At 52.1% G+C, this 57,671-nt stretch carries 39 protein-coding genes and 2 tRNA genes (1 of these 41 running past the window's edge); 23 read left to right on the top strand and 18 right to left on the bottom strand.

Going from position 1 to position 57,671, the window contains the following annotated elements; all coding sequences use genetic code 11:
• The 7 genes from CAG64_RS02880 to CAG64_RS02850 form a co-directional block, all read right to left on the bottom strand.
• Window positions 1-695, bottom strand: partial view of an ABC transporter ATP-binding protein gene (locus CAG64_RS02880; RefSeq protein ID WP_021705711.1) — the 5' portion only. 289 nt of this gene lie to the left of the window's left edge; the window shows 695 of its 984 coding nt (coding positions 1-695); the start codon lies at window positions 693-695; its stop codon lies beyond the left edge, outside the window.
• A 2-nt stretch (window positions 696-697) separates the two neighbouring features.
• Window positions 698-1,723: an ABC transporter permease gene (locus CAG64_RS02875; protein ID WP_161489039.1), complete on the bottom strand. Its 1,026-nt coding sequence runs from the start codon at window positions 1,721-1,723 to the stop codon at window positions 698-700.
• A gap of 2 nt (window positions 1,724-1,725) precedes the next feature.
• Window positions 1,726-2,712, bottom strand: coding sequence for an ABC transporter permease (locus tag CAG64_RS02870; RefSeq protein WP_161451749.1), 987 nt, complete (start codon window positions 2,710-2,712; stop codon window positions 1,726-1,728).
• 168 nt (window positions 2,713-2,880) lie between these two features.
• Window positions 2,881-4,563, bottom strand: coding sequence for an ABC transporter substrate-binding protein (locus CAG64_RS02865; RefSeq protein WP_161451748.1), 1,683 nt, complete (start codon window positions 4,561-4,563; stop codon window positions 2,881-2,883).
• Window positions 4,564-5,239: 676 nt separating this feature from the next.
• On the bottom strand, window positions 5,240-8,623 hold the full coding sequence (locus CAG64_RS02860) for a hybrid sensor histidine kinase/response regulator (RefSeq protein WP_161451746.1): 3,384 nt from the start codon (window positions 8,621-8,623) through the stop codon (window positions 5,240-5,242).
• A 197-nt stretch (window positions 8,624-8,820) separates the two neighbouring features.
• Window positions 8,821-9,843 (bottom strand): 16S rRNA (guanine(1207)-N(2))-methyltransferase RsmC, encoded by a 1,023-nt coding sequence (gene rsmC / locus CAG64_RS02855; RefSeq protein ID WP_161451744.1) that lies wholly within the window; start codon window positions 9,841-9,843, stop codon window positions 8,821-8,823.
• Between the two features lie 67 nt (window positions 9,844-9,910).
• Window positions 9,911-10,996: an AI-2E family transporter gene (locus tag CAG64_RS02850; protein ID WP_021705705.1), complete on the bottom strand. Its 1,086-nt coding sequence runs from the start codon at window positions 10,994-10,996 to the stop codon at window positions 9,911-9,913.
• A 77-nt stretch (window positions 10,997-11,073) separates the two neighbouring features.
• Between CAG64_RS02850 and CAG64_RS23960 the strand changes: the two genes are divergently transcribed.
• Window positions 11,074-11,196 (top strand): hypothetical protein, encoded by a 123-nt coding sequence (locus CAG64_RS23960; protein ID WP_272924751.1) that lies wholly within the window; start codon window positions 11,074-11,076, stop codon window positions 11,194-11,196.
• A gap of 53 nt (window positions 11,197-11,249) precedes the next feature.
• Here the strand turns inward: CAG64_RS23960 and hemL are convergent, their stop codons facing one another.
• Window positions 11,250-12,542: a glutamate-1-semialdehyde 2,1-aminomutase gene (gene hemL, locus CAG64_RS02845; protein WP_161489038.1), complete on the bottom strand. Its 1,293-nt coding sequence runs from the start codon at window positions 12,540-12,542 to the stop codon at window positions 11,250-11,252.
• A 276-nt stretch (window positions 12,543-12,818) separates the two neighbouring features.
• On the opposite strand from hemL, the gene erpA reads away from it, so the two are divergent.
• From erpA to CAG64_RS02830, 3 genes are all read left to right on the top strand, one after another.
• Window positions 12,819-13,160, top strand: coding sequence for an iron-sulfur cluster insertion protein ErpA (gene erpA, locus CAG64_RS02840; RefSeq protein ID WP_021705703.1), 342 nt, complete (start codon window positions 12,819-12,821; stop codon window positions 13,158-13,160).
• Window positions 13,161-13,272: 112 nt separating this feature from the next.
• Window positions 13,273-14,370 (top strand): efflux RND transporter periplasmic adaptor subunit, encoded by a 1,098-nt coding sequence (locus CAG64_RS02835; RefSeq protein ID WP_161451740.1) that lies wholly within the window; start codon window positions 13,273-13,275, stop codon window positions 14,368-14,370.
• A gap of 10 nt (window positions 14,371-14,380) precedes the next feature.
• The gene (locus tag CAG64_RS02830; RefSeq protein WP_161451738.1) at window positions 14,381-17,494 is read left to right on the top strand and encodes an efflux RND transporter permease subunit; all 3,114 of its coding nucleotides are present in this window, start codon (window positions 14,381-14,383) and stop codon (window positions 17,492-17,494) included.
• A gap of 25 nt (window positions 17,495-17,519) precedes the next feature.
• On the opposite strand, the gene CAG64_RS02825 is transcribed toward CAG64_RS02830, so the two are convergent.
• Window positions 17,520-18,809: a peptidoglycan DD-metalloendopeptidase family protein gene (locus tag CAG64_RS02825; RefSeq protein ID WP_161451736.1), complete on the bottom strand. Its 1,290-nt coding sequence runs from the start codon at window positions 18,807-18,809 to the stop codon at window positions 17,520-17,522.
• Window positions 18,810-18,940: 131 nt separating this feature from the next.
• Between CAG64_RS02825 and tyrS the strand changes: the two genes are divergently transcribed.
• On the top strand, window positions 18,941-20,128 hold the full coding sequence (tyrS, locus tag CAG64_RS02820) for a tyrosine--tRNA ligase (RefSeq protein WP_161451734.1): 1,188 nt from the start codon (window positions 18,941-18,943) through the stop codon (window positions 20,126-20,128).
• Window positions 20,129-20,489: 361 nt separating this feature from the next.
• Window positions 20,490-21,335: a magnesium transporter gene (locus CAG64_RS02815; protein ID WP_021705698.1), complete on the top strand. Its 846-nt coding sequence runs from the start codon at window positions 20,490-20,492 to the stop codon at window positions 21,333-21,335.
• On the opposite strand, the gene dacB is transcribed toward CAG64_RS02815, so the two are convergent.
• Together dacB and CAG64_RS02805 are read right to left on the bottom strand one after the other, a co-directional pair.
• Window positions 21,323-22,747 (bottom strand): serine-type D-Ala-D-Ala carboxypeptidase, encoded by a 1,425-nt coding sequence (dacB, locus tag CAG64_RS02810; protein ID WP_161451732.1) that lies wholly within the window; start codon window positions 22,745-22,747, stop codon window positions 21,323-21,325. The two genes, CAG64_RS02815 and dacB, sit on opposite strands and share 13 nt — an antisense overlap.
• A gap of 188 nt (window positions 22,748-22,935) precedes the next feature.
• On the bottom strand, window positions 22,936-23,943 hold the full coding sequence (locus CAG64_RS02805; protein WP_161451730.1) for a porin: 1,008 nt from the start codon (window positions 23,941-23,943) through the stop codon (window positions 22,936-22,938).
• Between the two features lie 549 nt (window positions 23,944-24,492).
• Between CAG64_RS02805 and greA the strand changes: the two genes are divergently transcribed.
• Window positions 24,493-24,966 (top strand): transcription elongation factor GreA, encoded by a 474-nt coding sequence (greA, locus tag CAG64_RS02800; protein WP_021705695.1) that lies wholly within the window; start codon window positions 24,493-24,495, stop codon window positions 24,964-24,966.
• 73 nt (window positions 24,967-25,039) lie between these two features.
• Here greA and yhbY read toward each other — a convergent pair whose 3' ends face one another.
• On the bottom strand, window positions 25,040-25,336 hold the full coding sequence (gene yhbY / locus CAG64_RS02795; RefSeq protein WP_040902731.1) for a ribosome assembly RNA-binding protein YhbY: 297 nt from the start codon (window positions 25,334-25,336) through the stop codon (window positions 25,040-25,042).
• 124 nt (window positions 25,337-25,460) lie between these two features.
• Between yhbY and rlmE the strand changes: the two genes are divergently transcribed.
• From rlmE to truB, 12 genes are all read left to right on the top strand, one after another.
• Window positions 25,461-26,090, top strand: coding sequence for a 23S rRNA (uridine(2552)-2'-O)-methyltransferase RlmE (gene rlmE, locus CAG64_RS02790; RefSeq protein WP_161488615.1), 630 nt, complete (start codon window positions 25,461-25,463; stop codon window positions 26,088-26,090).
• A 99-nt stretch (window positions 26,091-26,189) separates the two neighbouring features.
• Window positions 26,190-28,127 (top strand): ATP-dependent zinc metalloprotease FtsH, encoded by a 1,938-nt coding sequence (ftsH, locus tag CAG64_RS02785; protein WP_040902707.1) that lies wholly within the window; start codon window positions 26,190-26,192, stop codon window positions 28,125-28,127.
• 51 nt (window positions 28,128-28,178) lie between these two features.
• A complete protein-coding gene (gene folP, locus CAG64_RS02780; protein ID WP_161488616.1) occupies window positions 28,179-29,009 on the top strand; it encodes a dihydropteroate synthase in 831 nt (276 codons plus the stop codon).
• Window positions 29,010-29,042: 33 nt separating this feature from the next.
• The gene (gene glmM / locus CAG64_RS02775) at window positions 29,043-30,383 is read left to right on the top strand and encodes a phosphoglucosamine mutase (protein WP_161488617.1); all 1,341 of its coding nucleotides are present in this window, start codon (window positions 29,043-29,045) and stop codon (window positions 30,381-30,383) included.
• Window positions 30,384-30,640: 257 nt separating this feature from the next.
• Window positions 30,641-30,979 (top strand): preprotein translocase subunit SecG, encoded by a 339-nt coding sequence (gene secG, locus CAG64_RS02770; protein ID WP_021705689.1) that lies wholly within the window; start codon window positions 30,641-30,643, stop codon window positions 30,977-30,979.
• 15 nt (window positions 30,980-30,994) lie between these two features.
• Window positions 30,995-31,078, top strand: a tRNA-Leu gene (locus CAG64_RS02765).
• Window positions 31,079-31,133: 55 nt separating this feature from the next.
• Window positions 31,134-31,210, top strand: a tRNA-Met gene (locus CAG64_RS02760).
• Between the two features lie 212 nt (window positions 31,211-31,422).
• A complete protein-coding gene (rimP, locus tag CAG64_RS02755) occupies window positions 31,423-31,878 on the top strand; it encodes a ribosome maturation factor RimP (protein ID WP_021705688.1) in 456 nt (151 codons plus the stop codon).
• Window positions 31,879-31,911: 33 nt separating this feature from the next.
• Window positions 31,912-33,399, top strand: coding sequence for a transcription termination factor NusA (gene nusA, locus CAG64_RS02750; protein WP_021705687.1), 1,488 nt, complete (start codon window positions 31,912-31,914; stop codon window positions 33,397-33,399).
• 26 nt (window positions 33,400-33,425) lie between these two features.
• Window positions 33,426-36,146, top strand: coding sequence for a translation initiation factor IF-2 (infB, locus tag CAG64_RS02745; protein ID WP_021705686.1), 2,721 nt, complete (start codon window positions 33,426-33,428; stop codon window positions 36,144-36,146).
• A 101-nt stretch (window positions 36,147-36,247) separates the two neighbouring features.
• Window positions 36,248-36,643 (top strand): 30S ribosome-binding factor RbfA, encoded by a 396-nt coding sequence (rbfA, locus tag CAG64_RS02740; protein ID WP_021705685.1) that lies wholly within the window; start codon window positions 36,248-36,250, stop codon window positions 36,641-36,643.
• Window positions 36,643-37,596: a tRNA pseudouridine(55) synthase TruB gene (truB, locus tag CAG64_RS02735; protein WP_161488618.1), complete on the top strand. Its 954-nt coding sequence runs from the start codon at window positions 36,643-36,645 to the stop codon at window positions 37,594-37,596. The genes rbfA and truB overlap by 1 nt, the downstream gene beginning before the upstream one ends.
• A gap of 39 nt (window positions 37,597-37,635) precedes the next feature.
• On the opposite strand, the gene CAG64_RS02730 is transcribed toward truB, so the two are convergent.
• From CAG64_RS02730 to gltB (CAG64_RS02710), 5 genes are all read right to left on the bottom strand, one after another.
• Entirely contained in the window at window positions 37,636-38,067 is a 432-nt protein-coding gene (locus tag CAG64_RS02730) for a DUF1499 domain-containing protein (protein WP_161488619.1), read from the bottom strand.
• Between the two features lie 88 nt (window positions 38,068-38,155).
• Window positions 38,156-39,568: an FAD-dependent oxidoreductase gene (locus CAG64_RS02725; RefSeq protein WP_161457524.1), complete on the bottom strand. Its 1,413-nt coding sequence runs from the start codon at window positions 39,566-39,568 to the stop codon at window positions 38,156-38,158.
• A gap of 21 nt (window positions 39,569-39,589) precedes the next feature.
• Window positions 39,590-44,053 carry a glutamate synthase large subunit gene (gltB, locus tag CAG64_RS02720; protein WP_161457523.1) on the bottom strand — a complete coding sequence of 1,488 codons (4,464 nt, stop codon included), beginning with the start codon at window positions 44,051-44,053 and terminating at the stop codon, window positions 39,590-39,592.
• Window positions 44,054-44,458: 405 nt separating this feature from the next.
• Entirely contained in the window at window positions 44,459-45,928 is a 1,470-nt protein-coding gene (locus CAG64_RS02715) for a glutamate synthase subunit beta (protein ID WP_161457522.1), read from the bottom strand.
• Window positions 45,928-50,478: a glutamate synthase large subunit gene (gene gltB / locus CAG64_RS02710; RefSeq protein WP_161457521.1), complete on the bottom strand. Its 4,551-nt coding sequence runs from the start codon at window positions 50,476-50,478 to the stop codon at window positions 45,928-45,930. Before gltB (CAG64_RS02710) ends, CAG64_RS02715 begins: the two co-directional genes overlap by 1 nt.
• 529 nt (window positions 50,479-51,007) lie before the next feature.
• Here gltB (CAG64_RS02710) and CAG64_RS02705 point away from each other — a divergent pair.
• From CAG64_RS02705 to CAG64_RS02690, 4 genes are all read left to right on the top strand, one after another.
• Window positions 51,008-51,967 carry a TIGR01212 family radical SAM protein gene (locus tag CAG64_RS02705; protein WP_161457233.1) on the top strand — a complete coding sequence of 320 codons (960 nt, stop codon included), beginning with the start codon at window positions 51,008-51,010 and terminating at the stop codon, window positions 51,965-51,967.
• 45 nt (window positions 51,968-52,012) lie between these two features.
• The gene (locus CAG64_RS02700) at window positions 52,013-53,761 is read left to right on the top strand and encodes a diguanylate cyclase domain-containing protein (protein WP_161457232.1); all 1,749 of its coding nucleotides are present in this window, start codon (window positions 52,013-52,015) and stop codon (window positions 53,759-53,761) included.
• 130 nt (window positions 53,762-53,891) lie between these two features.
• Window positions 53,892-56,243, top strand: coding sequence for an aerobic respiration two-component sensor histidine kinase ArcB (arcB, locus tag CAG64_RS02695; RefSeq protein ID WP_161457231.1), 2,352 nt, complete (start codon window positions 53,892-53,894; stop codon window positions 56,241-56,243).
• The gene (locus CAG64_RS02690; protein ID WP_161457230.1) at window positions 56,240-56,686 is read left to right on the top strand and encodes a hypothetical protein; all 447 of its coding nucleotides are present in this window, start codon (window positions 56,240-56,242) and stop codon (window positions 56,684-56,686) included. The genes arcB and CAG64_RS02690 overlap by 4 nt, the downstream gene beginning before the upstream one ends.
• Window positions 56,687-56,747: 61 nt before the next feature.
• Here the strand turns inward: CAG64_RS02690 and arcA are convergent, their stop codons facing one another.
• Window positions 56,748-57,464, bottom strand: a complete 717-nt coding sequence (arcA, locus tag CAG64_RS02685; RefSeq protein WP_021705674.1) for a two-component system response regulator ArcA — start codon at window positions 57,462-57,464, stop codon at window positions 56,748-56,750.
• Between the last annotated feature and the right edge of the window lie 207 nt (window positions 57,465-57,671).

The raw sequence follows: 57,671 nt of genomic DNA, 5'->3' as shown, positions 1-57,671 counted from the left end.
AGTTCACCGGAGTACATGATGCCAATGCGATCGGAGAACTCGACCATCAGTGACAGATCGTGGGTGATGAATAGGATCGAGAAGCCGAACTCTTCTTTGAGCGCATAGATCTTTTGCAGGATTTCACGTTGGACCACCACATCAAGGGCGGTGGTCGGTTCATCCATGATGATCATTTTCGGATTGAGTGCCAGGGCGATCGCGATCACCAGACGCTGACGCATTCCGCCGGAAAACTGGTGCGGGTAGTCGGTCAGGCGGCTTGGGTGGATATCGACGATTTCCAGCAGGCCTTCCGCCCGGCGTCTGGCCTGTTCTCGGGTCATGTCGGTATGGCGCATGATCACATCGCAGAACTGCTCTTCCATCGTCAGTACCGGGTTGAGCGCGTTCATTGCACTTTGAAAGACCATCGACATTTCGCTCCAACGAAACGATTGCATGCGCTGATCGCTGTATTGCAGGATGTCTTCGCCGTTGAAGATCACCTGACCGCCGGTAATGAATGCGGGTGGCTTGTGCAGGCGCATCAGGGAAAAGGCGACGGTCGATTTTCCGCAGCCGGACTCGCCAGCCAGGCCAAACACTTCACCCGGTGCGAGGTCGAAGCTGACGTTATTGCAAGCGCGTACGTCCCCCGCATCGGTAATGTAGTCCACGCAAAGGTTGCGGATTGATATCAGTGGTGCAGTCATCGTTATTTGTCTCCGCTCCAAAGTGCATTTTGTGGGGGTAATTCAGGTTCACGTTGCTGATGATCTTGCTTGGCCAGTTTTTTCCAGCGCTTCATGCCTTTATGTGAACGCAGTTGCGGGTTGGCGATTTCGTCTACCGCGAAGTTGAGCAGTGCCAGACCTGTCACCAACAAGGTCAGTGCCATACACGGGGCCAGCAGTTCCCACCACGCGCCGATTAACATCGACGATGAGGTCTGAACGTTGTAGAGCATGATGCCCCAACTGACGGTGTTCGGGTCACCCAGGCCCAGGAAAGACAGGGTGGCTTCCATCATGATGGCGTACATCACTGAGCCGATGAAGCTGGCGCCGACAATCGAAATCAGGTTGGGAAGAATCTCGACAAAGATGATGCGCCACGAGGATTCACCCAGAACTTCGGCGGCTTTGACAAACTCTTTTTCGCGCAGTGCCAGTGTCTGCGAGCGAATCACCCGCGCGCCCCAGGCCCAGGACATGCAGCCAATCACCAGAGTAATCGTCAAGGGGCCGGCTTCGCCAATAAAGGCGGCAACCACAAACAGCAATGGATACTGAGGGATCACCAGCATAATGTTCATCGCGGCGGTCAGCACATCGTCGACCCGCCCGCCAAAGTAACCAGCGGAGACGCCGATCACCGTGGCAAGAATGCAGACGGTGATACCGGCGCCAAAACCGACAGCCAGAGACACGCGTGCGCCGTAGGCGACCTGAGACCACACATCACGGCCCATGCGGCTAGTGCCGAGGAGGTGATCGGCTTTTTTCGACATGCTCAGGGTGCGCCGGTCAGTGGCGAGGTTTTCGGCAACCCAGCCATTGGGTGAAGCCTGAGCGGCTTTGACCACAAAGCCCGGGTATTCGTGCGGGTTGCCGGTGCGTTTGTCCGGCGCGTGTTTGGTCAGCAGTGGCGCCGCCAGCGCGATCAACAGAAACAGCCCGATAATGATGGTTCCGGTCAGGGCCATCGGGTTACGCCAGATGAGTTTCAGAAGGTCTTTCATGATTACTTTCCTCCTTTGCGTAGGCGTGGGTCAAGCACGACATACAGCATGTCGGCCACCAGGTTAAAGAACAGCATAAACAGGGTCATGATCAGCAGTTGTCCCTGCAGTACCTGATAGTCACGCGCGTTGATGGCGTTGAACAGCACCGAACCAAGGCCCGGGTAGTTAAAGATGATTTCGATGATCAATTGACCGCCAATCGCCATCCCGAGTGACATCGACAGAGCGGTGACACTAGGTAGCAGGGCATTACGTGCTGCGTAGTTGAACACCACGCGGTTTTCGCTCAGGCCTTTGCCTTTCGCCATGGTGATGTAGTCTTCGGCCAGTAGGTTGATCATGTTATTGCGCATGTTGACCAGGAAGCCACCAATTTGCACGATGGCCGCACAGAACAGAGGCAACACGGCGTGGTACGCGACGTCTTTGATGAATGCCCAGTCTGTCCAGTCTGGCGTTGTGCCGGCGGTGTAAGCGTAGCCGGTCGGAAACCATTTCAGGCCGATGGCAAAGGTAAACATGGCCAACATGGCGATCACCACCTGAGGAACCGCTTGTAGAATTAACATTCCCGGCGTGACAAACGCATCGTATTTACTGCCGCGTTTCCAGGCGGCGAAAATACCGAGTATGGAACCAATTGAGAACGACAGCACCACCGCCGTCCCGGCCAAAAACAGTGACCAGCCGAACGCGCCGCCGAGCAGCGTATTCACAGACAGCGGATAGAATTGAATGGAAGTTCCCAGCTCCCAGCTGAGAATGTTTTTCATGTAGGCAAAATATTGCATCCAAATTGGACCATCGACGAAGCCCAGTAGTTGTTTCATCGCTTCGATGCGCTCCGGCGTCACCTGGACTGATGCGTTGGCAAACATCATGGTCACCGGATCTCCGGGCATGGCCCGCGGAATAATAAAATTCAATGTCGCTGCGACCAGCAGCGCAATGGTATAGAACGACAAACGTCTTAAAAAGTAACCCATAACTCACACCTTACTCACCCAGATAGTTTCCCTGCTTCTGGTTTCAGGTCGCTCCCAGCGAAATTCAGAGCGAACAATCCCCTGACGACGGGCGCCACTAACTTACTGCCTGTGTTGGGGATTTTTATAGGCGGCGTACGGATGCACGCCGCATAGACTGACGTCTGGTTATTTGACTGGTTTCAGATCCAGTACGTGCAGCAGACGCTCAGGGATACCAGCCCAGATGTTTGGACGGCCCTTCGGATTTTCCTCGTTCCACCAGCCGGTGAAACGGGTGGTGTTGTACTGATACATGTATGCCCCAGACATCACAGGAATGGTCACCTGGTCATTCGCGATGATGTCTTGAATGCCGTGGGCGATATCCAGCTGTTTGTTCTTATCGGCTGTTTTGTAGAAACTGTTCAGCAGACCATCCAGCTTGTCGTTTTTGTAGAAGTGCATCGCGAAGCGAGGCATACCGTCACCTTGCTGCAGTGCGGAGTTGTACGCACTGTTCCAGTAAGTGTACGGGTCTGCACCGTGGAAATAGTTGGTGTACGCTACGTCATAGGTGCCTTCCAGCATCGCCTGGTTGTACACCGAGAAGTCTGGTGTACGCGCTTTGGCTTTGATGCCGACTTCAGCCAGTTGCTCCACTGCCAGTTGAACGGTGTTATTGAAGTCCGTCCAGCCGTTTGGCGACTGAATCAGTAACTCGAACGATTTGCCCGATGGTGTTTCGACAAAACCGTCACCATTGGTGTCTTTGAAGCCTGCTTGGCTAAGCAGCTTCTTCGAACCTTGTGGATCGTAGGAGTTAAATTTCTTGAACTTGGTGTGGACGGCTTCGTTCGACCAGCTTTCGAACGCGTAACCCAACCCTGATGCAAAGTCGTTCACCGTACCGCCGCCGTAGAACGCAATATCGATGATGGTCTGACGATCCAATGCCATTGAGAAAGCACGACGGAAATCTACGTTAGTCAGCGCTTCGCGTTTGGCAGGATCCGGGTCTTTAAAGTTGACCATGAAGGCCTGAGTGCCTGATGGCGGATACCAGTAGTGGTGATTCGGGCTGGCTGCTGCGTAGGTGCGGTCGATATCTGGGATGAACGACGAGGTCCAGTCCAGCTCACTGTTGACGACTTTACCCAGAAACTGGTCATTGTTGGCAATCTGAGGGACGCGCAGACAGTCGACTTCCAGGTTATCGTTGTCCCAGTAGTGTGGGTTGCGGCACTGAATGTACAGTTGCGAAGTGAAGGTGTCGATTTCTGTGAACGGGCCTGAACCGACCGGATTTTCATTGGTGAATGTGGCCGGATCTTTCACGTCTTTCCAGATGTGCTGCGGCACAACCGGTACCTTCGAGATTTCGTAAGGAACATTGGAGTTGGCTTCAGTCAGGGTGAATTTCACCTGATAGTCATTCACTTTTTCTACACTGGCGACCCAAGAGTTAATGCCACTCTGATCCAACTCAGGTTTCTCTTTCACCAGGTTGAATGAGAACACCACGTCATCCGCGTTGAACGGTTTGCCGTCAGACCATTGTACGCCTTTACGAATATCAAACGTCACGCTTTTCAGATCGTCGGCCATCTTAAAGTTTTCCGCCAAACGGAAAACCGGGGTATTGCCGTGCATTTCATTGAACACCACCAGAGGTTCGTAAAGAAAGTCGGTTGTGGTGTGCAAGTTGGTTGCACCTAAATACGGGTTAAAGTTACGGACAAACGTCGTAAACTCTTTCGGGTGGATTGTCAGTTCACTGCGCTCCGCTGCGTTGGCGACCGAGGCAAAGCCCGTGGTTGCCGTCGCAATAATCGCGGTGGCGAGTGCTGTTTTTTTAATATTGGCAAGCATAGCTGTTCCTTACTATTTGCTTTCATTTCACTGTTGGATTCGAACGCCATCCCACGATGGCCATTCTGCAAAACCTACCTCATTGGGCGCCGACATTCCGGAGGAGAACATCAGCATGAGTGGCCTGTAGGCCTTGGCTGAGAGTAAGAAAACACCCTGACAAGAAAATTATCAATTTCCTTTCCCGTTAAAACCGTTAAAACATGGCGTTGACCCGTCGAAAACGTTAAAACAGTGCCGTTTGGTATAAAATATCACCAAATTTTGTCTTTGAACTCAGTCGCAACTCTTTGATATGGTCTTGTGGTGAGTTAGTGTTTACTTACATTGTTTTTGTCTTATATCAATGGTTTGTATTAGCTTGTCTATTAATGAGATCTCACTCACTGGCCTCAGCAGGTGTTAATTTACGTTAGGAAATTAAATCTGCCGTTCTGTTGTGATTCGCTTCGCAATATCCGGCAAAGGTTTCGAACTGTGGTGAAATTAAGTGTGTGTTGTCGATTTTAGCGTGTCCGTAGCGCGTTGAACAACCGGATCTCGAGGTGTTTATTTGTGATGAGAAATAATAGCGGCAGCAGGTTTTAGTCACAGTTTTGCTAAGGTGGATGGCGATGGTCAGGCGTCGTCTGGGACAAAGAAAGCCCGCCATGTCGGCGGGCTAGAGATTGAGGGCTTAGCTGGACAGCAGGTGCTGGAGCCGGTCACGTAAGGTTTCGATGTGGCTGCGATCCGGGCTTTGTTCCTGACAGTGCTCCAGAATGTAATCCAGTGAGCTGAGTACCGTGCGCCAGCGCGGTGTTTTCGGCAATGTTTCAATCCGCAGGTATTTGTCTAACGTCCGGGTTTGAAGGGTTGAGCGGTCCAGATACACACGCCAGAGCCCACTTTGCTCAGCAAAGGCGAATTTGTTTTCACCGGTCACTCGTTCCCAGTAATCCAGTGCACAGGTCATGGCATCGACCAGGATTTCACGCATGATTTCCTGCTTGGACAGATTCTCTCCGGAAACTTTATCGGCCAGGCGGGTGAACTCGCCACCCAGCTCTTTCAGTTGCTGTAGCTTGGCTCGGTCACCTTCAAACGCGTAGCTTGAGAGTGCTTCTATGGCGGTCTCCAGATTGTGGATCCGCGCGATGTTGACACCGCCGCCGACGTTAAAGATGTAAATGTATTTGAGGCCAGAGGCTTCCGGTAAGCGCAGAATGTCAGCCGAGACATGTTGACGGACGTCTTCCACGTAAATATCGATGGTGCCGCAGTAATGATCCTGAGCGATCTCGGTGTATTTGGGGGCCAGCAGTTCGTCACTTTGGGAGCGTTTGAGCTGTTCCTGAGTGCGTTTAAACAGCTTGGCGGCGGCGTCGTTGGCAAAACGGATCTTACCGTCTTCGCGTACGCAAATGATGGCTTCCGGCGCCGACTCAAGCTGCTCCAGCAAGCGGCCCTGTGTTTCCAGTAGGCTGGCTTCGACCATTGCCCGTTTTTTCAGCTCTTGTTGCAACAAACCGTTTTCAACCCGGCGCATTTCCGCTTTACTGGCGGTCAGGTGCGCGTCTATCCGTGCCGCCAGCTCCTGTTTATTGAACGGTTTCGACAGATAGTCGTTGGCACCGGCGTCAAAGCCGCGCAGTTTATCGTCGGCCTGATTCAGTGCCGTGAGCATGATGATGGGCAGTGCTGCGTGATCGTATTGCTCACGCAGTTTCTCACACACCTGGTAACCGCTCAGTCCCGGCATCATGATGTCGAGCAGCAACAGCGCTGGTTTTTCTTTCTCGATCAGATCCAGTGCTTCGTAACCGTCTTTGGCGCTGCGTACCCGGTAGCCTTCCAGGCGCAGAAAGCTGTCCAGCACTCGGACGTTGACCGGTTCGTCATCGGCGATCAATAGCAACGGTCCATCCGGGTTCTCCGGCAGAGTACCTGGCTCGGGTAAATCCAGCTCTGGATTGTCCGGTACTTTAAAGTGTGCGGCGCCAGCGTGGCTGACCTCCGCGATTTGTTCCGGCGAGGCCAGCGGCAGGGTAAAGCTGAACGTCGTGCCGACCATCGGCTGGCTGCTGACGTACAGAGCACCATCCATCAGTTCGATGAGCTGGCGACTGATCGACAGCCCCAGCCCTGCGCCTTGTCGGTAGCGACTGGCGTCATTGCCCGCCTGAATCAGCGGCTCGAAAATGTGTTCCAGCTGTTCGGCCGGTATGCCCTGGCCAGTGTCGACCACCTGAACGCGAACATTGTCGTCCACAATGCTGGATGAGATAACAATTTTGCCCTCGCTGGTGTACTTGATGGCATTGCCGACCAGGTTATACAACACTTGTTCCAGTCGTTGCGGGTCGGCGCTGACCCAGGTATGACTGTCTTGAACCTGATTGATGATGCGTATCGACTTGTTACCCAGCAGATGGGCTGACAGCTCCAGCACCAAACGGGTAGAACTGGCCAGATCGACGGCGGTCGTGTGTATGTCCAGGCTGCCATAACGCATTTTGTGATAGTCCAGCAAATCGTCGACCAGATTCGCCAGACGCTGACCACTGCTGATGATAATATCGAGCTGGTATTTATGATCGGCCGTGATGGGACCATTGGCTCCGGACGACAAGGCTTCGGCGATACCCACCATGCCATGCAGTGGCGTACGCAATTCATGGGATGTGGTGGCAAGAAACTCATCTTTCAGTTTGTTGGCCAACTGCAACTCATGGTTCTGCTTTTTGATCAGGTGCAGGTTGTCTTCCAGCTCGCGATTTTGCTTCTTGATCAATTGAATCTTGTCGCGGATCGAGCGCTGCATGCGTTCAAAACTGACTGCCAGCCGGCCAATTTCATCTTTGCGTTCGGTGTTGATCATGGTGACGTCCAGATCGCCGGCAGAGACTTTTTCAGCGGCCCAGGTCAGTTTGAGCAGTGGCGAGGTAATGAAATTGGACAGGTAGTGTGAGGCAACCACCACCAGCAGCAAGGCGCTCATCATCGCAACCACAAACACCGTTTCCAACTGGTTGACCCGGGCAAACGCCACTTTCTCAGGCACTTCAACCACTAATGCCCAGTTGAGCCCTTTGATTGAAATCGGCGCGTAAGCCGCGATTTCGTTTTCGCCATCAGTGTTGGTATAGGTTCCGACTGCGGACTGACCACGCAAGGCCAGATCAATCACTTCGACACTCTTATTAACTTCATCCTGCTGATACGCCAGCGTGCGGCTGATGTGGTCATCACCGACCAACAGCGTACGCATGTCGTTGTTCGGTTTGTCGGCGATCAGTTTGGTGATACCGTTACTTGGCAAACGGAACAGAGCGTAGCTGTGCAGATAGCCCTGTTGAATAATCGGGGCGCCCAGCCAGGCCACTGGCTGACCGTCACGAGCAGAGAAGTCAGAGAACACCACCGGCGTAAAATCTTCGTTATTCTTGCGCTTTTCACTCACCAGTTCTTGCAATTGGTGAAATGTCTGGCCGAGATTGTCATCCCTAAAAACACCGCTGAGCAGGTTCGTGCCGTAATAGCCATATTTGTAGATGGAATAGGTGACGTTGCCATCGCGATCGACCAGCAAAATATCATCGAAGTCTGAACGCTTGAGCAGTTCCAGATAGGCCCAGTGGTAGCGTTTGTGCAGCAGGCGATAGCGCTCGCTGCCGTTAAAGTTACTCGATTGTGGCAAAATGGAGGTCTGAACCTGATCGCCTGAGCCGGGAATGTAACGTTGCTGGGCGTGTTGACGCGCTTGCTCAATATCTATGCCCAGGTTCTGGAACGCATTGACCAAACCGTAGAAACGCCCGCCACTGGCGTACGCCAGTTCAGAGCGAACGAAGCCCATCACTTCCGATTCTTTGGCATTGAGATAATCAATGACCTGCTGTTGTTTGCTGTCCCGGACGGAGAGGAGGTGAGAGGTACTCTGCTCCTGCAGATCTTTACTGTGCGATTGGAGAAAGAACAGGGCGGTGATGGTGAGTGGCGTGATGCTCAACACCAGAAACGCCAGCATCAGGGTATTTTGCAGGCGTTTGAATCTTTGTTTACGATACAACCTGAACATATGTCACTTTTTATAGGTGAGGCGAAGACGTCAGTCACGTCAAAGCTGAATGAAAAAACAGAAACCTAAAGTGACGAAATTAACGAGTTTTTTTACTTTGACAAGTAAGTCCACCTCAAAGCGTGTGCACCAACGCAGTTTTTCCTCTTTCGGGGACGAAAATACCCGGTTTCAGGTGAGAAACCGGGCTGGAATGGTTATTTTTGTGCGTGATAAATCGCGAACTTGGTGGTCTTATTTAGCGTCTCGCAATTACCGAAAGCCTGCTCAATGAGCGGCGGATATTTGAGGAAGCTATTAGCGACAATATAGAGCTGGCCGTTTGAGGTCTGATGCTTAGGGGCATCGGCCAGCAGGGTTTCGGTCGCGCTGTAACTGGTATCCAGGCCCGCATGAAAAGGGGGGTTACTGACAATATAGCGGTAATCACGCGCCGTATCCGAATAGACGTCGGAGGCAAACACACGACCTTCCAGTTGGTTGGCTTGGAGTGTGGCCTGACTGGATGCCACGGCCAACGCACTGATGTCACACATTTCCAGTTCAATGTCCGGGTTCAGTTTGGCCATTACGGCCCCGAGGACACCGGCACCACAACCGAAATCAAGTACTTTGCCGCTCAGGGACGGTAAAGTATCCAGCAACAGCTGACTGCCAATATCAAACTCACCGTGGCTGAACACACCCGGCAGGCTACGAATGGTTAGGGAGTGCTGCTGGTATTGGACCTGATAACTTTTAAACCAGGCGTCTAGCTGAAACGCGGCAGGCATCTCCACGCACTGACCCCAGTAAAACGAGCAGCGCCGGGCAGAATCATATTTGTTGATTGGACCATAGGGCTTGAACATTTTTTCAATGCTTTTCACGCCGCTGCGGTTTTCTCCCACCACTACGATTTCGGTTTCCGGGCCCAGTTTGGCCAGCAACATAGCCAGCAGAAAGTCGGCCTCCGCTTTGGCTTTCGGCCAGTAGAGTAGGATCATGTCAGCTCCGGTTTCTGCGGTCAGCTCAGCACCAAAGTAGCTGTTGAGCTGCTCGTAGGCACGGATTTGGCGATAAAAACCATAGTTGGTGGTAAAGACACTGACCGACGCGCAATGCTGACGCAATTCCAGCGCAAACAAATCTTCGACTTCGCCGGCCACCAACACGTGTTTACCTTCGAAGTATGCCAGTTGTCGCTGGGCGATTTGGCTGGGGGCAATATAAGCTGACATGAATGATCCCGGAAAAAAATGACGGCAGATTCTCTCACAATCTGCCGTCGGCTTGAAGTCGTATGACTCAGCTGTTGTCCTGTTGGTCGAGGAAGTCTTTGAACTCCTCATCATAGATGTTAAACAGCACCATGGTAATGGCGAAGATCAGTGGACCGTAGATCAGGCCAATCAGCCCAAACAGATGGATGCCGCCCAGCAGAGAGAAGAAAATCAGCAAGGTGCTCATTCCGGCGCTGCCTTGCATCAAAAGCGGGCGCAGCAGGTTGTCGATTGAACCGACAATGGCAATGCTCCACACCGCCAGGAAGATAGCCCAAGTTGTGTCCCCGGTCAAAAACAGGTACGCGGTCGCCGGTATCCAGATCAACGCGGTGCCGACCACCGGAATGAACGATGCGAAGCCCATCATGGTGCCCCAGAACAATCCCGGAAAACCAGCCAGCCACATGCCGATGCCACCCGCCAGCCCTTGGGCGATGGCGGTCAGAAACGAGCCCATCACTGCAGACTTGGACACTTGTTCTATCTCATCCAGCAGTTTGTCTTCCTGGCTTCGCGACAGCGGCAGGATATGACGAATGGAGCTGATGATATGCTCGCGATCACGCAGCAGAAAGAACAGCACAAACAGCATCAGGAAAAAGTTCATCAGGAAGTTAGTGGCGTCGCCGAGTATTTTGGCGCTGATCCCGACCAGATTAGTGCCGAGGGATGTGGCCAGTTGGGCGGCTTTCTGGGCAATTTCCTGCGGTTTGATGGCATCAAATGGCAGGTAATTGTTGATGACTGATAATCCTTTCACCACCCAGGGGTGTTGAAAGATCTCCTGGATTCCGCCGCCGGTGACCCAGGCGTAAAGGTTTTGTGAAAACAGCGAGCCTTGCTGCACGATGGCGGCAAACACAAACAGCAGCGGGATGACGATGATAAAGGTGAGGATCACACAGGAGATCAAAGCCGCGATGTTACGGTGATTCGGCATTCTGGCTTCCAGTCCGTTGTGGATTGGTATCATCAGCATCGAAATGATGAACGCCATTACAATCGAGTTGATATAAGGTTCTACCAGCAGGTAACAGGCGATTCCGGCGGCCACCAGGGCGACGACCAACACCCAGTGGCTGGAGGTTATTTTCACTTTTTCTGACACAGACGTTGTCCATTTATCACGCGTTATGGGAGTATAATGACGTTAAAACCTAGTGTTATCAATGGAGAAATGTTGCGATGGGCTGCTGTAGTGATGATAAAAATTGCGCTGGACAACGTAAAAAGCGTCGCCCTTTTCCTTGGTTTGGTGCCATTCTGGTTCTGCTGGCGGTGCTGGTGGTATTGAACTGGCAAGGATAATAAAAAGGCTGCATATCAATGCAGCCTTGTTGATGGGAGCTGAGTGTCAGCGATTACGCTTCCTGCGCCAGAACGGCAAAGCAGCGGTCGGCCGCTTCCAGGGTGGCGTCGATCTCTTTCGGGCCGTGCGCCAGAGAGGTGAAGCTGGCTTCAAATGCAGACGGCGCCAGATAAACCCCGTGGTCGAGCATCAGGTGGAAGAAACGTTTGAAGCGATCGATGTCACATTTGGTGACGTCTTCATAACAAGTGATGTTATCTTGATCGGTAAAGAAGAAACCGAACATGCCGCCAACCTGGTTGACCACCAAAGGAATGCCGTGTTTGTCGGCCAGCGCCTTGAAGCCTTCTGCCAGTTGTTTGGTTTTCGACGCGAGACGTTTTTCATTGCCTTCTTCTTTTAGCAGCGACAGACTGGCAAAGCCGGCGGCCATAGCAACCGGGTTGCCTGACAGCGTGCCTGCCTGATAAACCGGACCAGTCGGTGCGATGTACTGCATCACGTCTTTGCGTCCTCCAAACGCCCCGACAGGCATTCCACCACCGATCACTTTACCCAGAGTCGTCAGATCCGGTTTGATGTCGTAGTAGGCCTGAGCGCCGCCCAGTGCGACACGGAAGCCGGTCATCACTTCATCAAAAATCAGCAGTGCGCCTTCTTCATCACAAATTTGACGCAGTCCTTGGTGGAAGCCTTCAACCGGCGGGATACAGTTCATGTTGCCGGCGACCGGTTCAACGATGATACAGGCGATTTCGTCTTTGTTGGCCTCAAACAATGCGCGCACGGAGTCCAGATCATTGAAAGTGGCGGTCAGCGTGTACTTGGCAAAATCTGCCGGAACACCCGGTGAGCTTGGCTGACCGAGCGTCAGGGCACCCGAGCCGGCTTTCACCAGTAGGCTATCAGCGTGGCCGTGATAGCAGCCTTCGAACTTGATGATTTTATCGCGGCCGGTAAAGCCACGAGCCAGACGTATCGCACTCATGGTCGCTTCTGTACCGGAGTTCACCATACGAACCTGTTCCATGGAAGGCACCAGCTCTGATACCAGCTCTGCCATGGTGACTTCCATCTCCGTTGGTGCGCCGAAGCTCAGACCGCGTTGTGCGGCTTGAATCACGGCGTCACGGATCACGGCGTGGTTATGGCCAAGAATCATGGGGCCCCATGAACCGACGTAATCGATATACGCTTTACCATCAGCATCAAAAATCAAAGGGCCGTCGGCACGTTCGATAAAAATCGGTGAACCACCGACGCCGTTGAACGCGCGTACCGGTGAGTTGACGCCGCCAGGAATGGTTTCCTGCGCCTTCTGATACAGTTCTGCTGATTTGGTCATTGGAATATCCTCTTTTGATTGCTCGGACCAAGTTGGCGGGCATTGTAACGCTACCCGAGCGAACTAGAAACGCCTGACGCCACATTCTAATCACTTTTTGTGCGTAATCTGAGCGTGACTCAGTGTAAAGTTGCGAATTGCGCGATAGTAGTGGCGAATACTTGAACGCTAAGGTCAGGTATTGGATAATCAACTATTATCGAAATATAGAGATAGACCCGCAGATGGCCGTCAGGCCCTCGCCAGCGGGCTCTGACACGAGTGAGAGAGGTCGTCGTGAGCGAAGTAAATGTACCATTGTCCTTTTCTGATGCAGCGGCAACGCGCGTAAAAGCGCTGATTGCTGAAGAAGAGAATCCGGAACTGAAGTTACGTGTATACATTACCGGTGGTGGTTGTAGCGGCTTCCAGTACGGCTTCACCTTTGACGAAAGCGTCAATGAAGGCGATACGACTATTGTTAACAGCGGTGTGACCTTAGTGGTTGACCCGATGAGTCTGCAATACCTGATCGGGGGTGTGGTGGATTACACTGAAGGTCTGGAAGGATCGCGCTTTTTTGTCAACAACCCGAATGCAACCACAACCTGTGGCTGTGGAGCGTCGTTCAGCGTGTAAATCACAGTAGCCACTTGTTGAGTGACGGGTAGGGGACACTGCCCGGCTCTGTGTGCCTGATTGTACGCGGGGCTGAATAATTCTAAAAAAGGTACTCACATAAGGATGTTGTATGCCTGGAATCAACAACGGTGGCTATTGGTCTCAGAAACCATGGCTGGTTTCTGCTGCCTTGGTTTTTTTTCTTTGCCTGTGGCTCGGGCTCGGTTCTCTCTGGGCGCAGGATGATGTCGACACTTCAGAGCAAGTCCAAACCATTCCACTGGCAAAAGTGGTCTATCAGACCTTTCATGCCACGCCCACTCATAAAATCATCAATCTTTATGGCCGCACTGCGCCCGATCGCCAGGCGACACTGGGAGCAGAGATTGCCGGAAAAATTGTCTCACTGGCGCTGAGAAAAGGCAGCCGGGTGGAACAAGGTCAAGTGATCGCACGCATCGATCCGGCGGATCTGGATATTCAGCTCAGCCGCGCGCTGGCGATGCTGAAAGTGCGCGAAAAAGAATTCAATGCCGCCCGAGCGCTGAAAAACCGTGGCTTGCAGGGGGAAGTGGCGTTTGCCACGGCTGAAGCGCAACTGGCTGAAGCGAAGGCGATGGCCAGCAATGCCCGATTGGCGCTGCGTAATACCCAGGTACGGGCACCCTTTGCCGGTATTATCGACCAATTGCTGATTGAAACTGGCGATTTTGTTGCGGTGGGCGATCCGGTGGCGACCCTCATCGATCTCGACAAAGTGGTGATCGAAGCGGACGTCAGTGAACGTCATATTCAATATTTGCAGCCCGGCCAAGCAGCTCAGATACGCTTTATCGATGGGGAAAACCTCACGGGCCGTTTGCGTTACGTGTCTCGGGTGTCATCACCGGCCACCAATACGTTTCCGATCGAAATTGAAATCGACAACCCTGAGCAGCGTATCCCGGCCGGGGTCAGTGCAGAAGTGGCGATTAGCCTCAACGATCAACTGGCGGTGAAAGTCACGCCGGCGATGCTGGCGCTCGACGAAGCGGGTAACCTTGGGGTTAAAACCTTGCAAGATAACGTGGTGCATTTTGTTCCGATTCAGTTGGTAAAAGCCGAACAGGATGGCGTCTGGCTAGCAGGACTCGGTGAAGTGGTGGATATCATCACGGTGGGACAAGGGTTTGTTCGCGACGGTGATCAGGTTATTGCTACGCCGCAACCCCGCTCAGATCAGAGCTGAAGGAGAGAGTATGTACTCACTGATTGATGCTGCTCTGTCGCGCACTCGGACCATGCTGACGCTGCTGGTGTTCATACTGGTGGCCGGTGTCATCACCTATCTGACTATCCCCAAAGAGTCGAGTCCGGACATTACTATTCCTATCATCTACGTATCGGTTACTCATCAGGGGATTTCACCGACCGATGCCGAGCGTCTGTTGGTACGCCCGATTGAACAGGAGCTGCGTTCAATCGAAGGAGTAAAAGAGATGACTGCTACGGCTGCCGAAGGTCATGCGTCGGTGATGCTGGAATTCAACGTCGGTGTGGATCTGACTAAGGCAATGGCGGATGTGCGCGAAGCGGTGGATTTGGCCAAGCCGAAGTTACCGGCCGACAGCGATGAGCCCACCGTGAATGAAGTCACGCTGGCTTCAGAAGAGCCGGTGTTGTCGGTGGTGCTGTATGGCACCGTACCGGAGCGGACCATTGTTCAGATTGCCCGCCAGTTACGCGACAAACTGGAAAGTTATCGCCAGGTGCTGGAAGTTGACATTGCCGGCGATCGTGAAGACATCGTCGAAATTGTGGTCGACCCGCTGCTGATGGAAAGTTATGGTTTGGATCAGGGGGATATTTACAACCTGATAGCCCTGAATAACCGGGTCGTTGCCGCCGGTTTTGTCGATACTGGTTACGGGCGTTTCTCGGTGAAAGTTCCGTCGGTATTCGATTCTTTGAAAGACGTGCTGGAGCTGCCGGTCAAAGTGGATGGCAAACAGGTGATCACTTTTGCTGATGTGGCGACGGTGCGGCGGTCATTCCGCGATCCGGAAAGTTTTGCCCGTCTGGACGGCGAGCCAGCGGTGGTGCTGGACGTGAAAAAGCGCGCCGGCGAGAACATCATTGAGACGGTTGAATTGGTCAAAGCCGTGATTGCGCAGGGGCGTGAGCAGGCAGAATGGCCGTCCAATTTATTGGTGAAATACACCTGGGATCAGTCGGATGATGTCCGTCTGATGCTCAACGACCTGCAAAACAACATTTTGTCGGCGATTATTCTGGTGGTGGTGGTGATCATCGCCATCCTTGGGGTACGCACTGCGCTGCTGGTCGGGGTGTCGATTCCGGGGTCATTTCTGACCGGCTTGCTGGTGTTGTCCGTGTTCGGGCTGACCGTCAACATTGTGGTGCTGTTTTCGCTGATCATGGCGGTCGGTATGCTGGTGGACGGGGCGATTGTGGTGACTGAGTTCGCTGATCGGCGAATGCAGGAAGGAGTTGACCGAACTCAGGCCTACCGCGATGCCGCCAAGCGCATGGCCTGGCCCATCACCGCCTCCACTGCGACCACGCTGGCCGCGTTCGCTCCGTTGTTGTTTTGGCCGGATATCACCGGTGAGTTTATGAAATACCTGCCATTGACGCTGATTGCTACGCTCAGTGCGTCATTGGCGATGGCGCTGTTATTTGTTCCGGTATTGGGAAGTCTGATTGGCAAACCCCAGCACGCCACCACAGAAAGCCGGCAGCAAATGGTGGCGCTGCATGACGGCGATTTTACTCAGGCAACCGGTCTGACCCGGCTCTATTACCTGACCCTATCGGTAGCCATCCGCCATCCATTGAAAATTCTGCTTGCGGCGATCGTGATGGCGATAGGGGTGGGTTTTGCCTACTCGAAAGCCGGTTTAGGGGCGGAATTTTTCCCGGAAGTGGACCCTCCGTTTTTTAACGTGAAAGTGCGCTCTTACGGCGATCTCTCCATTCGGGAGCAGGATGCGATCATGCGTGACATTGAGCAGGTCATGCTTGGTCACGACGAATTTGAGAGTGTTTATACCCGCACCGGGGGCGACGATGAAATTGGTCAGATCCAGATCAAACCGGTTGACTGGCAGTATCGGCGTAAAGTCAAAGCGATTATCGACGAGCTGAAACAGCAGACGGATCAGATACCCGGTGTGGAGATCGAGTATAAGTTTCCCGACGCTGGTCCGCCGGTGGAGCACGATTTGGTGATCGAAATGAGCGCGCGCGATCTGGATAAACTCGATACCGCGGCCAAGCAGGTGCGTCACTGGGCAGACAATAACCCTGCACTGACTAACGTGAGTGATTCCTCCAGCAAAGATGGCATTGACTGGCAGATTGACATCCGTCGCGATGACGCCTCGCGTTTTGCTGCCGACGCCACCCTGGTTGGTAACACGGTTCAGTTTGTGACCAACGGTCTGCGCATTGGTGACTACCTGCCGGATGATGCCGATGAGGAAGTGGATATTCTGGTGCGTTATCCGGAAGACAAGCGTGATATTGGCCGTTTTGATCAACTGCGGGTGAAAACCCCGGCTGGTCTGGTGCCCATCACCAATTTTGCCAGCATTGTCCCGGAGCACAAACAGCACACCATCAAACGTGTCGACGGCCAACGGGTGATCAACATCAAGGCAGACATGGTTGAAGGTTACAATCTGGCGTTGGAGCTGCCGAAAGTCGAACAGGCGTTGAGTGAGCTGAGGCTGGCCTCTGGGGTGACGTTTAAAATTCGTGGCCAGAATGAAGAGCAGGAACATTCCTCGGCCTTTTTGCAACAAGCGTTTTTGGTTGCTCTGGTGGTGATGGCACTGATCCTGATCACTCAGTTCAACAGTTTCTATCAGGCATTTTTGATCCTCAGTGCGGTGCTGTTTTCCACCGTTGGGGTTTTCCTGGGGCTGCTGATTTTCCAGAAACCGTTTGGCATTATTATGTCCGGGATTGGGGTGATTGCGCTGGCGGGGATTGTGGTCAACAACAATATCGTATTGATCGACACCTATAACCAGATGCTCAGTCGTGGGCTGGACAAACGCGAGGCGATTTTGCGTACCGGCGTGCAGCGCTTACGGCCTGTGCTGCTGACAACGGTGACAACCATCCTCGGTCTGCTGCCGATGGTGCTGGAGATGAACATTGACCTGATCAATCAGAAAATAGAGTTCGGCGCTCCCAGCACCCAGTGGTGGTCGCAACTGGCGACGGCGGTGGCGGGTGGGCTGGCGTTTGCGACGTTGCTGACGTTAGTGCTGACGCCTTGTCTGTTGATGCTCGGCCGCAGTCCGGTTCAGCAAGCGATGCCTAGTACGGAGCTTAGCGAATAAAAAAGCCCGCAACAGCGGGCTTTGTTCAGTTATTGGCGTACAGTAACTGGCTGTAGCGTTCAAGCTTTTCCAACCGGTTTTTGGCGTTGGCGATGAAGGTCGTCTTCGCTTGTCCGGTGAGTGATTTAGCCTGAGGCAACTTGACCGTACGGGCATTCTGATGGACACCGTTGACCAAAAATTCGTAGTGCAGGTGAGGACCAGTAACCCGCCCGGTGCCACCCAGCGTGCCAATGGTCTGGCCCTGCTTGACCCGCTGACCTGTTTTGACCAGACGTTTGGTCAGGTGCAGATACTTGGTCATGTAAGTGCTGTTGTGGCGGATGAACACGTAGTTGCCGTTAAACTGGTTGTAGCTGGATTTTTCCACCACACCGCTGCCCGCTGCCCAGATTGGCGTGCCAACCGGAGCGGCGTAATCGGTTCCGCGGTGCGGACGAACCCGGCCCGTGACCGGATGGAGACGACGCGGATTGAAATTCGAAGAAACGCGACGAAAATCCAGTGGCGCACGCAAGAAGGCTTTTTTCATTGCCCGGCCATTCTCATCGTAATAATCGCCGGTTTTGTCATCCAGGATCGCTTTAAAGGTGTCTCCCTGGTTGGTAAAGATCGAGGCAATGATTTTTCCACGCCCAATCACTTCGCCTTCCACGACTTTCTCCTGATAGAGAATACGGAAATTGTCGCCTTTACGGATATCGAGAGCAAAGTCGATATCCCAGCTGTAGATACCGGCCAGTTCCATGATTTGGTTGGGCGTTAACCCGGCGCTGATCCCCGCATTCCAGAAGTTGGAGGTGATGTCGGCTTCGGCGTAATTGTATTGGTAATAGACTTCTTTGGTGTCCAGCCGGCTCAGGTAACCCGAATCGGACTTGGTGATGACAAAGTTTTCGTATGAGCTGATCGGACGTTTGATCTGCAACAGTTCATTGTTCTGATCGAAACCAAACAGCAAGACATCACCCGGGCGTAAGCGGGTCAATTGCTTTTCGATTTCTTCACTGCTGGTGGTGAGCTCGTACAATGTCCGGGAAGATAAACCGACGCGCTGGAACACCAACGCTGCACTTTCTCCAGAGCCAACGGTGTGTTTTTGCCAGCGCAGCGCAGCCGTCGGCGTGATCACGCTGCCTGGGGCGAGCGCTTCAGCGTCTATCGTCAGCGGATAATGACGTCCGACTTCAAGTGTGCCTTCATCACTACGCAGGTCTTGAGGATCGGGTAAAAACAGTGCAATGACCATCAAAGCACTGAAACAGGCAATTAATGCTCGGTGCATCCATGGAAGTCGAGCGAAGATAGACAACATCTTAAAGTTCGTTCTGCAATTAATTAAAGAAAATAGTGGGCTCTTTAGTCTAACTGGTTTCAAAAAGCATCGCTATTCAAGTAATATGTCGAACTAATAAATTTTTGCCAAATCTGTGGGAGTGAACAAGAATGGCGAGTATTGAAGCAGCGCTGGCCGAAATTAAGCGTGGTGTGGAAGAGCTGATTCCAGAAGAAGAGCTGATTGAAAAACTGAAAGAGGGTCGTCCTCTGCGTATCAAATTAGGTGCCGATCCAACCGCACCTGACATCCACCTTGGTCACACTGTGATCCTGAATAAACTGCGTGCATTTCAGGAACTTGGTCATGATGTTACATTCCTGATTGGTGATTTTACCGGTATGGTCGGCGATCCGACTGGCAAAAATACCACACGTCCGCCGCTGACGCGCGAAGATGTACTGCGTAACGCTGAAACCTACAAGCAACAAGTGTTTAAGATTCTGGATCCGGCTAAAACCAAGATTCAGTTTAACTCTGACTGGCTGTCGGAGCTGGGCGCAGAAGGCATGATCCGTCTTGCCGCTAACCAGACGGTTGCTCGTATGCTGGAACGTGACGACTTTAAAAAGCGTTACGCGGGTGGCCAGCCGATTGCAATTCACGAGTTCATGTACCCACTGCTGCAAGGATACGATTCTGTGGCGATGGAAACGGATGTAGAGCTTGGTGGTACTGACCAGAAGTTCAACCTGTTGATGGGGCGTGAGCTGCAAAAATCTCATGGTCAGAAGCCTCAAGTGGTACTGATGATGCCTCTGCTGGTGGGGCTGGACGGTGAGAAGAAAATGTCCAAGTCTGCCAACAACTACATTGGCATCAGTGAAGCGCCGAGTGAGATGTTCGGTAAGATCATGTCGATTTCCGATGATCTGATGTGGAGCTACTACGAATTGCTGTCGTTCCGTCCACTGGATGAAATTGCTCAGTTTAAATCAGATGTGGAAGCAGGTAAAAACCCTCGTGATATCAAGATTCTGCTGGCGAAAGAAATCATTGCTCGTTTCCACAGCGACGCCGACGCCGACGCCGCAGAGCAGGAGTTCATCAACCGCTTCCAGAAAGGCGCTATCCCGGACGAAATGCCAGAGTTTGGCTTTGATGCGGGCCTGCCAGTATCGAACCTGCTGAAAGAAGCGGGGCTGTGTGCATCAACGTCTGAAGCGATGCGTATGGTCAAGCAAGGTGCAGCGAAGATCGACGGTGAGAAAGTGGCGGACGCGAAGTTTGAGCCGGCAAGCGGGACGTACGTATTCCAGGTCGGCAAGCGTAAATTTGCCCGTGTTACTATCAGTTGATGCGTAACTTACCGAAGCAAAAACGCCCGACATGGGCGTTTTTTGTGTCTGTTTCCCTTTGAAAACGATGGCAAACCGAGTTCGATTTGTTATCATAGCGCGGTTGCCACTGGGGCAACGTTTTTGGAGACCACTATGAACAATACCGACCATCCCCCTAGTATGAAGGGAGAAAAATAACCCGCTTCGGTATTGGCGCTCTCCGTCCCTGCCTAAGTGGTAGGGAGCTTGTTTTCCTCTCTCTGTTTTTCTCCATGTCTTACTAGAAGATAAATCGCGGACTTCCGTCGGCCTGTGTGTGCCTGCCGGAAAAACGTTGTTTATCGATGGTCGTTACCAATTGCCAATCGGGAGATTCGCCATGACGGTAATGAGCGACACTTGTACACAAAACACCACACCGTTCTCCAACGCGGAGATCAGTGCGGCTCGTAATGCTTTTTTGCAGTACGACCAACAAAAACAAATTCATTTACTCACTGTGATGCCGATTGAAGAAGCCGTAGGCATTCTCAATCACTGCTCTGTGGCTTACGTGCAACAGCTGATCAATCAACTGGAGCAGGAAGGCTTTGATAAGCAAGCGCGTCATTTCGCCCATCAAATGGGGTTTATCTATTCTGAGGTGGAGCCGACGAATGACTATCTGAGTACCGGGGTGCTTGAGCATGTTAAACATCGGATAGGTTGGATCATTGCACTGGCGCTGCTCGGAATTGTCTCCGGGCTGATCATTTCTCACTATGAGGATACGCTCAGTCAGCTGGTATTACTGGCGATTTATATGCCAGTCATCGCGGCGGCAGGCGGTAATACAGGCAGCCAGGCTGCGACGTTAGTGATTCGGGCGCTGGCAACCGGAGAGCTGAAAAAACGCCAGTGGTTGGCGGTTTGCTGGAAAGAGAGTCGGGTCGCGGTGTGCATTGCCCTGGCGATTGCTTTGGTGATCGTGGCGCGGATTCTGATCTTCAGTGATCCTGCGTCGGCTGGTGGCTTTAACATGCATCTAATTGCCGCTGCCATCGCGGTGGCGCTGTTTATTCAGGTGACGATATCGACCACGCTGGGCGGGCTGCTGCCCATCCTCGCCCGGGCGTTTAAGCTGGATCCGGCGGTATTGGTCAGCCCGGTGCTGGCGTCGGTGGTCGATATCTCAGGAATGTGGATTTACTTCACGGTCGTGAATTACTTCCTTCACTTAGCCTGACTGTAGTTGATCACATCCTGGTAAAACAGGGTTTCGAACTGAGTGATCGGCGGGACGACGGGTTGGTCGTCGTCCCTACGGACCGGATGGTAGTCACTGACAAACTGAACGAAAATCGCATTCGGTTTGCCGTTTTTGTCCAGACCGTACCCCGCCATATTGTAGCTGCCATACAGTGAGCCGCTTTTGGCAATCATCTGTCCTTTGATTGGTGCTTTACGCATGCTGCGACGGTAATGCAGGGTGCCGGATTCACCCGCTTTCGGCATCATATCGATAATGTGCAGTTTGTGATCATTGTTGTAGATATAACGCAGTACCGCCGCCATGTCGTGCGCGGTAAAACGGTTATTGCGTGATAACCCTGAGCCATCTGCCAACTGAGCGTGTTTAAGATCGATGCCGGTGTGTGCGAAGATGATTTGCTTGATCGCCGCGGTGCCGTTTTTGAAACTGCCGGGCTGGATGAAAAACTGGGCACCCAGCGACTTGGTCAGGCTGTCAGCGATCAGGTTATCGGATTTTTTCAGCATCTCATCCAGCAGCTGTGGTAACGGCGCTGAGTAGTGCACCGCCAGTGTTTTCTGCAATGGCGCGTTCGGGCGGCCGACTTTCACTTTGCCATCCAGTTTTATCCCGAGGCGATTGAGCTCGGTGTAGATCATGCGTGTGGCATACAGACGTGTATCCTGAACCGCGAACTTGAGTGGCAGAGGTTGCTTTCTGGACACCAGGCAGCCTCGTAATTGATAGTGGTTGTCCGGGTGCGTCAGTAGTTCAAGGTCGCACTGCGCCGCTTTTTGCCCGGCTCGGGTGACGGTTTTGACACTGGTGGACACATAAACCGGATATTGCTCTGGCACATAGACGCGGGTTTTGCCGTTGTCCTGCGTATATATTGAGGCTTGAATACAGTTTTCGTCCAGAGTGATCGCACTGGCTGGCGCGCTGTAACACACCCCCAGAATGTCCCAGGGCCAGCCGATGGCGCGCTCGTAGCCACTGAACGCTGAATCGTCCAGCCAGATGTCACCTGTGATACGGGTGAGTTTTTGTTGCTTAGCCGCCGACAGCATATTCGCCAAGTCTTTGGTGGTCAGCGTCGGGTCACCTGAAAATTGAAACACTAAATCATTACCGGCTTTGGCCAGTGTGGTCTGGTAATGAAATTGATCGCCCAGTTCCAGCTTGGCCGCCAGTGCTGTCACCAGCTTAAGTGTACTGGCTGGCGGAAAAAACTGGTCGCTGTTGTTGGTTAGTGTCAGACCGTTATTGCCCTGCAAATCTTCCACCAACAGACTACTGCGGCTGCCTTGCGGAAGTTTATCAACTGGGGCGTATTTGTCTGCAATTGCCTGGCCGGCCAGCAGAGTGGAAACAAGCAGAAGCGCGTAGTTAAGCGTACGTGTCATGGAATCGGGCCTTCATCAGGTCGTATCAATGGGATTCAGTAGCTCTAAGTATAAAGAGCCATTGGGCGTGAAACCAGTCGGATAGTTTGTCAGATGTTAGACGGCGGTCAATTCTAACCTCAGGAAACGAAAAAACCCGGCCGAAGCCGGGTTTGAAATTGCTTTACGAGTGAATACTCGTCAACACATTAGAATGTGTATTTCAGGCCTAGACGTACAGAGTCTTCTGCGTCTTGTACTTTACCGTTGTTGTCGGTGTAAGCATCGTCTAGCTGGTTGAATTTGTAAGCAACGTAAGCGTTCAGGTGCTTGTTGAAGTCGTACGCACCAGTCAGCTCGAAGAAGTCAGAGATGTCGTCGTTTTCAACTTGACGGTTCTGGTAAGCACCGATGATGCTGAAGTTGTTTTCGAACTTGTATTTCGCAGCGAACTCGTAGCCGTCGAAATCGTTGTCGTCGTCTAGATCACCAGTAGTGTAAGTGAAACCAGTGTAGAAACCGCCGTTAGTGTAGTTGATACCAGCGATAACTTGGTCTGCGTCACCGTTGTTGTTTTCACCAGCTGCGTAACCCAGACCTAGGCCCAGACCGAATGGCAGGTTGTAGATAGCAGATACGCCGTAGCCGTCTGAATCGTCTTCTTCACCAGCGATAACGCTTGCTTTAACAGTCAGAGCGTCGAATTGACCAGTGTAAGCGATAGTGTTGTTGATTTGCTCGTTACCAGCGTAGATGAATGCTTTCTGATCACCAGTGTAAGTCGCGATGTCTGACATGTCAGAGATCTGAACACCAGCAGTGTTTTGACGACCGAAAGATACTGCGCCGTAAGTGCCCATCAGACCAACGTAAGCGTAACGCTGTTGGAATTTGCTGTCGCCTTCTGCGCTCTTAGTAGTTTGCTCAGCTTCGTAGAAACCAAAACCGCTTAGAGTATCAGTGATTTGAGTAGTACCACCAACGTTCAGACGTACACGGCTCTTGTCAGCCATAGTACCGTCGATGTCTGAACCATCTTCGTTACCGTTGAAGTCGCCACGGAATTCAGCGCGGCCGCCTAGGAAAAGGTTTGCACCGTCTGCAGAGTAGATAGCGTTAGTGTTGTCGCCGCCGTTTACTGCTGGGCTGAAATCTGTTGCTGCGCTTGCGCCGCCTGCCACTGCTGCTAGAGCTAGAGCGATCAGAGTCTTGTTCATCTTATTAAGTCCTAATTTACTGTCCATAAATAGTTTTTTATGAAGGGGAGAGCGAAAAAGTACTCGTCCACCTTACGTTATCAGACAGATGTGAAACCCTAAGCAAAGACCTTTTACTGTCAGCAGGCACACATCGCCATCAGATACGTGGCCTATGTTGTAACGCTAAAGTTCCTTATGTCGTTAGTAAAATGATATAAATCTGACTATTGAACGGTGTTTTATTTAAAGGTAAAAAACATCAAGCTTATGAAATTTAAGGATAAAATACCATTACTGATGGTTGTAAAAATACACAGTTTTTTATTTTTTTTTATTTTTTTAACTGACGTATGGCGTTCTTTATGTGATTGATTAGGTTGTTTTTTATTCCAGAATCGCTGCGGCCCTGAGCGTTAAGTGTGAAGTGGGTCACGGTCTGTGAATTATGATGATCTCCGCTCAGAGTTTGTTTACACTAGAGGAAATCTTTAATCATTCTGACTACCTGATCTATAAGACTGGGTGGTTTTGTTTTGTCCAAAGCCTGCTTTGGCATAGAGGTACGAAATGGAAAAAGTCCCAATGACTCTCCGTGGCGAGAAACTGCTGCGTGAAGAACTCGATCGTCTACTTAAGCTTCGCCCACAAATCTCTGAAGCAATTGCAGAAGCTCGCGAGCTGGGTGACCTGAAAGAGAATGCGGAATACCACGCTGCGCGTGAAGAGCAGGGCATCTGCGAAGCGCAAATCCGCGATATCGAGTACAAATTGTCTGTGGCTCAGGTTATTGACGTCACAAAAATGGAAAACACCGGTAAAGTCATTTTTGGCGCGACGGTGACGCTGATCGATGTGGATACGGAAGAAGAGAAGAAGTACACCATCGTCGGTGATGACGAAGCGGAGATTAAAAGCGGCCGTATTTCCGTCAGTTCACCAATGGCACGTGGTTTGATTGGTAAAATGGAAGGCGACGAAGTCAGCATCACGACACCGGGTGGCACCAAAGACTACGATATCGATAAGGTTGAGTACCTCTGATACTCCTTTGTTCAGATATGAAAAAAGGTCGCGTTTGCGACCTTTTTCTCTTTCTAGCCGAAGCCAGTTGGGATTATTTGCGCGGCAGTTCGATTTTGCGCGCTTCGCTTTGGCGATACAGGACCAGGGTCTTACCGATTACCTGGACTTTTTCTGCGCCAGTTTCGCGAACCACGGCGTCAACAATCAGGTTCTTTGTCTCACGGTCTTCAGAAGCGACTTTGACTTTGATCAGCTCATGGTGGTCCAGAGCGATTTCGATTTCCGCCAGAACAGCTTCAGTAAGTCCGTTTGCGCCCATCAGCACAACCGGTTTAAGGTTGTGTGCCAGGCCCTTTAGATGCTGCTTTTGTTTGGTGCTTAGGTTCATTACGCGGCCAATTTTATTTACTATTAGGGTTGAAAAATACCATTTTAACGCCATCTATCCATGAAGACTATATTTTCTACCATACTTTCTTTATTAGGGTAGAGGCTTGTTAGTTAGGAATTGAATGAGTAAACAGAAGCATTCGGCAAGCTCTGGCCGTTGGTTGAAAGAGCATTTTGATGATAAATACGTCAACGAAGCCAAGAAGAAAGGCTATCGCTCACGTGCTATCTTCAAAATTGAAGAGATTCAGAATAAAGACAAGCTGTTGAAATCGGGCATGACCGTGGTTGACCTCGGTGCGGCTCCGGGTGGATGGTCTCAGTATGCGGCGGGGATCGTTGGTGAAGAAGGTCAGGTGATTGCCTGTGACATTCTGCCAATGGACTCGATTGCAGGAGTCGCGTTTCTGCAGGGCGATTTTCGTGAAGAATCTGTCCTGGATGCGCTGCTTGAACGAATCCAGCCTGACATGGTTGACGTAGTAATGTCTGATATGGCGCCGAATATGGCCGGTAACCAGTCGGTCGACCAGCCAAGAGCGATGTACCTGGTCGAGCTTGCGCTCGATATGTGTCGACAAGTTCTGGCGCCTAATGGTAGCTTTGTGGTGAAAGTCTTCCAGGGGGAAGGATTTGACCAGTACGTAAAAGACGTGCGGGATATGTTCAGGGCCGTCAAAATCCGTAAACCGGATTCTTCCCGGGCAAGATCGCGTGAAGTTTACATCGTAGCAACCGGTTACAAAGGGTAACCATTTCGCTGCCCGTGGCAAAAGTTAACACTATAGCTACAGGTTACAAACTGTAGTACCCTACCTTTAATTACAATTAGTTATCGCGAGGCTGACACCTTGAGTGACATGGCAAAAAATTTAATTCTGTGGCTCGTCATCGCTGTAGTATTGATGTCGGTATTCCAGAGCTTCGGTCCTGGTGACAGTAACGGCAGAACAGTAGATTACACCACATTTGTGCAGGAAGTTGGCCAAGGCCAGATCCAGGAAGCAACCTTTAAAGAGCGAGAGATTTCATTCACTCGTCGTGGTGGTAGCGCGCGTTACGTGACTTACATGCCTGTGTACGACCAGAAACTGCTGGACGATCTGATCAACCAGAACGTGAAAGTACAAGGCACACCTCCAGAAGAACAAAGTTTACTCGGAACCATCTTTATTTCGTGGTTCCCGATGATCCTGCTTATCGGTGTGTGGATTTTCTTCATGCGTCAGATGCAGGGCGGCGGCGGCAAAGGCGCGATGTCGTTTGGTAAGAGCAAGGCTCGCATGATGAGTGAAGAGCAGATCAAAACCACTTTTAACGACGTTGCTGGCTGTGATGAAGCCAAAGAAGATGTTAAAGAGCTGGTCGATTACCTGCGAGATCCGAGCCGTTTCCAGAAACTGGGTGGTAAGATCCCAACGGGTGTTCTGATGGTCGGCCCTCCGGGCACGGGTAAAACTTTGCTGGCAAAAGCCATTGCCGGTGAAGCGAAAGTGCCGTTCTTTACGATTTCGGGTTCTGACTTTGTCGAAATGTTCGTCGGTGTCGGTGCATCACGGGTACGTGATATGTTCGACCAGGCTAAGAAAGCCGCCCCTTGTATTATCTTTATCGATGAGATTGATGCCGTCGGTCGTCAGCGTGGTGCTGGTGTGGGCGGTGGTCACGATGAACGTGAGCAAACGCTCAACCAGATGCTGGTTGAAATGGATGGTTTTGAAGGCAACGAAGGTATCATCGTAATTGCGGCGACAAACCGTCCAGACGTACTGGACCCGGCATTGTTGCGTCCTGGCCGATTTGACCGTCAAGTCGTTGTGGGCTTGCCAGATGTGCGTGGCCGTGAGCAGATCCTGAAAGTGCACATGCGTAAAGTTCCTCTGGCTGGTGACGTTGAACCGTCTCTGATTGCCCGTGGTACACCTGGCTTCTCGGGTGCCGATTTGGCAAACCTGGTGAACGAAGCGGCGCTGTTTGCTGCACGTGGTAACAAGCGTAACGTTTCCATGGTTGAGTTCGAACTGGCAAAAGACAAAATCATGATGGGCGCCGAGCGCCGTTCAATGGTGATGTCGGAAGAGGTTAAAGAGTCTACTGCGTACCATGAAGCGGGCCACGCGATCGTCGGTCGTCTGGTGCCTGAACACGATCCTGTTTATAAAGTGTCGATCATTCCTCGTGGCCGTGCCTTGGGTGTAACCATGTACCTGCCTGAGCAAGACCGCATCAGCATGTCGCGTCAGCATCTGGAGTCGATGATTTCCAGCTTGTATGGCGGCCGTTTGGCGGAAGAGCTGATTTATGGTCCGGCCAAAGTATCGACCGGTGCCTCGAACGATATCGAACGTGCAACGGACATCGCTCGTAAGATGGTCACACAATGGGGCTTCTCGGAAAAACTGGGTCCTCTGTTGTACGCTGAAGACGAAGGCGAGGTATTCTTGGGTCGCAGCGTGACGCAGACTAAGCATATGTCAGATGACACCGCCAAACTGATTGACGACGAAGTGCGCAGTATCATTGATCGCAACTATGATCGGGCGAAGCGTATCCTGGAAGAAAACATGGATATCATGCACTCGATGAAAGACGCGTTGATGAAATATGAAACCATCGATGCAGGTCAGATTGATGATTTGATGGCGCGCAAAGATGAGATTCGTGAGCCAGCTGGCTGGGCGGATCAGGAGCGAGCCAAGGCTGAAAAACAGCCGGAAGAGAAAGCTGAGCCTGCCGCAGAAAAAGCCCAGCAGGACAGCGCACCGTCTGAAGACAAAGATACCGAATAATTTTAGTCTACTGATCAAACCCCGAGGCAACTCGGGGTTTTTGTATTTAAAATGAAAATCTCAGCAAATAATAAAACGCTCGATTTGAGCCGTCCTCAGGTAATGGGGATTCTTAATGTGACCCCGGACTCGTTTTCTGACGGGGGCCAATTTAACTCGATTGACTCCGCATTAGAACGCGTCAGGCGCATGATCGATGCCGGTGTCACCATCATCGATATTGGTGGTGAGTCTACCCGCCCCGGGGCGCCGGAAGTGGCATTGGAAGATGAACTGGAGCGGGTGATTCCGGTGATCCGTGCCATTCGTCAGCAATACGATGTCTGGATCTCAGTCGATACCAGTAAAGCGGAAGTGATGCGCCAGGCCGTTGCGGCTGGGGCCGATTTAATTAACGATATCCGGGCATTACGAGAGCCAGGTGCTCTGGAGGTCGCGGCGCAGGCTCAGGTACCGGTTTGTCTGATGCACATGCAGGGGCAACCACGCACCATGCAAGCTCACCCTCACTACGAAGATGTGCTGAGTGAAGTGGCGGCGTTTCTTGAGGAACGCGTGGCGGCATGTGAAGCGGCAGGGATCAAAAAAGAGCAATTAATTCTGGATCCTGGATTTGGCTTTGGCAAAACCGTTGAACATAATTATCATCTACTGGCGCACCTTGAAGAGTTTCATAAGTTTGGTTTGCCTATTTTGGCGGGAATGTCACGCAAATCGATGATCTTCAAGTTGCTGGACAAGCAACCGGCGGACTGCATGGTGAGCAGTGTGACTTGTGCCAGCATTGCCGCGATGAAAGGGGCACAGATCATTCGTGTCCATGATTTCGAAGAGACGCTGGAAGCGATGCGGGTTGTCGAGGCAACTTTGAGCAATCGCTAAGATTCACAGCACAATAATAATGAAGGAAACCGTATGTCTGATAAAAGACGCTATTTCGGTACGGACGGCGTACGTGGCAAGGTAGGTCAATACCCGATCACGCCGGATTTTGTACTCAAGCTTGGTTGGGCTGCCGGCCGTGTACTGGCTAAACAAGGCACGAAAAAAGTTATCATTGGTAAAGATACCCGTATCTCGGGATACATGCTGGAATCCGCTCTGGAAGCGGGCCTGGCAGCGGCGGGGCTGAAAGCCATTTTTACCGGCCCGATGCCGACGCCGGCTGTGGCGTATCTGACCCAGACATTCCGTGCGGAAGCCGGTATTGTCATCTCTGCATCGCACAACCCGTATTACGACAACGGGATTAAATTTTTCTCCTCTGAGGGCACTAAGTTACCCGATGACGTTGAGCTGGCGATCGAAGAAGAGCTGGACAAAGACATTGAGTGTGTGGAGTCGGCGATGCTGGGTAAAGCGGCGCGCCTGAATGACGCTGCTGGCCGTTACATTGAATTTTGTAAGAGCACCTTTCCGTCTCAATTGAGTCTGGAAAAACTGAAAATCGTCGTCGATTGTGCGCATGGCGCCACGTATCATATTGCTCCGAGTGTGTTTACGGAGCTGGGTGCGGACATCGTCACCATGGGCGTTGAACCCAATGGCACCAACATCAACGATCAGGTAGGGGCTACTGATGTGAAAGCCCTGCAGCAACGTGTTGTGGCTGAAGGGGCGGATCTGGGGCTGGCGTTCGATGGTGATGGCGATCGCATCATCATGGTCGATCATCTGGGCAACAAAGTGGATGGTGACCAGATCGCGTACATCATTGCACGCGATGCGCTGCGCCGTGGCGAGCTCAAAGGTGGGGTTGTTGGTACGCTGATGACTAATCTGGGAATGGAAAACGGCTTGAAGCAGCTCGGCATTCCGTTTGTCCGCGCTGCCGTGGGCGATCGTTATGTGATGGAGCAGTTGCAGGAAAAAGGCTGGAAGATCGGCGCGGAAAATTCCGGACACGTTATTTTACTGGATAAAGTCACCACTGGTGACGCGATTGTGGCTGCGTTGCAGGTGCTGGCTTCGGTCGTTGGCAGCGACATGACCCTGCATGAGCTGTCTCAGGGAATGACACTGTATCCTCAAGTGCTGGAGAATGTCCGTTTTGCTGGCGACTCCAACCCATTGGAAGCGGCAGCGGTCATCGCTGCGGTGGAACAAGTGGAAAACGAATTGAGTGATAAAGGCCGAGTTCTGCTGCGTAAATCCGGTACCGAGCCGCTGATCCGTGTGATGGTGGAAGGGGAAGATGCTGAGCTGGTGAAGGCGTCGGCTCTGAAGATTGCCGCTGCGGTCAAGGCCAGTTGCTGACGGTAAAAGGTTGACGTTAAGCGAGAGCGTCCTTTAAGAAGGAGAGCGACTCGGGAGACAAAAGGGTAACTGATTGCTACTTTTGCCCTTTTTTTGACCGTTTGACCGAAGAGTTAAGCTTTTTTGTCAATTTCCTCTTGTCAGATAACATGGCTTTCGCTAGTATTGCTCCGCCTTCGGTAGTGGAGGCCGCTAGCCTTGTTCCGGAATATTTCCAGAGCGGCGCTGGCTCAACAATTTGGAACATAGGTGGAAATATGTTTACAGTTCTACTTGTGATTTACCTGTTGGCAGCGCTTGGTGTAATTGGCCTGGTGTTGATTCAGCAAGGTAAAGGCGCAGATATGGGAGCCTCATTCGGTGCTGGCGCTTCAAACACAGTGTTTGGTGCAAGCGGCTCTGGTAACTTCCTAACCCGAATGACTGCAATTTTTGCAACCGTATTCTTTGTCATCAGCTTGGTACTGGGTAACATGTCTACCCATAAAGTTGAATCTCAGTTTGCTGACCCAAGTCAAGGTCAGGTTATTGAGAAGAAAGTTGATGATGCAGCGAGTGATGTACCGGCTAAGCCGAGTGACGAAATCCCTCAATAAGCTGCAAAGTTTGATGCCGAGATGGTGAAATTGGTAGACACGCTAGCATGAGGTGCTAGTGCCTTAGGTGTGAGGGTTCGAGTCCCTCTCTCGGCACCATTATTTACAAACTTGTAAATCACCTTGTTGAGCGTATAATGCACAGCAAGTCGGACGCGGGGTGGAGCAGCTTGGTAGCTCGTCGGGCTCATAACCCGAAGGTCGTCGGTTCAAATCCGGCCCCCGCAACCAAATCCTTTCACGGATTCGTGGACAAGTTTGCACAGTGTCGAATGCGCACTGTGAGTTAAATACACTAGTATTTAACGTATCAGGGTCCAGCAACAAAAAACCCCGACTTTCGGGGTTTTTTGTTATCTGAATTTCTGCACGTTCGGAATTCAGGTGTTGCTTGGAATTGAAATTGGGCTCTGAGCCCTTTTTTTGTTTCTGGAGTGGTTTAAATGACTGGCTTAGAAAGACAACTTACTGAAATGCTTGACGCGCCTGTCGCAGCCTCAGGCTACGAGTTGGTTGGATTAGAATTTATTCGCGCAGGCGAACACTCAACGTTACGTATTTACATCGACCATGAAAATGGCATTAACGTAGACGACTGTGCAGAAGTTAGCCATCAGGTTAGCGCAGTGCTGGACGTTGAAGATCCAATTTCAGTGGCTTATAACCTGGAAGTGTCCTCTCCAGGTCTGGAAAGACCACTATTTAAAGCAGCACACTACGAACAGTTTATTGGTCACGAGGTAAACATCGTTTTGAAAATGCCCGTTGGCAACCGCCGCAAATGGAAGGGAGTGATCCACTCTGTTGATGGTGAAATCGTGTCTGTCACCGTAGACGGGGCAGAAGAACAGTTTGCTTTGAGCAACATTTCTAAAGCGAACCTTATCCCTAAATTTTAGGTCCCTAAAAATAAAAGCTTAGAGGCTAGAAAAATGAGTAAAGAGATTTTAGCGGTAGTTGAAGCGGTTTCGAACGAAAAAGCAGTTCCTCGTGAGCGTATTTTCGAAGCACTGGAAATCGCGTTGGCAACATCGACCAAAAAGAAATACGAAATCGAAATTGACGTTCGTGTTGCTATCGACCGTAAAACCGGTGAATTCGACACCTTCCGCCGCTGGATGGTGGTAGAGGAAGTAGAAAGCCCAACCAAAGAAATTTCGCTGGAAGCGGCCCGCTATGACGATGATTCGGTTGAGCTGGGTGATTACATCGAAGACGAAATCGACTCCGTGACGTTTGACCGTATTACCACTCAAACGGCGAAACAGGTGATCGTACAGAAAGTTCGTGAAGCTGAACGCGCTCAAATTGTTGAGCAGTTCATCGACAACGAAGGCGATCTGGTGACTGGCGTGGTGAAAAAAGTGAACCGCGACACCATCATTTTAGATCTGGGCAGCAATGCGGAAGCGGTAATCCTGCGTGATGACCAACTGCCACGTGAAAACTTCCGTCCGGGCGACCGTGTTCGTGGTCTGTTGTACAAAGTCGCACCAGAAGCACGTGGTTTCCAGCTGTTCATCACTCGTTCTAAACCTGAGATGCTGGCTGAGCTGTTCCGTGTGGAAGTGCCTGAAATTGCTGAAGAAATCATTGAGCTGAAAGGCGCTGCACGTGATCCAGGCTCTCGCGCCAAAATCGCAGTCAAAACCAATGACCGACGTATTGACCCGGTCGGTGCGTGTGTGGGTATGCGCGGTGCGCGTGTTCAGGCTGTCTCTGGTGAACTGGGTGGTGAGCGTATCGATATCGTGCTGTGGGACGACAACCCAGCGCAATTTGTGATTAATGCGATGGCGCCGGCTGACGTTGCGTCGATCATCGTTGATGAAGATGCACACGCGATGGACATCGCGGTGGAAGCTGACAATCTGGCACAGGCGATTGGCCGTAACGGTCAGAACGTCCGTCTGGCGTCTCAACTGACAGGTTGGGAACTGAACGTGATGACCGTTGAAGATCTGCAGAAGAAACACGCAGAAGAGTCTCAGGCGTCGATTGAAAACTTCATGAAGTACCTGGATATCGAGCAGGACTTCGCTGAGCTTCTGGTTGAGGAAGGTTTCTCAACACTGGAAGAAGTGGCGTACGTTCCGGTGAATGAACTGCTTGAAGTTGAAGGTCTGGATGAAGATCTGATTGAAGAGCTGCGTACACGTGCAAAAGATGCACTGACGACGATTGCTCTGGCACAGGAAGAGTCTTTTGAAGGCCTGGAGCCAGCGGACGATCTGCTGGGTCTGGAAGGTCTGGAACGCGAAATGGCGTTTAAACTGGCAGCCAAAGGTGTGGTAACACTGGAAGATCTGGCTGATCAGGGAATTGATGATCTTGAAGGTATTGAAGGTCTTACCGAAGAACGTGCAGGTGAATTGATCATGGCTGCTCGTAACATTTGTTGGTTCGGTGAAGATGCATAATTAATTCAGCAAGGGGAGAAAGCGGCATGACACAAAGAACAGTTAAAGCACTGAGTGAAGAAATTGGTACGCCAGTTGACCGCTTATTAGAACAACTTGCTGATGCTGGCATGAACAAAGCGAGTGAAGATGTAGTGTCTGACGATGAGAAGCAGAAACTACTTACTCACCTTAAAAAAGAGCACGGAGACACGTCAGGTGAATCCGGCCCGACTCGCTTAACATTGCAACGTAAAACCCGCAGTACACTGAGTGTGAACGCGGGCGGTGGTAAAAGTAAGAATGTTCAGGTTGAAGTGCGCAAAAAACGTACGTATGTTAAGCGCAGTACAATCGAAGATGAAGCGCAACGCGAAGCAGAAGAAGCTGCGATGCGTGAAGCTGAAGAACTAGCGAAACGTGAAGCCGAAGAGCAGGCGAAACGTGACGCAGAAGCGAAACGTGAAGCAGAAGAAGCGGCTAAGCGTGACGCGGAAGAAAAAGCGAAACGCGAGGCTGAAGAGAAAGCCAAACGTGACGCTGAAGAGAAAGCGAAGCGTGAGTCAGATAAAGGAAGTGAACTCACTGCTGAAGAGAAATCCAAGCAAGAAGCAGCGCGAAAAGAAGCTGAAGAGCTGAAGCGTCGTCGGGAAGAAGAAGCCAAGCGTAAGGCTGAAGAGGAGAGTCAGCGCCAGCTGGAAGAAGCGCGCGAATTGGCTCAGAAGAACGAAGAGCGTTGGTCTGCTGCAGAAAAGAAAAAGGGTGATATGGAAAATACAGATTACCATGTAACGACTTCACAATACGCACGTGAAGCCGAAGATGAAGCAGATCGTAAAGTAGAAGGCAGCGGTCGCCGTAAGAGCAACAAGAAAATGTCTTCGAAGAGCGACTCTCAAGAGCGTGGCGCACGTAACCAGCGTGGCGGTAAAGGCGGTCGCAAAGGCAAGCTGAGCAAGCCAGCGAAACCAGCTTCAATGCAGCACGGTTTCGACAAAACGGCCACCGTTGCGAAGTCAGATGTTATGATTGGTGAAACCATCATTCTGTCTGAACTGGCGAACAAGATGTCGGTGAAAGCGACTGAAGTCATCAAAGTGATGATGAAAATGGGCGCAATGGCCACGATCAACCAGGTAATTGACCAGGAAACAGCACAACTTGTTGCTGAAGAAATGGGTCACAGAGTTATCCTGCGTAAAGAGAACGAACTGGAAGAAGCGGTTCTGTCTGATCGTGACAGCGATGCCGAGTCTGTACCACGTGCACCCGTTGTGACCATCATGGGTCACGTTGACCACGGTAAGACGTCGACTCTGGACTACATCCGTCGTGCGCACGTAGCGTCAGGCGAAGCCGGTGGTATTACTCAGCACATTGGTGCTTACCACGTTGAAACGCCAAACGGCATGATTACCTTCCTGGATACTCCTGGACACGCCGCGTTTACCGCTATGCGTGCTCGTGGTGCTCAGGCAACGGATATCGTTGTTCTGGTCGTGGCAGCAGACGATGGCGTAATGCCTCAGACAAAAGAAGCGATCCAGCACGCGAAAGCGGCCGGTGTGCCTCTGATTGTTGCCGTGAACAAGATCGACAAAGAAGAAGCGAACCCAGACAACGTTAAGAACGAGCTGGCTCAGTACGATGTTATTCCGGAAGAGTGGGGCGGTGAGAACATGTTTGTTCACATCTCTGCAAAACAGGGAACCAACATCGAGCAACTGCTGGAAACCATCCTACTGCAAGCGGAAGTTCTTGAACTGACGGCTGTGAAAGAAGGCATGGCATCAGGCGTGGTGGTGGAATCTCGTCTGGATAAAGGTCGTGGTCCGGTTGCCACCGTTCTGGTTCAGTCTGGTACACTGCACAAGGGCGACATCGTTCTGTGTGGTCAGGAATATGGCCGTGTTCGTGCAATGCGTGATGAAGTGGGTAACGAAGTTACTGAAGCGGGCCCGTCGATTCCTGTTGAGATCCTGGGTCTGTCGGGTGTACCGGCGGCAGGTGATGAAGCGACAGTTGTCCGTGATGAACGTAAAGCGCGTGAAGTCGCGAACTACCGTCAAGGTAAATTCCGTGAAGTGAAACTGGCTCGTCAACAGAAAGCGAAACTGGAGAACATGTTCTCTAATATGGCGGCGGGTGATGTTGCTGAACTGAACATCGTTCTGAAAGCAGACGTACAAGGTTCGGTTGAAGCCATCGCTGACTCGTTGGTGAAACTGTCTACTGATGAAGTGAAAGTCAACATCGTTGGTTCTGGTGTTGGTGGTATCACAGAAACGGACGCAGTACTGGCTGCAGCGTCTAACGCTATCGTTCTTGGCTTTAACGTTCGTGCGGATGCCTCTGCGCGTCGTACCATCGAAACTGAGAACCTGGATCTGCGTTACTACTCAATCATCTACCAGCTGATTGACGAAGTGAAGCAGGCCATGAGCGGCATGCTGGCACCTGAGTTCAAACAAGAGATCATTGGTCTGGCTGAAGTTCGTGACGTATTTAAGTCACCGAAACTGGGTGCCGTTGCGGGCTGTATGGTTACTGAAGGTGTCATCAAGCGTAACAACCCGATCCGCGTACTGCGTGATAACGTGGTTATCTATGAAGGTGAGCTGGAATCACTGCGCCGCTTTAAAGATGACGTTGCCGAAGTGAAGAATGGTTACGAATGTGGTATCGGCGTTAAGAACTACAATGATGTTCGCGTTGGTGACCAAATCGAAGTATTCGAAATTGTTGAAGTGAAGCGTACTATCGATTAATTGACTTATGTTGCCAACACAATGGCAATGATCGGTTGTTGAATACGCCATGGGGGGCTGGGTTAACCATCCCCCCATTCTTTCTAGATAAGAGAAAAGTTATGTCAAAAGAATTTAGTCGTACGCAGCGTGTTGCACAGCAGCTGCAAAAAGAACTGGCCATGATCCTGCAACGTGAAGTCCGTGACTCTCGTCTGGGGATGGTGACCATCTCTGATGTTGAGGTGTCCCGCGATCTGGCTTACGCCAAAGTGTTCGTGACGTTCCTGTGTGTGGGCGAGCAAACCCCGGAATCGTGTCTGGCCGCTTTGCGTGAGCACGAAGTGCATATCCGCATGATGCTGGGTAAACGCATTCGTCTGCGTCTGACTCCGGAGATCCGTTTCCACTACGACAATACTCTGGTTGAAGGCATGCGCATGTCGAACCTGGTCACGGAAGTGGTCAGTGAAGATAAGCGCAAGCAGAAAGATTCTGGTCGTGAGGACGAAGAATAATGGCTCGTCGTCGCAAAGGCCGTCCGGTCAATGGTGTTGTCCTGTTGGATAAACCGACCGGCATCTCCTCAAATGATGCGTTGCAGAAAGTAAAGCGCATCTATTTTGCTGAGAAAGCAGGGCACACGGGGGCACTGGATCCCTTAGCGACGGGCATGCTGCCTATTTGTCTTGGGGAAGCAACCAAGTTTTCACAATTCCTGCTTGATTCCGATAAACGCTACCGTGTTATCGCCAAACTGGGTGAACGGACCAACACCTCTGATTCGGATGGTGAGGTCGTTGAAACCAGACCGGTCAATGTCGATCTGGATACACTACAAGCTTGTATCGACAAGTTCCGTGGTACCACGGATCAGGTTCCATCCATGTTCTCCGCGCTTAAACATCAGGGCAAACCTCTGCATGAATACGCGCGTCAGGGCATCGACGTACCGCGTGAAGCGCGTAAAATCACCGTTTACGAGATCGTACTGCATCGCTTTGAGGGGGATGAAGTCGAGATGGAAGTGCATTGTTCAAAAGGCACCTACATCCGTACCATCGTTGATGATCTGGGTGAGATGCTTGGTTGTGGGGCACACGTGACGATGCTGCGCCGCACCGGAGTGGCCAAATACCCTTATGAACGCATGGTAACGCTCGAGCAGTTGAATGCGTTGCTTGAGCAAGCCCAGCGTGATGATATTGCACCTCGCGAGTTGCTTGATCCGTTGTTGTTGCCCATGGATACTGCCGTGCAGGATCTGCCCGAAGTGAATTTGGTACCAGAGCTGACCGATATGGTTCAGCATGGTCAGCCAGTACAGGTTTTTGGGGCACCGCTTGAAGGCGTAGTGCGCCTGACCAGCGGGGATGACAAGCTGTTTATCGGTGTCGGTGAGATGAACGATGACGGTAAAATCGCGCCCAAACGCTTAGTGGTGTTTCGCGACGAATCGCTGACAGAGTAATAAAAAAACCGAAGCCCAGGCTTCGGTTTTTTATCGCTGTTACTCGATGATCACACCTTGCTGTAGCAGCAGGCTTCTCAACTGCTCAGCCCGTTTGCGGTTGACACCAAAATCCGAATACCCGAGCCGGGATTCAGAGCGCACCATCAGTTGTTGCTGACGGATCCGCAGTTCGAGATCATCCACAAAACGCATGATGCGAGTAGTGCATTCGATCCGCAGGTAATCGGCTTGACGCTCAGCCGTTTTGGCACCGGGCAGCATCAGAGCAGCACGTTCGACGTCATCCAGTGTTGCATTGTCAGTTAAGGTAAAAGGCGCCAGATGAAAGGCTTCCCGGGTGTCTTCTGTAGACACACAGTTGGGTTTGTTACCACAAGGTTGAGCGGTTCGGTCCTGCATGGGGGCTACTCCGTGCGTGCAAGCGGTTAAGCTCACGAGACTCAGGCTGATAAACGCGATGAGTTTCATGACAACATCCTAAAAATAAATAACTTTTTATTATAGGGGCAGAAATGAAAAAGGATCCACAGAGTGGATCCTTTGTGCGTTTATTTACTCAGATTTCCAGGTAGTCGAGGATGCCATCGGCGGCCTTACGCCCTTCATCAATTGCCGTGACCACCAGATCGGAGCCGCGGACCGCATCCCCACCGGCAAAAATCTTCGGATTGCTGGTCTGATATTGAAACGTCTGTTGCGTGGAGGCTTTGATGCGTCCCCACTGATCCAGCGCGACGTCGAATGGTTCTAACCACGCCATCTGGTGCGGCTGGAAACCAAAAGCCATGATCACTGCGTCTGCTTTGAGCACGTGCTCACTGCCTTCGACCGGTTCAGGACGGCGGCGCCCGGCGGCATCGGGTTCACCCAGCGCGGTTTTGACGACTTTTACACCGCACACCTGGCCGCTGGCATCGACTTCAATGCCGAGTGGTTGCAAGTTGAACATGAACTTGACGCCTTCTTCTTTGGCGTTTTTCACTTCTCGGCGCGAGCCCGGCATATTGGGCTCGTCCCGGCGATACGCACAGACGACTTTGGATGCGCCCTGACGAACCGAGGTGCGCACGCAGTCCATCGCAGTATCACCGCCACCCAAAACCACCACACTTTTGCCGGCCATGTCGATAAACGGCTGATCGTGGGTCAGTTCCATCACTTTATACGTGTTGGAAATCAGAAACGGCAGAGCGTCGTAGACGCCCGGAGCGTTTTCGTTGTCTAAACCGGCACGCATGTATTGATAGGTACCGACGCCAAGGAACACCGCATCGTACTCGTCCAGCAGTTCTTGCATCTGGACATCCTTTCCGACTTCAACGTTGAGGCGGAACTCCACGCCCATTTCACTGAAAACGCGACGGCGATTTTCCATCACCCCTTTTTCCAGTTTGAACGATGGGATACCAAAGGTCAGCAAGCCACCGATTTCCGGATAGCGATCGAACACCACAGGTTTGACACCATTGCGCACCAACACGTCTGCCGCGGCCAGACCGGCAGGGCCGGCGCCAATGATGGCGACTTTCTTGTCGGTCCACTCCACGTTGGACATGTCCGGTTTCCAGCCCATCTCGAACGCTTTGTCGGTGATGTATTTTTCAATATTGCCGATGGTGACCGCGCCGAAATCGTCATTCAGGGTACAGGACCCTTCGCACAAACGATCCTGTGGGCATACACGACCACACACTTCCGGCAGACTGTTTGTCTGGTGAGACAACTCGACTGCCTCGAGGATGCGGCCCTCATTGGCCAGTTTCAGCCATTGAGGAATGTAGTTGTGAACCGGGCATTTCCATTCACAATACGGATTACCGCAATCCAGACAGCGATCCGCCTGAGCGGTGGCCTGCTGTTTGGTAAACGGTTCATAAATTTCAACAAACTCTATCTTGCGTATCTTGATCGGCTTCTTCGCAGGGTCCACGCGTTGAACATCGATAAATTGGTATACGTTCTGGCTCATAAATCTGGCTCCTTCCAATTCTTATTGTGCTTGAACGCGCAGTTCTGCGGCGCTGCGGCTCTGGTGGCCGAGCAGGGTATTGAGATCCGCAGCTTGCGGTTTCACCAGGTAGAACTTCGGAATCCATTCGTCAAAGTCTGCCAGGATACGTTCAGCGTGCACTGAACCGGTCTCTTCCAGATGCTCGGCAATCAGTCCGCGCAGGTGCTCCTGATGGATATACAGATCCGCCAGAGACAGCGCTTCGACCGATTCATTATTGACCCGGCCGGCAAAGTCGTCATTTTCGTCCAGTACGTACGCAAATCCCCCCGTCATACCCGCGCCGAAGTTCACTCCGGTGGCTCCCAGGATAGCGACAATACCGCCAGTCATGTATTCGCAGGCGTTGTCACCGGCTCCTTCAATTACTGCGATAGTGCCTGAGTTGCGAACTCCGAAACGCTCACCGGCCTTACCCGCCGCAAACAATTTACCGCCGGTTGCGCCATACAGACAGGTGTTGCCGATGATGGTCGCTTCGTTGCACTGGAAGGCCGTGCCAAGGTGTGGCTTGATCACTACTTTACCGCCAGCCATGCCTTTACCGACATAGTCATTGGCGTCGCCATTCAGGTACAGTTCCACGCCACCGGCGTTCCATACACCGAACGACTGACCTGCGGTTCCGTTGAGGTGGATCTTGAGCGGGGTGGCCGCCATGCCCTGGTTGCCATAACGTTGAGCGATTTCGCCCGACACGCGCGCTCCGACTGAGCGATCGGTATTGATCACGTCGTAGTAGAAGCTGGCTGAGTGCTGCGCTTCAATCGCCGCCATGGCATCGTCAACAATTCTCTGGTTGAGGATGGCTTTGTCGAATGGTGCGTTCGGCTCGGTCCAGAACAGGGGATGCCCATCGGCGGAGGCCGGCGCTTCCAGAATACCGGACAAATCCAGTTTGCTCTGTTTGGCGGTCATGCCTTCTACCGCTTGCAGTAAGTCGGTGCGGCCAATCAGATCCGTCAGCTTTTCCACCCCCAGTTCCGCGAGCAATCCGCGCACTTCCTCGGCCAGTCCGGTGAAATAGTTGATGACCATTTCCGGCAAGCCTTTGAAGTACTCTTTGCGCAGTGTCTCGTCTTGAGTCGCGACCCCGGTCGCACAGTTGTTCAGGTGACAGATACGCAGGAACTTACAGCCCATCGCTACCATAGGGGCGGTACCAAACCCAAAGCTCTCAGCACCCAGAATGGCGGCTTTGACGACGTCTAATCCGGTTTTCAGGCCACCGTCAACCTGCAAGCGGATTTTGTGGCGCAGACCATTGGCAACCAGCGCTTGTTGGGTTTCAGCCAGGCCCAGTTCCCAAGGGCTACCGGCGTATTTTACTGAGGTTAACGGACTGGCTGCGGTGCCGCCGTCGTAACCCGAGATAGTAATCAAATCGGCGTACGCTTTGGCAACACCGGTTGCTATTGTGCCAACCCCGGGTTCGGAGACCAGTTTCACCGACACCAGCGCCTTCGGGTTCACTTGCTTCAGATCGAAGATCAGCTGAGCTAAATCTTCAATCGAGTAAATATCGTGATGCGGAGGAGGAGAGATTAACGTCACCCCTTGCACCGAGTAACGCAGCTTGGCGATTTCTGCCGTGACTTTATGCCCGGGCAACTGACCACCTTCGCCGGGTTTGGCTCCTTGCGCCACTTTGATTTGCAGTACGTCCGCATTGGTCAGATAGTGAGGCGTCACACCAAATCGGCCAGAGGCGACCTGCTTGATGCGCGAGTTGCGTTCGGTGCCGAAACGGCGAGGATCTTCGCCGCCTTCGCCTGAGTTTGAATAACCGCCGAGGCGGTTCATCGCGGTCGCCAGCGCTTCATGCGCTTCCGGGCTGAGTGCGCCGATCGACATCGCTGCTGAATCAAAGCGTTTGCATAGATCTGTCGCAGGTTCAATTTGCGTCAGCGGCAGTGGCTGCGCTGCTTTTTTCAATTGCATCAGGTCACGCAGCATCGCGACCGGACGCTGGTTCACCTGCTTAGCAAAACTCTGGTAATCCGTTGCTTGACCGGTTTTAACCGCCGTTTGCAGTGTACCGACCACGTCCGGGTTGTAGGCGTGATATTCGCCGCCATGGACGTACTTCAACAGTCCGCCGTGATCAATCGATTTGCGCTTCGCCCAGGCTTTCCGTGACAGGTTGAACAGGTCCTGCTGAAAATCTTCGAAGTTTGCCCCCTGGATACGAGTGGTGACGCCGCGGAAACAGAGGTCGACCACATCCCGATGCAGGCCGACGGCTTCGAACAGCTGCGAGCAGCGATAGGAAGCAATGGTCGAAATGCCCATCTTAGACATGATCTTATACAGGCCTTTATTGATGCCGTACTGATAATTTTGCATCACGTCGCGATAGCTTTTGTCGATCGCGCCGTCATCGATCACTTTGCCCAGCGCTTCATAAGCCAGGTACGGATAGACTGCGGTAGCGCCGAAACCGAGCAGAACGGCAAATTGATGAGGGTCGCGCGCGGAAGCGGTTTCGATGATGATGTTGGCATCACAGCGCAGGTTGGCTTCAACCAGACGTGTCTGAACAGCGCCAACCGCCATCGCCGCCGGGATTGGCAATTTACCTTTAACCAGTGCACGGTCCGACAGTACCACCAGTACCGTGCCGTCACGAACCACCTGCTCGGCTTCATCACACACATCCAGCAGCGCCTGCTTCAGGTCTTTTTGCTGCGGATCGTAATTGATGTCGAGGATGGTATTGCGGTAATGCTTGTCACTCAGTTCCAGCAGTTGTTGCATGTCTGAGTACAGCAGCACTGGGGAGTCGAAGGTCACCCGATAGGCGTGGCCATCCGTCTCGCAAAATACATTCATCTCCTGACCGATACTGGTTGCCAGTGACATGACGTGTTTTTCCCGCAGCGGGTCGATCGGCGGGTTCGTCACCTGAGCGAACTTCTGACGAAAATAGTCCGTTACCAGCCGCTCTTTGGACGACAGCACGGCCATGGGCGTATCGTCGCCCATAGAGCCGACCGCCTCCTGGCCCATGTCTCCCAACACGCGCAACACTTGATCCACTTCCTCATTGGTCATGGCAAACTGCTTCTGATAGGTTTTGAGCCGATTTTCGTCAAAGCTGCGTTCGCCGACCTGATCGTCCGGGAGAGCGGCAAACGGAGTCAGTTTGTGAACGTTGTTTTCCATCCACTCGCGGTAGGGGTGGCGACCTTTGAGGTCGTTATCGATTTCACTGGATTGCCACAGTTTGCCTTTACGGGTATCCACAACCAGCAGTTCGCCCGGACCGACGCGGCCTTTTTCCGCTACTTCGTCTGGCGCGTAATCCCAGATGCCCACTTCAGAGGCGAGGGTGATCAGTTTGTCTTTGGTGATCACGTAGCGCGCCGGGCGCAGGCCGTTGCGGTCGAGATTACAGGCGGCATAGCGGCCATCAGACAGTACGATGCCCGCCGGGCCATCCCAGGGTTCCATGTGTTTGGAGTTAAAATCGTAGAAGGCGCGCAGATCGGCATCCATATCCGGGTGGTTTTGCCACGCGGGCGGCACGAGCATGCGCATTGCGCGGAAGATGTCCATCCCGCCAGCGAGGAACAGATCAAGCATGTTGTCGAGGCTGGATGAATCTGAGCCCGTTTCATTGACAAACGGGGCCGCGGTCTGCAAGTCCGGCAGCAGCGGGGAAGCAAACTTGTACGCCCGGGCACGAGCCCACTGGCGGTTGCCTTCAATGGTGTTGATTTCCCCGTTGTGCGCTAGATAGCGGAACGGCTGAGCCAGCGGCCAACGAGGCTGCGTATTGGTTGAAAAGCGCTGGTGGAACAAACAGATGGCCGACTCCATACGCAGATCCGCCAGATCCAGATAGAAACGGGGCAGGTCAGCTGGCATGCACAGGCCTTTGTAGACCATCACTTGTGTTGACAGGCTACAGATATAGAAATCACGGTCATCGGTCAGCTGTTTTTCAATCCGGCGACGGGCAATGTACAAGCGACGTTCAATGTCGCGTTCACGCCAACCGGCCGGCGCGGAGATAAATACCTGTTGGATATCGGGCAGTGAGTTGACGGCGATAGGACCGAGTACGTCGGGATTGGTCGGCACTTCGCGCCAGCCTGACACGGTCAGGGTTTCCTGAGCCAGTTCTTTATTGATGATGTCTTTGGCAGACTGGGCTTTCACCGGATCCTGACTGAAGAAAATCATACCAATCGCGTACTGCTTACCCAGTTTAAACTGGTGCTCTTCGGCGATAAGGCGTAAGTAGGAGTCGGGTTTTTGTAACAGAAGGCCACAACCATCACCGGTCTTTCCGTCAGCGGCGATACCGCCCCGGTGGGTCATGCGATCAAGTGCTGAGATTGCGGTACGAACCAGCTTATGGCTTGTTTCACCTTCCATGTGTGCGATCAAGCCAAATCCACAGTTGTCTTTTTCAAGACTTGGATCATATAGAGCCATTGCAATTCTCCCTTTGCTTCCTGCCATCCTGGCAGAGAAATGACTAACTATGCATCTAAATTGTTGTATTTGTTTTTTTATGCAATAAAAGCGTCGTTAAAACTTAACAAGATTGGGTGTTTTTCTTTTCACCGAATTCACAACCTATAGCTTGTTGTGAAAAAGGTCAAGTTTTTAGTGAAAAATCGCGCTGACGACGCTTTTACCACGTAAATCACCATATAACCCCTTTTATATCAATAGGATAGATTTTTGATTGTTACATTTTTGCAACATATTTGAGTGGTCGGAATAAAAAAGACCAGCATGTGATGCTGGTCAAATAAAAATGTTTGGAAGGAATCGTTGTAACGCCGGGGTTTCATGGATAAGCATGCTGTTTATCCAATCACCCGGCGATGGTGGTTAGGCGGACAGCATCAGGGAATCGGCTCTTGCCTCCAGGTTGCTGGTGCCCATCAGGTAAGTGTCAATGGCGCGCGCGCATTCACGACCTTCATTAATACAGCGTACGACCAGAGACTGACCTGTGCGCATATCACCTGCGGCGAAGACGCCTTCTTGGTTGGTGGCAAAATCTAGCGTGGCCACATTACCGCGATCATCGAGCTCGATATCCAGTTGAGCCAGCACACCGGTAGGTTCCGGATGCAAAAAGCCCATGGCCAGGAAAGCCATGTCACAAGGGATCACGCGTTCGCTGCCTTCCACTTCTTTAAAGCTGGGGCGCTCACCGGGTTTTGCCTCTTCCCAGACGATGTCGGCCAGGCGCAGACCTGTGACTTCACCTTTGTCGTTACCGATGAAGGCTTTGGTCAGGATATTCCAGTGACGATCGACGCCTTCTTCATGAGAGGTCGAGGTGCGCAGGATCATCGGGTATTGTGGCCAGGGCATATTGGTTGGACGTTTCTCCGGTGGAATCGGCATGATTTCAACCTGAGTAACGCTAGCGGCACCGTGACGATTTGACGTACCCACACAGTCAGATCCCGTATCACCACCACCGATGACAACAACGTGTTTCCCTGCGGCGTGAATCTCTTCCCCTTTGAGAGCCATGTTGTTCGCGCGGCGATTATTTTGTCCGAGGAACTGCATCGCAAAGTACACGCCTTTTAGCTCGCGTCCCGGCACAGGAAGATCACGAGGAACGGTTGACCCGCCGGTCAGTAGCACCACATCGTATTCCTGACGCAGTTGCTGGGCGTTGATATCGACACCCACGTGTTGATTGACTTTAAACTCAACGCCAGCTTCTGCCATTAAGTTGATCTTACGATCAATCACGTCCATACCCAGTTTGAAATCAGGGATCCCAAAACGCAGTAAGCCGCCCACTTTTTCATCACGTTCAAATACCGTCACCGTATGGCCTGCGCTGTTTAGCTGCTCAGCGGCGGCCAGGCCCGCCGGGCCAGAGCCGATGATTGCTACGGTTTTACCTGTGCGAGAACGTGGCGTTTTCGGTTTGGCGTACCCTTCACGATACGCCGTTTCAACGATGGTTTTCTCGATGTTACAGATGGTGATGGGATCCTGGTTGATCCCGAGGACACACGCACTTTCACACGGCGCCGGACACACTCGACCGGTAAACTCCGGGAAGTTGTTGGTGGAGCTGAGAATGTTCCAGGCTTCTTCCCAGCTATCACGATACACCGCATCGTTAAATTCCGGAATGATGTTGCCAATCGGGCAGCCGTTATGACAAAACGGCACACCACAATCCATACAGCGAGAAGCCTGAGTGTTGATTTTGCTACCAAACTCCTCGTTGAGAACAAACTCTTTGTTATTCTTGATGCGTTCTTGCGGGTCGATCTTCTGTGGCAGTTCACGACCATGCTCTAAAAATCCAGTAGGCTTACCCATTACACGGCCTCCGCTTGAGTTGCATTTCCTTGAGACTGCGCTTCAGCTTTCCGCTTTTGCAGTACCGCTTTATAGTCGCGCGGCATCACTTTTACTAACGAAGCCAGGCTGGCTTCAAAGTTGTCCAGGAAAGACTGAGCGACTTCACTTCCTGTGAATTCAACATGCTTGGTGAGCATGTTGAGTAAGAGTTCGCGATCTTCTTGCTCAATAGGATCCAGGTCCACCAGTTCTGGGTTCAGTTTCGACTCAAAGTCGCCGGACTTATCCCATACGTAAGCGACACCGCCACTCATACCGGCAGCGAAGTTACGACCCGTTGAGCCCAGAATGATCGCTGCGCCGCCCGTCATGTATTCACAGCCGTGATCTCCGACCCCTTCAACCACGACTTTGGCACCCGAGTTACGCACACAGAAACGCTCTCCCGCCATGCCGCGAATAAACGATTCACCTGAGGTCGCGCCGTAGAAACAGACGTTACCCACTACGATGTTGTCTTCGGCCACAATGCTAGAGTTCGCATCTGGGTAGAGTACTAAGGTACCGCCAGACAACCCTTTACCCCAGTAGTCGTTCGCATCGCCTTCGACGTCGAACTGAACACCTTTCGCCAGGAAGGCACCGAAGGACTGACCGGCTGAGCCTTTGAACTTCACCGTCATCGGTTGAGGCAGCCCTTGGTCTTTGTATACTTTCGAAATTTCGTTCGACAGCATGGTACCGACAGAACGGTCAGTGTTAACGATAGGGAACTCTGCATCCACTGCCTGGCCTTTTTCTAGCGCTGGAATTGCGGACTGAATCAACTTACGGTCTAGCACAGCTTCAAGGTTGTGGTTCTGCTGCGTTTGGTTGTGGATACCGTCTGATTCACGTGGCTGCTCAATGTGAAGAACAGGAGACAGATCGAGGTTTTGGTATTTCCAGTGCGAAACGTCTTGGCGAACTTTCAGTTTCTGGCCCTGGCCGACCATTTCGTCGATAGTGCGGAAACCCAGCTCCGCCATGATTTCACGCAGACCTTGCGCCATATACTGGAAGAAAGTCACCACATCTTCGACTCGGCCATCAAAGCGCTCGCGCAGCGTTTTGTTCTGTGTGGCGATACCAACCGGGCAGGTGTTTTTATGACACTTACGCATCATGATACAACCTTCAACCACCAATGCGGCGGTGGCGACCCCCCATTCCTCTGCACCGAGCAGGGTAGCGACTGCCAGGTCGCGCGGGGTTTTCATCTGACCATCCGCCTGAACGACGATACGGTTACGCAGGCCGTTTTTCAGCAGCGTCTGGTGGGTTTCTGCCAAGCCGAGTTCCCAAGGAAGGCCGGTATGGCGAATGGAAGACATGGGTGACGCGCCGGTACCGCCGTCGAAACCTGCGATCAGCACGACGTCGGCTTTGGCTTTGGCGACACCGGAAGCGATAGTACCAACACCGGCTTCCGACACCAGTTTCACGTTAACGCGACCGGCACGGTTAGCGTTTTTCAAGTCGTAGATCAACTGAGCCAAATCTTCGATGGAATAGATATCGTGGTGCGGCGGAGGTGAGATGAGACCGACTCCCGGCGTTGAGTGACGCGTCGCGCCGATCCAATCATCGACTTTATCGCCAGGCAGCTGACCACCTTCACCAGGTTTCGCGCCTTGCGCCATTTTTATTTGCAGCTCATCGGCATTGGTGAGGTAGTAAGAGGTTACACCGAAACGGCCTGACGCCACCTGTTTAATGGCTGAGCGTTCCCAGTCACCATTGTCTTTGCGCTCAAAGCGCATCGGATCTTCACCACCTTCACCTGAGTTCGACTTCGCGCCGAGGCGGTTCATCGCAACCGCTAGTGTGGAGTGCGCTTCATAAGAGATCGAACCGAATGACATCGCACCGGTGGCAAAGCGTTTGACGATGCTCTCGATAGGCTCTACTTCGTCGATAGAGACAGCGCCGGCTGGGTTTTTGATGAACTCGAGTTGGCTACGGAGCGTTACTGCGTTGTCGCCTTGTTTATCGACGGCGCTCGCGTACTGTTTGAACTGAGCGTAATCTTTGTTACGTGTTGATTGTTGCAACAGAGAAATCGTTTCTGGATTGAACAGGTGCTTTTCACCACGTTGTTTCCATTGGTAAACCCCACCCACGTCGAGCATTTGAACTGGGATTTCGCGTTGAGGGTAGCCGATGCGGTGACGGATCAGCACTTCTTTGGCGATGTTGTCCAGAGTGAGCCCCTGGATACGAGAAACGGTGCCCGTGAAGTATTTGTCGACCACCGATTTGTGGATGCCCAAGGCTTCGAAGATTTGCGCGCCGTGGTACGACTGCAGGGTAGAGATGCCCATCTTCGAGAAGATCTTCAACAGGCCGCCATTGATCGCTTTGCGATAGTTATTGAACAGATCGCGTGGGTTCGCGTCTGGATCTAACTTTTTCGTGCGTTGCAGATCTATGATGGTTTCAATCACCAAGTAAGGGTTCACGGCATTGGCGCCGTAACCAATCAGAGTAGCAAAGTGGTGCGTTTCACGGGCGTCACCGGTTTCGACCACAATGTCACACTTCGCGCGCAGGCCTTTGCGGATCAGGTGGTGATGCACCGCACCGACCGCCAGCATGGCTGGGATTGCGGCGTGGTTTGAGTTCACGGCACGGTCGGTCAGTAAGATGATGGAGTAACCATCAATTACCGCGTCTTCTGCGTATTGGCAGATGCGTTTGAGCGCCCGCTCAAGTTTGCCTTGATCTTCGCTGGCCTGAAAGACGATATCCAGTGTTTTGGCTTGCAGATGCTCGTTGTCGATTGCACGCAGTTTCTCCAGCTCAGAGTTTGCCAGCACCGGCGATTCCAGCTCAACTTTCTGACAGTGAAGCGGTGTTTCCGTCAGCAGGTTTTGGTCTTTCCCTAAGTAAGTGTTGAGCGACATCACCATGCGCTCGCGGATTGGATCGATCGGCGGGTTGGTGACCTGAGCAAACAGCTGCTTAAAGTAGTTAGACAGATGCTGAGACTGATGCGACAGCACCGCCAGCGGCCAGTCCGCGCCCATGGCAGAGAGCGGCTCTTTGCCGTCTTGAGCCATCGGCACAATCAGTTCGTTGACTTCTTCGCTGCTGACCCCAAACGCTTGTTGGCGGTGAAGCAGCCGCTCCGGAGACGGTTGGCTGAACTGGTTGCTTGCATCGGGGAGCTTGTGCAGGTTCAGCAGGTTCTCAGCTACCCACTGCTCGTATGGCTGAGCGGTGGCGATGGTGTCTTTCACTTCTTCGTCAGAAATGATGCGACCTTGCTCTAAATCGGCAACGAAGATACGTCCGGGCTGCAGGCGACCACGAAATTCCACGTTCTCAGGAGCAATGTCCACCACGCCAGACTCCGACGCCATCACCAGGAAGTTATCTTTGGTCACGGTGTAGCGAGACGGGCGCAGACCGTTACGGTCGAGGGTGGCCCCCACTTGAACGCCGTCGGTGAAACAGACGGAAGCTGGGCCATCCCACGGCTCCATAATATTGGCGTGGTACTGGTAGAACGCACGACGCTTAGGATCCATGGTTTTGTTTTCTTGCCAGGCTTCTGGGATCAACATCATCAGAGCGTGTGGCAGGCTACGACCAGACAGTACCAGGAGCTCCAGTGCCATATCGAAGTTGGATGAATCTGAGCTGCCTTCCTGACAGATCGGCAGCAACATGTCGATCTCGGCCTGGCTGAACAGCTCCGATTCGAGGATCGCCTCGCGCGCTTTCATCCAGTTGAGATTACCGCGCACAGTGTTGATTTCACCGTTGTGGGCAATGTAACGGAAAGGCTGTGCCAGGCGCCATTTTGGGAAAGTATTGGTAGAGAAGCGAGAGTGAACCAATGCCAGCGCTGTCACCATGGTCGGGTTTTGCAGATCGAGGAAATACTGTGGGACCTGCTCTGTGGTCAACTGACCTTTGTAGACCAGAGTCTTGTACGACATCGAATTGATGTAGAATCCGTCGCCAATGTTCGACACGCTTTCCAGACAGACTCGTACGGTGTAGTTACGCAGGACGTATAATTTGCGTTCCAGCTCTTGTGGCGAAGTGCCCGGTCCGCCGGTGACAAACACATGCTCGAACTGAGGTTCGGTACTGAGCGGATCCGCGCCGATCATAGTGTTGTCGGTCGGCAGAACCCGGTAACCGATGATCTCCAAATCCAGTCGTTTGGCATTGCGTTCCAAAATGTCGCGACATTGTTCGCGTTGGTATTCGTCTTTCGGGAACAGCACGACGCCCACGCCATACTGCTCGAAAGAAGGCAGTTTGATGCCCAGCTTGACGGCTTCTTCTAATAGGAATTCATGGGGTTTCTGCAATAAAATGCCCGCACCGTCGCCGCTGCAAGGGTCACAGCCCTGACCACCGCGGTGCTCCATCCGTGCCAGCATATCCAGTGCCTGAGTGACGACTTCGTGCGATTTGCGGTTTTTCAGATGAGCGACAAAACCGATACCACACGCGTCATGCTCCAGTTCTGGAGTGTAGAGGCCTTGTGATTTCTGCTCTCTATCTACCATAGATACATCCTTCCAGTTTAGTGGAGACGCGACAATACTGAGCCGTTCACTCAGTCTGTACGTCTGTTCCTTTATTTTTTGATTCTGAGTCCGCCAAGGTGGCAACTCCGAGTCCATTCCGTCTCTCGCTGAAGATATGTTGCGAGAAAAACATTCCTTGGTGATATCCGTATTTTGAGTGTCACTTTTTCAGTGATTTATATCGGAGGGGGACGAATAACACCGATTTTCTGCGTTTGATTGTGTAATTAAAAATACAAAAAAAAGCACAAAACGTAATTATCCTACAATTTTGTGACGGGCCTTGGCAATCAAAACTGAAGCCTGTTTGATGGTTTTTTATACGCTATAATGAATTTTTAAATTAACAAATGCGCAACAATAATCAAATTTGGCTTTGAAAAGTGCATGTTTATTGATTTCTACCAGGGTGTGCTTGTTTTAAACACTCTAAGATGAGTGGTTTTCTTTTGCATTTGTGTAATTAAATTACGTAATCGCGTGAGCGCAGTTTTCTTTGAGGTAATCGATGCAGCTACATGAACTGGTCAATACGATTGGCCAGGATTTGACCCGACGCTATGGCGAGAAAGTACACAAATTGACGTTGCACGGCGGGTTTAACTGTCCAAATCGGGATGGCACGATTGGACGAGGCGGGTGTACGTTTTGCAATGTGGCCTCATTCGCTGATGAACAGGCACAGCAAAAAAGCATCGCTGAGCAGTTAACCGATCGGGCGGGTGAAGTCAATCGAGCTAAAAAGTACCTGGCGTATTTTCAGGCTTACACCAGCACCTATGCGGAAGTGCAGACACTGCGCCAGATGTATGAACAGGCGTTACAGGCAGCGGATATTGTGGGCTTGTGCGTCGGGACCCGGCCGGACTGCGTACCGGAGGCGGTACTGACGTTGTTGTCGGAATATGTTTCTCAGGGGCGGGAAGTCTGGCTGGAGTTGGGGCTGCAGACCGCCAACGACGCCACGCTCAAACGCATCAATCGTGGGCATGATTTTGCCTGCTACGCAGATATTGCCCAGCGTGCGCGTGCATTGGGGATCAAAGTCTGTACTCATTTGATCGTTGGGCTGCCAAAAGAGAACAAAACGGACAATCTGGCCACGCTGCGTCAGGTGTTGGCCGTTGGTACGGATGGGATTAAGTTGCACGGGTTACATATTGTTGAGGGCAGCACCATGGCGAAAGCCTGGCGAGCGGGGCGGTTACCTGTTCTGAGCCTGGAAACGTATGTTGATATTGCTTGTGACATGATACGCATGACACCACCTCAAGTGGTGTTCCACCGGGTTAGCTCGGCGGCGCGGCGGCCGACATTACTGGCGCCGTTGTGGTGTGAGAATCGCTGGCTGGCGATGACGGAAATTGGCCGTCGGCTGGATCGTGACGGCGCACAAGGATCATTGCTTGGTCAGCCGTTTATATACACAAAACCATCAATTGGTGCAGATCCACAGACAAGAACCTGATATCTTTCTAATCTTTAGTAAACCAAAGGATTAATTCGAGGGTAGATGGAACAGCTCTTTAGCGGGTTTTGGAATCTCATCTCACAGCATGGCGCATGGTTGGCCGTGCTGCTGGCGAGTGTTTTGATCCTGACATACATCTACACTCGGGCGCAAAAGCATCTTGAGTCTTTACTGCAGGATTCTCCCGCAGCATTGTTGCTGATCGACGCCAGTAGCGGGCGGTTATTGTTGTCCAACCGACCAGCCATGCAACTGTTGGGGATCCGCTTGGTCGGCAACCATTATTTCCTGCCTGCGGATGTCTCACAACACTATCTGCTGTCGATGCTCAATCAATTCAGCTCTCGGCGTTTCAGCGACCATAGCGAGCTCTGGCCGACATCATCCCATTCTAAAGTGAAAGTGTCTTTGTGTGGCAGCAAAACGCTCTACCGTGGCAAATTCGTGTGGTTGATCTACGCGACGCCTCATTGTCAAACCGACGAGGATCGCCAGCAGGAAATGCAATCCCTGTCGATCGCCAACAGCGCGATGAATTCTCTGTCGGAACTGATTTTCGTCAAAGACAATCAGGGCAAGCTGATTTCGGCCAACCGGGCATTTGAGCGTTTCTGGAAAGGTCGTGAAAGCGAGGGGTGCATTGCCTCTGACGGAACGATCAAAGGTCGTTCCAGTGTTCGTCGCTGGACCGTAACTCCCGATGGGCGCAGTTGTCTGCTTGAAACCCACCTCAGCTTGCTGTTGTCGCCGCGTGGCGAACGGATTGGCGTATTGGGCATCAGTCATGATGTGACCGACTGGCACAACATGCAAAAGAACCTGCGTGATGAGATGGAGAAGCGCCGGGACACCGAAGTGGCGCTGGCTCAGCGTGACACCATTTTGCAGAACATTCTCGAATCGAGCCCGGACGCCATCGGTATCTTCAATGAAAATATGGTCTATCAGGCCTGCAACCAGCCGTTTGTTCAGGCACTCGGATTGTCGTCGGTGGATGAACTGCTAGGGAAAAGGTTGGATGAAGTAGTCCCGGAGGGCATTCATGGCCGATTTAAAGAATCGGATCGTCAGGTCATGGAAGAGGGTAAATCCTTGCGGATGCTGGACCGGGTCGCGCGTACCGATGGTGGTTACACGTGGTACGACGTGGTGAAGTCACCGTACAAGGATCCAATGTCGGGCACTAATGGCGTGCTGATCATGGCGCGTGATGTCTCAGAGCGCTATCTGGCTGAGCAGAAACTGGCGGAGGCCAATCAGGAGCTGGCACGACTAAGCTTTGTCGACAGCCTGACCCAAATCGCCAACCGGCGCAAATTCGATGAACAGCTCAACACTTTATGGCACCTGCACGTGCGTGAAAAGCAGCCTCTGACCGTGATGCTGTGCGACATTGATGACTTTAAAGGCTACAACGATCATTATGGACATCAGCAAGGAGACGATGCCTTGGTGGAAGTGGCTGGCGCCTTTGCCCGGGTGTTGTCACGCAGCAGTGACTGCGTTGCGCGATACGGCGGGGAAGAGTTTGGATTCTTACTGCCCAATACCACCCAAGAGGGCGCGCTGAAAGTGGCCCAGAAGATCCATGCGGAAATTGCCGCGTTGGCGATTGAGCACAGTGATTCCCCCACCTCCGGAAAGGTCACCGTCAGTATCGGGCTGGTATCGTACCTGCCGACGCCGCAGGATCGCCCGGAGGATCTGATCGCCATGGCTGACAGTGCGCTCTATCAGGCCAAAGCGCAGGGACGCAATCAAACCTGCGTTTATCACACATCTCAACATTGAAGCGCTGAGCCTTCAGGTTTCCCTTACCTGAGGTCAGCAAAATCAGTAGACTAACTCTATCCGGAACGCGCTGACAAATTCGCCTTTTCTCTGAGTGGCGCCCCGGCGGTCAAGTGGCATGGAGCATTGCATGAAACCCATCAAGAATCTGGCTCAGTATTATGTTGATCTTTTGGTCAAGCTGGGCATTCTCCGATTTTCTATATTACTCGCACTGGCGCTGGTGGCACTGGCGGTGGTGGTGCAGGTTGGGATCACCTTGGTCCTTAATGGCCGGGTGGACGACATTGATATTGTTCGCTCGGTGTTTTTCGGCCTGTTGATCACGCCCTGGGCGGTGTACTTTCTTTCTGTGGTGGTGGATCAACTGGAAGAATCCCGTCAGCGCCTGTCTAAACTGGTCTCTAAGTTAAAAGACATGCGCTCACGTGACCAGGAGTTGAACCACAAGCTGCAGCAGAACATTGCGAAGTTGAACCTGGAGATCGAAGAGCGTATTAAAGCCGAAGAAGCGCGTGAAGAAGCGATGAAAGATCTGGAAAATGAGGTCTATCAGCGGGAGCGCACTCAGTTAGAGCTGGCAGAACGTACCGCGTTACTGCGTTCCTTCATCGATGCTTCCCCCGATTTGATTTACTACCGTAATGCTGAAGGCATTTTCTCAGGTTGCAACCGTGCGATGGAAGAGCTGACCGGCAAGCGGGAAAGTGAGCTGGTTGGTTTGACGCCCTGGGATGTCTACCGCAAAGAGGTGGCACAGCCGATAGTGGATACCGACCAGCAGGTGTTCGCCAACAACCGTGCGATTACTTACGAGCAGTGGCTCGAGTATCCGGATGGCCGGCGTAACTACTTTGAAATCCGAAAAGTGCCGTTTTACAGCAAAGATGGCCGCCATCTTGGCCTGGTGGGTTTTGGACGTGATATCACCGAGCGCAAGCGTCATGAAGAGTCACTCGAAAAAGCCAGCCGGGATAAAACCACTTTTATCTCCACCATCAGTCATGAGTTGCGCACGCCGCTCAACGGAATTGTCGGCTTGAGCCGGATGCTGCTCGATACGCCACTTACGCCGGAGCAGCGCAACCACATGCAGACGATCAACGTCAGTGCGATCACCTTGGGTAATATTTTCAACGATATCATTGATATGGATAAGTTCGATCGGCGTAAATTGGAGCTCTACCCGGCGCCGCTGAACTTTGAAGAGTTTGTTGTGGAAATGGAGAGTATTTCGGCGTTGATGGCTGAGCAAAAAGGGCTGAGGTTTGATCTCGAACGCCTCAGCGAACTGCCGGCGGCGATCGAAGTGGACGCCACCCGTCTGCGTCAGGTGTTGTGGAATTTGATCAGCAACGCGATGAAGTTCACCAAAGAAGGCGGGGTGGTGATGACGGTCAGTGCTGACGTAGACAATGGGCACGCCAACATCACCATGGAAGTCGAAGACAGCGGGATTGGCATTCCGGAAGCTGAGCTGGATAAGATTTTTGCCATGTATTATCAGGTGAAATCTGGCAAGGACAATCTGCACGCAGTCGGGACGGGGATTGGCCTGGCGGTGTCTAAACAGCTGATTAACATGATGGATGGCGACATCACCGTCAGCAGTGAAGAAGGCTTTGGTAGCACATTTACGGTGACGATCCGTGTACCGTTGGCGGACATTTCGCTGCCGGAGCAAAGCGCGCAGAGCGAACGCAAAGAGCTGAACATCTTCATGGTGGAAGACATTGAACTGAACATTACTGTGGCGCGCTCGTTACTGGAGAGTATGGGGCACGAAGTATCGGTGGCGATGACCGGGGAAGAAGCGATCGAGATGTTTGATCCTGAACTCTATGATCTGGTGTTCCTCGATATTCAGTTACCAGATATGACCGGATTCGATGTAGCAGCGTTTTTCCGTAACACTTACAAAGATCTGCCGCCGCTGGTGGCCTTGACGGCGAATGTACTCAAAAACAAAGCCGAGTACCTGCAAAAAGGCATGGACGATGCCATCAGTAAACCGTTGTCGGTAACCGCTGTTCAGGAAGTGATCGCGAAATTCACTTCAGACGAGCCAGCATTGGTGGTATCGGCGCCTGAAGTTACAGTGGAGACGACTGAGAGCAGTGATTTGTGCTGCCGGGTACTCGATCTGGATATGTTGGAGTCGTATGTTGATATTGTTGGGCCGCAACCGGTACTCGACAGCATCGATATGTTTGAAAACATGATGCCGGAGTATATTGAAGTACTCGACTCCAATATGACGGCCAAGCATCAAGACGGAATCGTGTCGGAAGCGCATAAAATTAAAGGTGCAGCGGGTTCTATCGGTTTGAAACACATTCAGAGTATCGCGCAGAAAGCGCAGTCGCCAGACATGCCTGCGTGGTGGGAAAACATCGATGACTGGGTTGAAGAGATAAAAAATGAGTATCTGAACGATATCCAGATACTAAGAAGTTGGTTAGAGCAGAGGGGAAAAAAATGAAAAAGTTAGCCGTGGCTTGTCTGACGAGCGTGTTGTTGTGGGGATGCAGCGTTCATCCAGTAGCGTGGGAGCAATCGAATGTGGCGACCATTGCCAATATTGCAGTGTCACTCAAAAGCACATTGTGGCTGAACAAAATGCCGACAGTGGAAGAAGAAACTGACCAGGTGCTGCACGGGGCGTTGTACCTCAGCTCAGATCAGTCTATGCCGGCGGATCTGGATGCCGAAGCTCTGATCATCAAGCAAGGAGACAACACCTGGCAGATCGATGCCAAGCAACTGGAAGTCCGGACTCAAAGTGAAAACCGTTGGGAAGTGGTGTTTGCTGAGCCTGTCGGCGTCAATGACCGTGCGCGCGTCGATGTGGCATTGCGTTTATCGGAAGGAGCAAAGACGCAGTGGCTGATCGAGAAAAACGTGAAAATTGATGTGGTGTATTGATGCGCCAAGAAGCAAAAAGGCTTGCCATTTGGCAAGCCTCTGTCGTTGTTAGGGAAGGGAATTACTCTTCCAGGTCGCCGCAGAAGCGGTAGCCTTCACCGTGAATGGTGGCAATAATTTCTGGTGTACCAGAGACCGACTCAAAGTGTTTACGGATACGACGGATGGTCACATCGACGGTCCGGTCGTGCGGCTTAAGTTCACGTCCGGTCATTTTCTTCAGCAGGTCCGCACGGGTTTGAATTTTGCCCGGGTTTTCGCAGAAGTGCAGCAGTGCACGGAACTCAGAACGTGGCAGCTTGTAGCCATCGCCATCTGGGCTAACCAGTGAGCGGCTGTTGATATCCAGTACCCAACCGTTGAACTTGTATTTGTCGACACTGCGCTTTTCTTCGTGCGTGGCATTGGCGCTCATCGAGCGGCTCAACAGGTTGCGTGCACGAATGGTCAGCTCGCGTGGATTGAACGGTTTGGTAATGTAATCGTCGGCACCAATTTCAAGGCCCAGGATTTTATCCACTTCGTTATCACGGCCAGTCAGGAACATCAGGGCGATGTTCGCTTGTTCACGCAGTTCGCGTGCCAACAACAGGCCATTTTTACCAGGCAGGTTGATGTCCATGATCACCAGGTTCACCTGATTATCAGACAGCACCTGGTGCATCTCTTCACCGTCACTGGCCTCAAAAACAGCGTATCCCTCTGCTTCAAAAATACTCTTAAGAGTGTTACGAGTTACTTGCTCATCTTCTACGATAAGAATTTGCGGGGTTTGCATTGGCGGTACCTAAATTTGTGAAAAAATTGTACTAATAGAATAAATTCTAGGCAAAAAGTGACATACAGGTAAATTGCTTTCGATAATAAACCAAAGTCTTCTAAAAAAATACAGCCTTCAGTTGCCCGCCATCCGTGGTGTCACGTCCTGAAAAAAGGTCTCCAACCTTGTTGTAATCCTACTGTTCTGAGGCGGATTCTATAATGT

The sequence above is a fragment of the Vibrio sp. V38_P2S17PM301 genome (assembly GCF_009904845.1).
GTDB lineage: Bacteria > Pseudomonadota > Gammaproteobacteria > Enterobacterales > Vibrionaceae > Vibrio > Vibrio proteolyticus.
Note: the sequence above shows the minus strand (reverse complement) of the source record. Positions and strands in the feature narration are given on the sequence as shown.

Bases quoted from the DNA above. Each gene is read 5' to 3' on its own strand.
- gltB (WP_161457521.1), bottom strand. From the start codon at position 50,478: ATGGTAGATAGAGAGCAGAAATCACAAGGCCTCTACACTCCAGAACTG.
- CAG64_RS02730 (WP_161488619.1), bottom strand. From the start codon at position 38,067: ATGAAACTCATCGCGTTTATCAGCCTGAGTCTCGTGAGCTTAACCGCT.
- hemL (WP_161489038.1), bottom strand. From the start codon at position 12,542: ATGACCAAATCAGCAGAACTGTATCAGAAGGCGCAGGAAACCATTCCT.
- CAG64_RS02725 (WP_161457524.1), bottom strand. From the start codon at position 39,568: ATGAGCCAGAACGTATACCAATTTATCGATGTTCAACGCGTGGACCCT.
- CAG64_RS02830 (WP_161451738.1), top strand. From the start codon at position 14,381: ATGTACTCACTGATTGATGCTGCTCTGTCGCGCACTCGGACCATGCTG.
- CAG64_RS02870 (WP_161451749.1), bottom strand. From the start codon at position 2,712: ATGGGTTACTTTTTAAGACGTTTGTCGTTCTATACCATTGCGCTGCTG.
- dacB (WP_161451732.1), bottom strand. From the start codon at position 22,747: ATGACACGTACGCTTAACTACGCGCTTCTGCTTGTTTCCACTCTGCTG.
- yhbY (WP_040902731.1), bottom strand. From the start codon at position 25,336: ATGAACCTAAGCACCAAACAAAAGCAGCATCTAAAGGGCCTGGCACAC.
- nusA (WP_021705687.1), top strand. From the start codon at position 31,912: ATGAGTAAAGAGATTTTAGCGGTAGTTGAAGCGGTTTCGAACGAAAAA.
- truB (WP_161488618.1), top strand. From the start codon at position 36,643: ATGGCTCGTCGTCGCAAAGGCCGTCCGGTCAATGGTGTTGTCCTGTTG.
- CAG64_RS02805 (WP_161451730.1), bottom strand. From the start codon at position 23,943: ATGAACAAGACTCTGATCGCTCTAGCTCTAGCAGCAGTGGCAGGCGGC.
- secG (WP_021705689.1), top strand. From the start codon at position 30,641: ATGTTTACAGTTCTACTTGTGATTTACCTGTTGGCAGCGCTTGGTGTA.
- CAG64_RS02875 (WP_161489039.1), bottom strand. From the start codon at position 1,723: ATGAAAGACCTTCTGAAACTCATCTGGCGTAACCCGATGGCCCTGACC.
- CAG64_RS02860 (WP_161451746.1), bottom strand. From the start codon at position 8,623: ATGTTCAGGTTGTATCGTAAACAAAGATTCAAACGCCTGCAAAATACC.
- CAG64_RS02690 (WP_161457230.1), top strand. From the start codon at position 56,240: ATGAAAAAGTTAGCCGTGGCTTGTCTGACGAGCGTGTTGTTGTGGGGA.
- glmM (WP_161488617.1), top strand. From the start codon at position 29,043: ATGTCTGATAAAAGACGCTATTTCGGTACGGACGGCGTACGTGGCAAG.
- CAG64_RS02705 (WP_161457233.1), top strand. From the start codon at position 51,008: ATGCAGCTACATGAACTGGTCAATACGATTGGCCAGGATTTGACCCGA.
- folP (WP_161488616.1), top strand. From the start codon at position 28,179: ATGAAAATCTCAGCAAATAATAAAACGCTCGATTTGAGCCGTCCTCAG.
- rlmE (WP_161488615.1), top strand. From the start codon at position 25,461: ATGAGTAAACAGAAGCATTCGGCAAGCTCTGGCCGTTGGTTGAAAGAG.
- CAG64_RS23960 (WP_272924751.1), top strand. From the start codon at position 11,074: ATGGGCTGCTGTAGTGATGATAAAAATTGCGCTGGACAACGTAAAAAG.
- rbfA (WP_021705685.1), top strand. From the start codon at position 36,248: ATGTCAAAAGAATTTAGTCGTACGCAGCGTGTTGCACAGCAGCTGCAA.
- infB (WP_021705686.1), top strand. From the start codon at position 33,426: ATGACACAAAGAACAGTTAAAGCACTGAGTGAAGAAATTGGTACGCCA.
- CAG64_RS02715 (WP_161457522.1), bottom strand. From the start codon at position 45,928: ATGGGTAAGCCTACTGGATTTTTAGAGCATGGTCGTGAACTGCCACAG.
- arcA (WP_021705674.1), bottom strand. From the start codon at position 57,464: ATGCAAACCCCGCAAATTCTTATCGTAGAAGATGAGCAAGTAACTCGT.
- CAG64_RS02865 (WP_161451748.1), bottom strand. From the start codon at position 4,563: ATGCTTGCCAATATTAAAAAAACAGCACTCGCCACCGCGATTATTGCG.
- CAG64_RS02700 (WP_161457232.1), top strand. From the start codon at position 52,013: ATGGAACAGCTCTTTAGCGGGTTTTGGAATCTCATCTCACAGCATGGC.
- gltB (WP_161457523.1), bottom strand. From the start codon at position 44,053: ATGGCTCTATATGATCCAAGTCTTGAAAAAGACAACTGTGGATTTGGC.
- CAG64_RS02825 (WP_161451736.1), bottom strand. From the start codon at position 18,809: ATGTTGTCTATCTTCGCTCGACTTCCATGGATGCACCGAGCATTAATT.
- arcB (WP_161457231.1), top strand. From the start codon at position 53,892: ATGAAACCCATCAAGAATCTGGCTCAGTATTATGTTGATCTTTTGGTC.
- greA (WP_021705695.1), top strand. From the start codon at position 24,493: ATGGAAAAAGTCCCAATGACTCTCCGTGGCGAGAAACTGCTGCGTGAA.
- rsmC (WP_161451744.1), bottom strand. From the start codon at position 9,843: ATGTCAGCTTATATTGCCCCCAGCCAAATCGCCCAGCGACAACTGGCA.
- CAG64_RS02815 (WP_021705698.1), top strand. From the start codon at position 20,490: ATGACGGTAATGAGCGACACTTGTACACAAAACACCACACCGTTCTCC.
- CAG64_RS02835 (WP_161451740.1), top strand. From the start codon at position 13,273: ATGCCTGGAATCAACAACGGTGGCTATTGGTCTCAGAAACCATGGCTG.
- tyrS (WP_161451734.1), top strand. From the start codon at position 18,941: ATGGCGAGTATTGAAGCAGCGCTGGCCGAAATTAAGCGTGGTGTGGAA.
- rimP (WP_021705688.1), top strand. From the start codon at position 31,423: ATGACTGGCTTAGAAAGACAACTTACTGAAATGCTTGACGCGCCTGTC.